The sequence below is a fragment of the Paenibacillus sp. XP01 genome (assembly GCF_057364885.1).
Map to the genome: position 1 here is coordinate 4484842 of NZ_CP139481.1, position 56884 is coordinate 4541725.

65 protein-coding genes (1 of these 65 cut by a window edge) are annotated in these 56884 nt (G+C 51.6%); 2 read left to right on the forward strand and 63 right to left on the reverse strand.

From position 1 onward, the window contains the following. Positions 1–429: 429 nt before the first annotated feature. The 8 genes from SNR34_RS20075 to SNR34_RS20110 form a co-directional block, all read right to left on the reverse strand. Positions 430–1407, reverse strand: a complete 978-nt coding sequence (locus tag SNR34_RS20075; protein ID WP_343260948.1) for a biotin--[acetyl-CoA-carboxylase] ligase — start codon at positions 1405–1407, stop codon at positions 430–432. After that, positions 1394–2704, reverse strand: coding sequence for a CCA tRNA nucleotidyltransferase (locus SNR34_RS20080; protein WP_486180049.1), 1311 nt, complete (start codon positions 2702–2704; stop codon positions 1394–1396). Before SNR34_RS20080 ends, SNR34_RS20075 begins: the two co-directional genes overlap by 14 nt. 53 nt (positions 2705–2757) lie before the next feature. Further along, positions 2758–3918, reverse strand: a complete 1161-nt coding sequence (bshA, locus tag SNR34_RS20085) for an N-acetyl-alpha-D-glucosaminyl L-malate synthase BshA (RefSeq protein ID WP_236419732.1) — start codon at positions 3916–3918, stop codon at positions 2758–2760. Between the two features lie 113 nt (positions 3919–4031). After that, entirely contained in the window at positions 4032–4727 is a 696-nt protein-coding gene (bshB1, locus tag SNR34_RS20090) for a bacillithiol biosynthesis deacetylase BshB1 (RefSeq protein WP_236419734.1), read from the reverse strand. After that, positions 4724–5164, reverse strand: coding sequence for a methylglyoxal synthase (gene mgsA / locus SNR34_RS20095; protein WP_236419736.1), 441 nt, complete (start codon positions 5162–5164; stop codon positions 4724–4726). Before mgsA ends, bshB1 begins: the two co-directional genes overlap by 4 nt. Positions 5165–5179: 15 nt before the next feature. Then, positions 5180–5983, reverse strand: a complete 804-nt coding sequence (gene dapB, locus SNR34_RS20100; protein ID WP_236419738.1) for a 4-hydroxy-tetrahydrodipicolinate reductase — start codon at positions 5981–5983, stop codon at positions 5180–5182. Positions 5984–6060: 77 nt separating this feature from the next. Then, on the reverse strand, positions 6061–6585 hold the full coding sequence (locus SNR34_RS20105) for a tetratricopeptide repeat protein (protein WP_236419741.1): 525 nt from the start codon (positions 6583–6585) through the stop codon (positions 6061–6063). 52 nt (positions 6586–6637) lie between these two features. Further along, a complete protein-coding gene (locus SNR34_RS20110) occupies positions 6638–6967 on the reverse strand; it encodes a nucleotide pyrophosphohydrolase (RefSeq protein WP_236419743.1) in 330 nt (109 codons plus the stop codon). 212 nt (positions 6968–7179) lie between these two features. Between SNR34_RS20110 and SNR34_RS20115 the strand changes: the two genes are divergently transcribed. Then, positions 7180–8049: a YitT family protein gene (locus SNR34_RS20115; protein WP_236419745.1), complete on the forward strand. Its 870-nt coding sequence runs from the start codon at positions 7180–7182 to the stop codon at positions 8047–8049. A 99-nt stretch (positions 8050–8148) separates the two neighbouring features. Here the strand turns inward: SNR34_RS20115 and SNR34_RS20120 are convergent, their stop codons facing one another. The 32 genes from SNR34_RS20120 to mtrB form a co-directional block, all read right to left on the reverse strand. Then, positions 8149–9024 (reverse strand): sporulation protein YpjB, encoded by an 876-nt coding sequence (locus SNR34_RS20120; protein ID WP_486180050.1) that lies wholly within the window; start codon positions 9022–9024, stop codon positions 8149–8151. 79 nt (positions 9025–9103) lie between these two features. Further along, entirely contained in the window at positions 9104–9730 is a 627-nt protein-coding gene (locus SNR34_RS20125) for a DUF1405 domain-containing protein (RefSeq protein WP_486182493.1), read from the reverse strand. Between the two features lie 277 nt (positions 9731–10007). Continuing rightward, the gene (locus SNR34_RS20130) at positions 10008–10898 is read right to left on the reverse strand and encodes a c-type cytochrome (RefSeq protein WP_343260951.1); all 891 of its coding nucleotides are present in this window, start codon (positions 10896–10898) and stop codon (positions 10008–10010) included. Between the two features lie 21 nt (positions 10899–10919). Next, positions 10920–11591, reverse strand: coding sequence for a menaquinol-cytochrome c reductase cytochrome b subunit (qcrB, locus tag SNR34_RS20135; protein WP_017687726.1), 672 nt, complete (start codon positions 11589–11591; stop codon positions 10920–10922). Positions 11592–11606: 15 nt separating this feature from the next. After that, positions 11607–12152, reverse strand: a complete 546-nt coding sequence (locus tag SNR34_RS20140) for a QcrA and Rieske domain-containing protein (protein ID WP_236419751.1) — start codon at positions 12150–12152, stop codon at positions 11607–11609. A 193-nt stretch (positions 12153–12345) separates the two neighbouring features. Continuing rightward, entirely contained in the window at positions 12346–12753 is a 408-nt protein-coding gene (locus SNR34_RS20145; RefSeq protein WP_486180051.1) for a DUF2487 family protein, read from the reverse strand. 244 nt (positions 12754–12997) lie between these two features. Then, positions 12998–13177, reverse strand: a complete 180-nt coding sequence (locus SNR34_RS20150) for an IDEAL domain-containing protein (protein WP_236419755.1) — start codon at positions 13175–13177, stop codon at positions 12998–13000. Positions 13178–13200: 23 nt separating this feature from the next. Continuing rightward, positions 13201–13707, reverse strand: a complete 507-nt coding sequence (locus SNR34_RS20155) for a gamma carbonic anhydrase family protein (RefSeq protein WP_339273227.1) — start codon at positions 13705–13707, stop codon at positions 13201–13203. A gap of 44 nt (positions 13708–13751) precedes the next feature. Next, positions 13752–14870 (reverse strand): hypothetical protein, encoded by a 1119-nt coding sequence (locus tag SNR34_RS20160; protein ID WP_236419759.1) that lies wholly within the window; start codon positions 14868–14870, stop codon positions 13752–13754. Between the two features lie 221 nt (positions 14871–15091). Beyond that, a complete protein-coding gene (locus SNR34_RS20165; protein ID WP_486180052.1) occupies positions 15092–15691 on the reverse strand; it encodes a histidine phosphatase family protein in 600 nt (199 codons plus the stop codon). Between the two features lie 23 nt (positions 15692–15714). After that, the gene (locus tag SNR34_RS20170) at positions 15715–16365 is read right to left on the reverse strand and encodes an anti-sigma factor family protein (RefSeq protein WP_486180053.1); all 651 of its coding nucleotides are present in this window, start codon (positions 16363–16365) and stop codon (positions 15715–15717) included. Further along, complete coding sequence (locus SNR34_RS20175; RefSeq protein ID WP_236419765.1) at positions 16362–16955, reverse strand: RNA polymerase sigma factor; 594 nt, start codon at positions 16953–16955, stop codon at positions 16362–16364. The genes SNR34_RS20170 and SNR34_RS20175 overlap by 4 nt, the downstream gene beginning before the upstream one ends. 561 nt (positions 16956–17516) lie before the next feature. Next, positions 17517–18611, reverse strand: a complete 1095-nt coding sequence (locus SNR34_RS20180; protein ID WP_236419767.1) for a prephenate dehydrogenase — start codon at positions 18609–18611, stop codon at positions 17517–17519. A gap of 23 nt (positions 18612–18634) precedes the next feature. Beyond that, positions 18635–19735: a histidinol-phosphate transaminase gene (hisC, locus tag SNR34_RS20185; protein WP_486180054.1), complete on the reverse strand. Its 1101-nt coding sequence runs from the start codon at positions 19733–19735 to the stop codon at positions 18635–18637. Positions 19736–19816: 81 nt separating this feature from the next. Then, positions 19817–20623 carry a tryptophan synthase subunit alpha gene (gene trpA, locus SNR34_RS20190; protein ID WP_236419771.1) on the reverse strand — a complete coding sequence of 269 codons (807 nt, stop codon included), beginning with the start codon at positions 20621–20623 and terminating at the stop codon, positions 19817–19819. Beyond that, positions 20620–21819, reverse strand: a complete 1200-nt coding sequence (trpB, locus tag SNR34_RS20195) for a tryptophan synthase subunit beta (protein ID WP_486180055.1) — start codon at positions 21817–21819, stop codon at positions 20620–20622. The genes trpA and trpB overlap by 4 nt, the downstream gene beginning before the upstream one ends. Continuing rightward, positions 21816–22442 (reverse strand): phosphoribosylanthranilate isomerase, encoded by a 627-nt coding sequence (locus SNR34_RS20200; protein ID WP_236420099.1) that lies wholly within the window; start codon positions 22440–22442, stop codon positions 21816–21818. The genes trpB and SNR34_RS20200 overlap by 4 nt, the downstream gene beginning before the upstream one ends. A 107-nt stretch (positions 22443–22549) precedes the next feature. After that, complete coding sequence (gene trpC / locus SNR34_RS20205) at positions 22550–23341, reverse strand: indole-3-glycerol phosphate synthase TrpC (protein WP_343260954.1); 792 nt, start codon at positions 23339–23341, stop codon at positions 22550–22552. Further along, positions 23331–24404: an anthranilate phosphoribosyltransferase gene (gene trpD / locus SNR34_RS20210; protein ID WP_486182494.1), complete on the reverse strand. Its 1074-nt coding sequence runs from the start codon at positions 24402–24404 to the stop codon at positions 23331–23333. The genes trpC and trpD overlap by 11 nt, the downstream gene beginning before the upstream one ends. A gap of 34 nt (positions 24405–24438) precedes the next feature. Further along, a complete protein-coding gene (gene trpE / locus SNR34_RS20215; protein ID WP_343260955.1) occupies positions 24439–26007 on the reverse strand; it encodes an anthranilate synthase component I in 1569 nt (522 codons plus the stop codon). A gap of 524 nt (positions 26008–26531) precedes the next feature. Further along, the gene (aroH, locus tag SNR34_RS20220) at positions 26532–26909 is read right to left on the reverse strand and encodes a chorismate mutase (protein WP_236419779.1); all 378 of its coding nucleotides are present in this window, start codon (positions 26907–26909) and stop codon (positions 26532–26534) included. Positions 26910–26914: 5 nt separating this feature from the next. Further along, positions 26915–28009 (reverse strand): 3-dehydroquinate synthase, encoded by a 1095-nt coding sequence (aroB, locus tag SNR34_RS20225; RefSeq protein ID WP_486180056.1) that lies wholly within the window; start codon positions 28007–28009, stop codon positions 26915–26917. Between the two features lies 1 nt (position 28010). Beyond that, a complete protein-coding gene (aroC, locus tag SNR34_RS20230) occupies positions 28011–29180 on the reverse strand; it encodes a chorismate synthase (RefSeq protein ID WP_486180057.1) in 1170 nt (389 codons plus the stop codon). Positions 29181–29423: 243 nt separating this feature from the next. Beyond that, positions 29424–30215: a CheR family methyltransferase gene (locus tag SNR34_RS20235; RefSeq protein WP_236419785.1), complete on the reverse strand. Its 792-nt coding sequence runs from the start codon at positions 30213–30215 to the stop codon at positions 29424–29426. 24 nt (positions 30216–30239) lie between these two features. Next, on the reverse strand, positions 30240–30683 hold the full coding sequence (gene ndk, locus SNR34_RS20240; RefSeq protein WP_236419787.1) for a nucleoside-diphosphate kinase: 444 nt from the start codon (positions 30681–30683) through the stop codon (positions 30240–30242). A gap of 167 nt (positions 30684–30850) precedes the next feature. Further along, positions 30851–31825, reverse strand: a complete 975-nt coding sequence (locus tag SNR34_RS20245; RefSeq protein WP_486180058.1) for a polyprenyl synthetase family protein — start codon at positions 31823–31825, stop codon at positions 30851–30853. A gap of 348 nt (positions 31826–32173) precedes the next feature. Further along, a complete protein-coding gene (locus SNR34_RS20250; RefSeq protein ID WP_236419791.1) occupies positions 32174–32791 on the reverse strand; it encodes a UbiX family flavin prenyltransferase in 618 nt (205 codons plus the stop codon). After that, on the reverse strand, positions 32792–33658 hold the full coding sequence (locus SNR34_RS20255) for a UbiA-like polyprenyltransferase (protein ID WP_236419793.1): 867 nt from the start codon (positions 33656–33658) through the stop codon (positions 32792–32794). It abuts the gene before it with no gap. Between the two features lies 1 nt (position 33659). Next, entirely contained in the window at positions 33660–34379 is a 720-nt protein-coding gene (locus SNR34_RS20260; protein WP_236419795.1) for a demethylmenaquinone methyltransferase, read from the reverse strand. Between the two features lie 11 nt (positions 34380–34390). Further along, positions 34391–35251 carry a heptaprenyl diphosphate synthase component 1 gene (locus SNR34_RS20265; protein ID WP_236419797.1) on the reverse strand — a complete coding sequence of 287 codons (861 nt, stop codon included), beginning with the start codon at positions 35249–35251 and terminating at the stop codon, positions 34391–34393. 100 nt (positions 35252–35351) lie between these two features. Beyond that, positions 35352–35903 (reverse strand): hypothetical protein, encoded by a 552-nt coding sequence (locus SNR34_RS20270; RefSeq protein WP_236419799.1) that lies wholly within the window; start codon positions 35901–35903, stop codon positions 35352–35354. Between the two features lie 211 nt (positions 35904–36114). Continuing rightward, positions 36115–36336, reverse strand: a complete 222-nt coding sequence (gene mtrB, locus SNR34_RS20275; protein ID WP_236419801.1) for a trp RNA-binding attenuation protein MtrB — start codon at positions 36334–36336, stop codon at positions 36115–36117. A 166-nt stretch (positions 36337–36502) separates the two neighbouring features. On the opposite strand from mtrB, the gene SNR34_RS20280 reads away from it, so the two are divergent. Continuing rightward, positions 36503–36658 (forward strand): hypothetical protein, encoded by a 156-nt coding sequence (locus SNR34_RS20280; protein ID WP_236419804.1) that lies wholly within the window; start codon positions 36503–36505, stop codon positions 36656–36658. An 88-nt stretch (positions 36659–36746) separates the two neighbouring features. Here the strand turns inward: SNR34_RS20280 and SNR34_RS20285 are convergent, their stop codons facing one another. The 23 genes from SNR34_RS20285 to SNR34_RS20395 all read right to left on the reverse strand — a co-directional run. Beyond that, the gene (locus SNR34_RS20285; RefSeq protein WP_438286832.1) at positions 36747–37091 is read right to left on the reverse strand and encodes an HU family DNA-binding protein; all 345 of its coding nucleotides are present in this window, start codon (positions 37089–37091) and stop codon (positions 36747–36749) included. Positions 37092–37235: 144 nt separating this feature from the next. Continuing rightward, positions 37236–38222 carry an ABC transporter permease gene (locus SNR34_RS20290; RefSeq protein WP_236419808.1) on the reverse strand — a complete coding sequence of 329 codons (987 nt, stop codon included), beginning with the start codon at positions 38220–38222 and terminating at the stop codon, positions 37236–37238. Beyond that, positions 38212–39735 (reverse strand): sugar ABC transporter ATP-binding protein, encoded by a 1524-nt coding sequence (locus SNR34_RS20295; RefSeq protein ID WP_486180059.1) that lies wholly within the window; start codon positions 39733–39735, stop codon positions 38212–38214. Before SNR34_RS20295 ends, SNR34_RS20290 begins: the two co-directional genes overlap by 11 nt. Positions 39736–39863: 128 nt before the next feature. After that, positions 39864–40961 (reverse strand): sugar ABC transporter substrate-binding protein, encoded by a 1098-nt coding sequence (locus SNR34_RS20300; RefSeq protein WP_236419812.1) that lies wholly within the window; start codon positions 40959–40961, stop codon positions 39864–39866. 217 nt (positions 40962–41178) lie between these two features. Beyond that, positions 41179–42657, reverse strand: coding sequence for a stage IV sporulation protein A (gene spoIVA / locus SNR34_RS20305; protein ID WP_236419814.1), 1479 nt, complete (start codon positions 42655–42657; stop codon positions 41179–41181). A 386-nt stretch (positions 42658–43043) separates the two neighbouring features. Beyond that, on the reverse strand, positions 43044–43826 hold the full coding sequence (locus tag SNR34_RS20310) for a hypothetical protein (RefSeq protein WP_486180060.1): 783 nt from the start codon (positions 43824–43826) through the stop codon (positions 43044–43046). A gap of 62 nt (positions 43827–43888) precedes the next feature. Beyond that, positions 43889–44239, reverse strand: coding sequence for a 2Fe-2S iron-sulfur cluster-binding protein (locus SNR34_RS20315; protein ID WP_343260961.1), 351 nt, complete (start codon positions 44237–44239; stop codon positions 43889–43891). Between the two features lie 11 nt (positions 44240–44250). Further along, positions 44251–44868 (reverse strand): hypothetical protein, encoded by a 618-nt coding sequence (locus tag SNR34_RS20320; RefSeq protein WP_236419820.1) that lies wholly within the window; start codon positions 44866–44868, stop codon positions 44251–44253. Between the two features lie 92 nt (positions 44869–44960). Further along, positions 44961–45140: a DUF2768 family protein gene (locus tag SNR34_RS20325; RefSeq protein ID WP_236419822.1), complete on the reverse strand. Its 180-nt coding sequence runs from the start codon at positions 45138–45140 to the stop codon at positions 44961–44963. Positions 45141–45303: 163 nt separating this feature from the next. Beyond that, the gene (locus SNR34_RS20330; RefSeq protein ID WP_236419824.1) at positions 45304–45579 is read right to left on the reverse strand and encodes a stage VI sporulation protein F; all 276 of its coding nucleotides are present in this window, start codon (positions 45577–45579) and stop codon (positions 45304–45306) included. Positions 45580–45689: 110 nt separating this feature from the next. Further along, complete coding sequence (locus tag SNR34_RS20335; protein WP_236419826.1) at positions 45690–46730, reverse strand: NAD(P)H-dependent glycerol-3-phosphate dehydrogenase; 1041 nt, start codon at positions 46728–46730, stop codon at positions 45690–45692. Continuing rightward, complete coding sequence (gene plsY, locus SNR34_RS20340) at positions 46723–47346, reverse strand: glycerol-3-phosphate 1-O-acyltransferase PlsY (RefSeq protein ID WP_343260965.1); 624 nt, start codon at positions 47344–47346, stop codon at positions 46723–46725. The genes SNR34_RS20335 and plsY overlap by 8 nt, the downstream gene beginning before the upstream one ends. 11 nt (positions 47347–47357) lie before the next feature. Then, positions 47358–48680 carry a ribosome biogenesis GTPase Der gene (gene der, locus SNR34_RS20345; protein ID WP_236419829.1) on the reverse strand — a complete coding sequence of 441 codons (1323 nt, stop codon included), beginning with the start codon at positions 48678–48680 and terminating at the stop codon, positions 47358–47360. Between the two features lie 285 nt (positions 48681–48965). Then, positions 48966–50180 carry a 30S ribosomal protein S1 gene (gene rpsA, locus SNR34_RS20350; RefSeq protein WP_236419831.1) on the reverse strand — a complete coding sequence of 405 codons (1215 nt, stop codon included), beginning with the start codon at positions 50178–50180 and terminating at the stop codon, positions 48966–48968. Positions 50181–50322: 142 nt separating this feature from the next. Next, a complete protein-coding gene (locus SNR34_RS20355) occupies positions 50323–50910 on the reverse strand; it encodes a lysophospholipid acyltransferase family protein (RefSeq protein WP_236419833.1) in 588 nt (195 codons plus the stop codon). Then, complete coding sequence (cmk, locus tag SNR34_RS20360; protein WP_236419835.1) at positions 50907–51611, reverse strand: (d)CMP kinase; 705 nt, start codon at positions 51609–51611, stop codon at positions 50907–50909. The genes SNR34_RS20355 and cmk overlap by 4 nt, the downstream gene beginning before the upstream one ends. 212 nt (positions 51612–51823) lie before the next feature. Further along, positions 51824–52048: a hypothetical protein gene (locus SNR34_RS20365; protein WP_486180061.1), complete on the reverse strand. Its 225-nt coding sequence runs from the start codon at positions 52046–52048 to the stop codon at positions 51824–51826. 76 nt (positions 52049–52124) lie between these two features. Beyond that, positions 52125–52778 carry a flagellar brake protein gene (locus SNR34_RS20370; protein ID WP_236419838.1) on the reverse strand — a complete coding sequence of 218 codons (654 nt, stop codon included), beginning with the start codon at positions 52776–52778 and terminating at the stop codon, positions 52125–52127. 124 nt (positions 52779–52902) lie between these two features. Next, positions 52903–54252 carry a germination protein YpeB gene (gene ypeB / locus SNR34_RS20375; RefSeq protein WP_236419840.1) on the reverse strand — a complete coding sequence of 450 codons (1350 nt, stop codon included), beginning with the start codon at positions 54250–54252 and terminating at the stop codon, positions 52903–52905. Positions 54253–54598: 346 nt separating this feature from the next. Continuing rightward, positions 54599–55291 (reverse strand): glutamic-type intramembrane protease PrsW, encoded by a 693-nt coding sequence (gene prsW / locus SNR34_RS20380; protein WP_236419842.1) that lies wholly within the window; start codon positions 55289–55291, stop codon positions 54599–54601. A 42-nt stretch (positions 55292–55333) separates the two neighbouring features. Then, complete coding sequence (locus tag SNR34_RS20385) at positions 55334–55948, reverse strand: genetic competence negative regulator (RefSeq protein WP_486180062.1); 615 nt, start codon at positions 55946–55948, stop codon at positions 55334–55336. 185 nt (positions 55949–56133) lie between these two features. After that, entirely contained in the window at positions 56134–56484 is a 351-nt protein-coding gene (locus SNR34_RS20390; RefSeq protein ID WP_236419846.1) for a hypothetical protein, read from the reverse strand. 86 nt (positions 56485–56570) lie between these two features. Next, on the reverse strand, positions 56571–56884 hold the 3' portion of the coding sequence (locus tag SNR34_RS20395; RefSeq protein ID WP_236419848.1) for a hypothetical protein. It continues 151 nt past the right edge of the window; only the last 314 of its 465 coding nucleotides appear in the window; its start codon lies off the right edge, out of view; its stop codon occupies positions 56571–56573.

Sequence of the window (56884 nt, forward strand, 5' to 3'; positions counted from 1 at the left end):
TAAAAAGGTCCCGAAAAGTTAGAAAAAACGTCCAACGACGCGCTTTCTGAAAGGAGACAGACCGCTTGCAGCGGAAATATTCTTGCAATACCAGGAACGAGTCGAAACCTCGAGGTTCGCGCCACTGATATTATCAAAAAAGAATCACCTGCGATCGTCCCTTCTGTCTCGGTCCTCTTCGGCTCAGAGCAGAATCCAACAACTCACTTTAACCGCGCCCGAAGCTGGAAATGCAGAAGCTCGTTCTTCATCCAATCAGCTCAAGCGGCGCATTGCTTATGTTGCGTTTCATCGCAAAATGGCATACTGCCCCGGAGTGCAATTCGGCATGTCTTTAACCGATATCGCCTCACGAAGACAGTATACCAGAGTTCTGCCCAAACTTCACGCGTAAATGTTCACTTCAGTTGCCGATATTCGACAATGTTTTCAGTCGATCAGCGATATTTCTCCCGAAACGACCATAACGCGTTCTCCGTTATCCTGTTCCACGAGCAGGGCGCCCGAAGGATCAAGGCCGATCGCACGGCCTTCGATCGAGCCTTGCGCATTATACACCTTCACCTGCCGGTGAACGGTAACCGATAACGCTTCCCAGAGCGAGGCAATGATGCCGAAGCCATCTTTTTTGTACATGGAATATAACCCTTCCAGCTCGTTAAGAATGGCTGCCGCCAGTGGGGCTCGATCGACCACGTGTCCCGTCTCCATTCGAATGGAGGTGGCGATCGATCTCAGCTCTTCCGGATAGTCGTTCTCCTCGAAATTGACGTCCACGCCGATGCCGGCCACGCAATAACGCAGAACGTGGTCCTCCACCGCCGATTCCACCAATATGCCGCACATTTTGCGGCCGCCGATCAACAGGTCATTCGGCCATTTGATGCCGACGTCCGCCCCTGTGCATGCCCGAATGGCCCTGCAGACAGCCACCCCCGCCAGCAGTGTCAGCTGAGGCGTGCTTTGCAGGGGCAGATCCGGACGCAGCAGCAAGCTCATCCAGATCCCCTTTCCTGCAGGGGAATAAAACTTTCGGCCAAAGCGGCCCCGGCCCCCAGTTTGCTCCTCTGCCAGGACAACGATGCCTTCTTCATGCCCTTCCTCGGCCAGCTTCTGGACTTCGCCTTGCGTCGATACGGTTGAATTCAGCAGGACCGTCTTCCTGCCAAAAACGGTCGTTTTCAGGGCCAACTGCAGTGCAGCTGCGTCAATGCTGGCCGGCTTGGAAACGAGCCGATACCCTTTCCGGGATACTGCCTCAAATTCATACCCCAGCTCCCGCAGCTTGTTGATCTGCTTCCAGACCGCTGCTCTGCTAATAGACAAGTTGCGGCTGATTTCCTCCCCGGACACGAATTCGTCTCCGGAATTCAGCAGCATATTCAGCAATTCCTCATGCTTGGTCAAGCTTACTCACCCGCTTTACTTCAGCGACCAGCGCTTCCTGCTGATTCGCTATATTTCCGATCGCTGCTTCCTTCAGCAAGTGTTTCATCAATTGCCCAAGCCAAGGTCCTCCCTTGCGATCAAGCAGCCTTAACACATGTTCCCCCGTAATATCGAGGTCCTTTAATGCATGAACCTGCATGGAATCGCTCCACTCTGCAGCATGTGCATGCAAAACCCGAAGCCGCGCGTTTTCCTCTTCCTTCTCGTCCCCCCAACGCTCAGGAAGAAGCGGCTGGATGTGAAGCCAATCCCGGGTCGCCCGATCTCCGTAGGTCAACACGCCGGTAATCCATTCGGACCGTAAGCCCCGATCGTCATGATGAACCTTGATCAGATTACGAACGTGATCTTCCACTCGCAATACGCCGGTAATGCGGGCACGATCGTCATTCGAAAATGTCCAATCGCGCAGCAGAACATCCGCCTCGTCCCACGCATAACCACCGGACAACAGCAACAGCGACCAGCGCAAGATGGCACGTTCACCGGCCAGTTTACCCAGCTCGCCCAAACGTTTTCGGGAGAACCGTTCAGCGCTGACCGGAGCTTTGACATGTTCCAGCACCTTGCTCCGGAACAACAGCTCCAAACCGCGTAACGGATGCGGTCCTGCCATCATTTTAACCATTTCCGTGCGGACCCGCTCCATTGCGATATGCTGCAGAAGCTCACGCTGCAACACAAGGGCCTTCCATGTATTGTAGGTGATCCGAAAATGGAATACAGAGGAAAACCTGACGCAGCGAAGCATTCGCAGCGCATCCTCGCCAAAGCGTTTGTTCGGTGCACCCACACACCGGATTAACCGATGACGAATGTCGTCCTGTCCTCCGAAAGGGTCAATGACCTTCCCGTTTATGTCCATGGCCAGCGCGTTCATCGTGAAGTCTCGCCGCTGAAGGTCTTCTTTCACGTCCTTGACGAATTGCACGGCGGACGGCCTGCGGCTGTCCTTATATTCCGATTCGGTTCGAAACGTCGTTACCTCAAAAAAGCATCCTCCGGACCGCACCGTCACCGTCCCGTGCTGCAGCCCTGTCGGGATGCAGTCCGGAAACAACTCCATCACCTGTTCCGGAGCGGCCGACGTTGTAATATCCATATCATCCACGGCCCGGCCGAGAAGTTCATCCCGAACGCATCCTCCGACCCAGTACGCTTCATAACCATTTTCGTTCAATATGCGCAACACGTTTTCGCTTTGCCGTGCCATCTCCCGATCTTCTACATGTGTCCACTGGATCACATCATTCACCTCATTACTTCCCGGCAGCGGCTGCTTCTTTTAACGGCCTCTACCCTTTGGAATCAACCGCAAACCGGTTTCAGGTCAGGCACTTCACGCCCGAGCACCCGATAATAAATTTGTTCATACTCGTGACGAATGGCGTCGTTGCAAAAATCATGGTGAGCCCGTTTCAGGCAAGCTTCTCTAAACTCAGCGGTCAAACGGTCATCCGTCAACAAACGGATCGCGTTGTCGGCCATGGAAGCCGTATCGCCGATCGGCGACAGGAAGCCCGTTTTGCCGTGAAGCACAAGCTCCGGAATGCCTCCTGCTTGCGATCCGATGGTCGGCACGCCGCAGGCCATGGCTTCGAGGGCCACGAGTCCGAAGCTTTCCTTTTCGGAAGGGAGCAGCAGCACGTCAGCCATGGAGATCACTTGAGCGATATCGTCCTGTTTTCCCAGAAACTGAACTTTGTCGCCCAGTCCCATATCGTTGATTTTCCATTGGATTTTCGGCAAGTCCGGTCCTTCTCCGACAAACAGCAGCTTCGCCGGAACCTGCTCCTGCACCTGACGGAACACTTCAACGACGTCCTGCGTCCGCTTTACCGGACGGAAATTGGAAATATGCATCAGTATTTTTTCATGCGGAGCGGCGAATTCCCTGCGCAAACTGGCGGCGTCACGCGGGTAATACACCCTTTTATCGATAAAATTGTACGTCAGGTCGATGGGCCGCTGAATATCCAGCAAGTCCACGGTTTCCCGGATCAGATCGCGGGAAACGGCGGTTACGGCATCACTTTCGTTTATGGCCAGACGGATGAGGTCCTTCAACGATTCGTCCTGAGCCAGGACGGTGATATCCGTCCCATGCAGCGTCGTTACGACTTTAAGATCGTCGCCGACCATTTGCTTGGCCAAAAAGGCACAAACGGCATGCGGTACGGCATAGTGCACGTGCAACAGATCGAGTTGTTGAGATTTGGCTACCTGCGCCATTTTGGTCGCAAGAGACAGGTCGTAAGGCGGGTATCGAAATACATAGTAATCGTTGACCTCCACCTCATGGTAAAAAATATTTCTTTGAAATGTGCCCAATCTAAACGGGATGCTGTTCGCTATGAAATGAACCTCATGCCCCTGTTCGGCAAGCAATTTGCCGAGCTCCGTTGCGACAACGCCAGACCCTCCGAGGGACGGATAACAGGTAATCCCGATTTTCAGCTTTTGATCCATCCGGTTGGACGCCCCCTTGTTCTCCTGCTGATCTGCAGGTTGATAATGATGCAACGGAAAATAAAATATATGCATTCACAACAGGCTATCTTGCCTGATTGACAACGATGATTTTAAACGGAATCGCCGAACCTTTGAACGACGTAAGGCGTCAGCGTTGCGAAACCTTCGGCATATGCGATCTGGCTCCGCTGCCCCAGTAAGGAATCTCTGGCCTTTACCCGTTCCACGTAACCCGCATTCAGCGGCGTAGCTACAGAACCCGCCTCCATCTCGAACTGGGAGCGGTAACTTCGCAGCGAATTCTCCTTTTGCGCGTAGTATTCCGTAATGTCCATGATCAAATCCGTAGGTCCAATGTCGTTGATAAAATAAAAATACTGCTCCTTCACCTGCACGGCAGGCATGTCCGGCATGTAATTTCTCAGTTTGGCGTTAAATACGGCTTCTTGCACCAGTTTGCTGCACATGACATGGTCGGGATGACGATCCTCCCAATAAGGCGCAAACACGATGCGAGGAGCTTGGCGGCGAATTTCGGCGGTCACGGCCTGCACGTTATCCGGCGTAATATATAACCCCCGGTCTGGCAAAGCCAGATTGGTTCGACACGAAAGACCGAGGATGCGGGAGGCTTCCTCCGCTTCCTCGGCCCTGCGCTCTACCGTGCCGTTGGACGACATTTCCGCGCGCGTCAAGTCGCATATCCCGACCTTCAATCCCAACGCGGTATGTTTGGCAATCGTTCCGGCCATGCCGATCTCGGCGTCGTCCGCATGCGCCCCGAAAACAAGGATATCGAGGCTCATTGGGAATCCCCTGCATTTACTCCCGCTTCGGGCTTGTATTTATGTACGAGTTCCCTCCAAGCGAAATCACCGCGATCCAGCGCCTTCACCAATATTTCGGCCGTCGCGATGTTGGTTGCCAGCGGAATGCCTTGTACGTCGCACAAACGAAGCAGTGCGTTAATGTCAGGCTCATGCGGCTGGGCCATCAACGGATCACGCAAAAATATGATCAAATCCATCTCGTTTTGGGCAACAAGCGCGCCGATCTGCTGGTCTCCGCCAAGCGGGCCGGATTCGAAGCGATGAATTTGCAGCGACGTGCCTTCCATGATGCGAAGCCCCGTCGTGCCCGTCGAGTACAATTGGTGACCATCGAATACGGATTCGTAGGCGGTCACGAAATTCACCATTTCCTCTTTCTTGCGATCATGGGCGATAAATGCGATTTTTAACATGATGACGGTCTCCTTTTAGTCGATAAAATGGTCAAATCCATAAATAAGCCCCGTATACTGCATCACTTTCTGTATGCCGATCTTGACGCCTGGCATATAGCCTGCGCGTTCGTAAGAATCATGCCTGATTTTCAGCGTCTGCCCGAAATCGCCAAACACTACTTCTTGTTGTGCAAACACCCCCGGCAAGCGCACGCTATGAATTCGGAACCCGTTAAAGTAGCCTCCGCGCGATCCTTCGATGATCTCTTCTTCGTTCGGATTTCCCTGACGGAACTCTTTGCGTGTCTCCGCGATCAACTCGGCCGTTTTGACGGCCGTTCCCGAAGGCGCATCCAGCTTCTGATCACCATGATATTCGATGATCTCGACATTCGGCATATGTTTGGCCGCCATCGCCGCGAAACGCATCATCAAAATGGCGCCGATCGAGAAGTTGGGTGCGATCAGCCCGCCAATTCCTTTTTCGGTGCACAACTTGTCCAGCTGTTCAATTTGCTCTGGCGTAAAACCGGTCACTCCCATTACAGGTCTGACGCCATGACGTATGGCAATTTCCGTATGTTGGTAAGCGAATTTAGGGATGGTGAAATCTACCATGACCTCGGGTTTTGCCTGCGCAAAAGCCTGTTCGATATTGTCTGTAACGATAACCCCGCATTCAGGCAAACCTACCAAAGTGCCTGCATCGAGGCCCGCACCGGAACGGTTGACCGCCGCGACCAGTTCAAGCTCTGGATCCTGGAGGACCAATTTTACAACTTCCCGGCCCATGCGGCCTGCCGCTCCGATTACGGCAACTCGAATTACTTCACTCATCTTAGCTGCAACTCCTCACTATTGTTCGTTCGATGTTTTCCCTTCTCGTGACCGTGAAATGCTCACGGGCGAGATCTCTAATGGATGGACTTCATACGTTGTTTGATCTGCTGTAACAGCTGCTGCAGCTGTACATTCTGAGGATCGAGCGCAAGCGCTTCGCGCACCGTGCTCAATGCACGTTTGAATTCGTTCAGCTCGATATACGCAAGCGCAAGCAAAACATGCGCTTCCAATTGCAACGAATCCAAACGGATCGCCTCTGACAGCAGTGCGACTGCCTGTACGCAGTGCTCCGGCGATTTGCCGTCCCCCTGCTCCAACAAGGCCTTAGCTTGATTGGTCCGCTGCTTGGCCTCAAGCGTATGCAAATGAAGAAGATACTCTTCCGTACCGCCGGACAAATCCACCGCTTTTCGGGCATATTCAAGCGCAGAGCTCAAATGCTGGCTGCGGGCCTGCGTAATCGAACAGCGGTAATACAGTTCCGCATGTCCCGGATAAGCAAGGATGGCTGTCTCGAACCAACGGATCGCCTGTTCAAAATCATTTTGCAAAATACAACGGTAGGCCCGCTGCAAATAGTCCTCGGGTTTCATCATGCACACTGTCCCTCCCCCTATAGGGTGATGGTACAGCATATGTAATCAAGGCCTAATCGGTGTTTTTTGGCGTCCAGCGATTAGCGTCCCGAGTATTGAATTTATGCATGACTTTGTCGTGCGCCTCCGCAAGGTCGATCCCCAGAGAATTCGCAAAACAAATCGTAATGAATAAAATATCGCCGAGTTCAAGCTCAATGGAATTGTCCTCTTCGGTAGCCTTTTTGGGCTTTTCCCCGAATTGATGATTGACTTCCCGTGCCAGCTCGCCCACTTCTTCAGACATGCGGGCAAGCATCGCCAGCGGACTGAAGTATCCCTCCTTGAATTGGGATATGTATCGGTCTACTTCGCGCTGCATTTCTGCGATGCTTTTCTCCATGAGAACGGATTCCCCTTTTGAAATTAATCATATTGAATTTTTCAACTTTCATTTGTTCCTAATATATCAGTTATTGCGTTTTACTTCCACCATCGGCGTGCACAAATCATTTTTGAAACCACCGTTAAACAGGTATACTATATAAATCGCACTAATCAATCACATATTCGCGAAGGAATATAAATCAATTTACATATTGGAGTGAGGAACCTATGAGCAATGCCAAAGTCTGGTCGCAATTCAAAATCGTATTGCCCATTTTGCTGGGCACGGCGTTATATGCATTCGGCCTCCTGTATTTCATCATTCCCAACAAGCTGATGGAAGGCGGAGTCACCGGGGTCACTGTGCTTCTGAATTACGCGTTCGGCATTTCGCCGTCACTCACGACCTTGATTATCAATATCCCCCTGTTCTTGCTGGGTTTAAAAATTCTTGGCGGAAAACAGATGATCTACACGGGGATCGGAATCGGCTCCCTTACCGTGTTTCTATGGTTATTCGAGAAGATGATTCACGGAGGATGGATCGAGCCCCTCCATACAGAGAACGATCTCTTGCTTGCAGCCCTGTATGCCGGCGTCACCTTGGGCGCAGGTCTGGGCATTGTGTTTCGCTGGGGAGGTACGACAGGGGGCTCCGACATTATCGCCCGCATTTTAAACCGCAGGTATGGCTGGAGCATGGGCCGGGTACTCTTGGGAATCGACTTTATTATCATCGGCCTTTCCTTGATCTACATTCCCAAAGAAAAAATATTGTACACCCTCGTCGCTGTGTTCATCGCTTCAAAGGTCATCGACTTCATTCAGGAAGGGGCCTACTCGGCGCGTGCATTCATGATTATCAGCGATTACGCGCCCGAGATCGCCGAACAGATTACGCGTGATATGGACCGCGGCGTCACACTTATTCCAGCCATCGGGGCATACTCCAAGCAAGCAAAACATATGGCGTATTGCGTGATCTCGCGTCAGGAATTCAGGCGTTTGCAAACGATCGTACGCTCCATCGACCCTCGTGCATTTGTCATTATTAACGACGTGCATGATGTGCATGGCGAAGGTTTTAAAGAAAGCTGACATTCAGCCCGGATACGGTGCGCAACGACAACAAACAACCTCTGCCGTCAAGAAGGCTTCTCCGCGAAAGGCTTCTTGTGAACAGAGGTTGTTCGGCGGTCACCGTTGAAATGGTACGATTCCATCCTGCTGCGCCCGGTATTTTCGATATCCGGCATATCCGAGCGCGATTACGATCACAGAAGTGATCAGCAATCCTGCCGTTCTTCGGTCAGGTCCATCCACGAAAGCGACGAAAGCACTCTCGTCCTTTTCCCTGCCGAACAGTAGGTTTACTTGCTCGCTTCCATGTTCAAACATGCTTCTCAGCTGTCCCCAATCAGTTTGTTTGGACGTGACCAACCCTTTGATATGGGAAAGCCATGCATCCAGCTGCTCAATCTGGGAAGGCTCACGACGAATGAGTGCAGCAGGCCGAATGGTCTCGTAATGTTCCTCCAACGCATTGAATAGACCTGCGAGCTCGTCAGAACGAACGCGCTGTTCCGCAGCGAGAGTTAGTGCCTGCAGGTCATTTTGCATAATTTTGAAATATTGCAGCCACAAGGGCTTGGCCGGATTCGCAAGGCTGTCAGCGGCCAGCCGCAGTTTGGCGGAGGCCTGCTGCAAGGAAACCTCATCGTTTCTGACCCGGGCTGCCGCCTCCTTCACTTCAACCACCGTTTCGGTTAACGCATGAATTCCCTCCACGGTGGCCTGACCGTCAAACGAAATATGCTCCAGCCTTTGGCTAATGCGCGAAATGCCCTCCTGCACCTGTTCGATATCCTTGTCCAACACATGCCTGTAAAGGGCTGCCGCGGCTTCATTCAGCTGCTGAATCGAATGATTGACCGTTACTCCCTGATCCGTTCGACCAACTTCCCCGCTATCCTGTGCAGACACGCTGGATGACAAGTTTGTCCACGTCCATGCCGACAGCACGGTGAACAACAATGCCAATCGTCGCAGTTGAGCAACCAATTTTTTTTCCATGGACATCCCCCCACCATCAATGTATGGCAGAGGACTTGCCCTTAGAACAAAGCCATAAGTAAGATCTGGATCGGATCGCTTAAGCTCGCTTTGCCTGTCTCAACGCAAGCCAGGCGGCCAGAATGCTTGCCAGCGTGAGTCCAATGGTGAAGTTTCGAACGCCAGCCACGTATGGCATCAACGCTCCCGGCAACCATGGGAAAATATCGTATGTATAGTCCATCGTATCATTCAACAACGTCCATACGCTTGCAAAGAGAAGCGCTCCCCAGCGAAAACCAAAGAATCGAACGTAAAACAATGCTTCCACCGCCATGGCTCCGTGAGAGGCAATCAGCATCCAGTGCTGCCAGGAGACCGGTCCGCCAAACGACCAGCCTGCAAAAATAATCGAAATGGCCCATACACCGTATTTAACCGAAGTGACAACCGCCAATGCTTGAATGACATGGCCGATTCGGTTTAGAAACCTGGATTGCGGCTTGTAAAGCACCCACAGCAGCGACAAGGTGAAAAACAGGCTTGCCGTCGGGCTGTCAGGCACAAACACGATTTGCCACAAGGGCTGTTCGGCCAAGGTCTGTTCAAGCTGGTCTCCGTACCATATGTATCCATAAACCGTTCCTACTGCGTTGCACCAAAAAAGAAGCCATAGAAAATAACGATTCGTCAAAAATTCCCGACTCCAAAAATACGATAAAGCCAATGTCGCTGCCCCTTCCATTCAAACTTCCTTTATGCGCTATAGAAACATAGAAACCGCACTAATCAATCACTCCCGGTCACTGCGAGTGCATTACCATCTTCCGTCCGCTATAATCCCTTTGCTTCTCCAGATTGGTTCTGCCTCTCCGTTAACGTGTGTATGTTTCTTGCGGCTTGCTATACTTTCTTCCTTCGGCTTCAGCCTATTGCCGCACCTTTTGATCTTACCAAAAAAACCTGACCGTATCCACGATCAGGTTTCATTAGAGTGCCGATGTTTATTGTTCCGCCTTTTGACTGGCTAACCATGCCGTCAACTGATTGATATCCTCATCCGTCAGGCCTTGGGCTATCGCGTTTTCATACTGGGCAGGCATGCTGTTGTAACCTTCCTTGATGATGGTCAGGATTTCCTCCTGGCTGTGCTTGTCGCCTACGCCGCGAAGCGTAGGTCCGCCAGATCCCTTCAAGTCCGCTGCATGGCAATTCACACAACCAGCCTTTTTGAACGTTTCCATTGCCGGATTGTCCTTATCCACGATCGCGATGTCCTGCTGTTGGCCCGGGGCATTGGACGTCGGAAGCCCCTGTTCGTGCTTCTCTCGGGCTTCCTCTTCACGCTGGATATGTTCCGGTTTCTGTCCGGTTGCCTCCAGTTCATGCTTGTAATGAGTCCAAGCGACATTGGTCAGATAGAATACCGAAATCACCGACAAAATCATAAGCGAGGACGCAATAGGGCGTTTATAAAACCGACGCTCCTTGCCCGTGTCGAGAAACGGTGCCAGCAACAAAGCTCCAAAAGCAACGCCGCTGACGCCTAACACGCCAAGCAACACATAGTCGCCTGAGGCGTACGGGTACTTCAAATACTGATAGAGAAACAAAAAGTACCAGTCCGGCATCGGAATGACCGATGCGCTCGGGTTAGCCGGATATCCGAGCGGAGCCGGTTCCGAAATGGTCAGAACCAATATGCCGACGAGTACAACGACGCCAACCATCCATTCCTTTAACAGAAAATTAGGAATAAACGCTTCGGACTTGCCGGGATACGCCGTATAGTCGGGCGGAGTAATAAAGCCGCTGCCTTTACGGACCCTCGAGTCGCCAACATAAACGACTTTTTCCTGCTTCTCCGGTTGATCGGACTTGTGTCCGTGAGCCATCGCAATTCCTCCCTTCTACGTTTATAAAGGTCCCGAAATGCCCTGTCTGCGGATCATGATGAAGTGTCCGACCAGAAGCACCAGAAGCACTGCGGGGAGGAAGAATACATGCAGGGCAAAAAAGCGTGTCAGCGTCTGCGCACCAACGATGGTACCGCCTTGCAGGAACTCCTTGATGATCGGTCCCAGCCATGGAACCGTGTTGGCGATTTCGAGCGTCACTTTGGTCGCGAAATACGCCTTGTTGTCCCAAGGCAACAAATAACCTGTCAATCCCAAACCAAGCATTACAAAAAAGATCAACATGCCGACAACCCAGTTCATCTCGCGCGGCGCTTTATACGAACCGGTAAAAAACACGCGCATCGTATGTAGAAACATCATGACGATAACCAGGCTGGCTCCCCAATGATGCATCCCGCGCACGATTTGTCCAAAGGCAACCTTTGTCTGCAAATACTCGACGCTGGCATAGGCATTGATGATATCGGGCACATAGTACATCGTCAGAAACATCCCTGACAAAATCTGAATTACGGTAATAAAGAACGTCAATCCGCCGAAACAATACACGAATGCCGAGAAATGATGCGCGGGGTTTACGTGCTCGGGAACTTCATGGTCCGCGACATCCCTCCATATGGGCGTGATATCAAGACGTTCGTCGATCCAGTCATAGACATTTTTAAACATCCGCTTTCACGCCTCCTATTTCACCCGGGTATTCGGAATGATCTCGCCGAGATACACCCAGCCCTGCTCTTCTCTGACGACGTATTCGTCCAACGGTTTCGGGGCAACGGCCAGATTCTTTCCTTCCTTGTCATAGTGCGCGCCATGGCAGGGGCAATGGTACTCGTCGGGATAATTTTTGTCGCTGTTCCATCCGACGGTGCAGCCCAGATGCTTGCAAATCGGCGAGAGCGCATAAATTTTGCCTTGCTCATCCTTACGGATCCAGGCTACCAACGAGGCATTGCTCAAATACCAGCCATCCTGCTGCTTTAATTCAAACGTAAATTCCTGAGGTTCGTTCGTGATCTTGCTGATTTCTGCCACTTTGACGGACGTTCCTTCTCCCTTGTGCTGCAAAATCGGATCCACCGCAAAACGGACCATGGGAAGAATGGCGCCAGCGGCCATGTAGGCCGTGGCTCCTCCAAGCGTGTAGGTCAAAAACTGCCTGCGCGACATTTCCTTTCGGCTTGGCGGTTTGTCCATGGCTTCGTGCTGGTCATCATGCTCGCTGCTCATAATGTCTCCAACCCCCTTTTTCAGCCAAGTTTCGCATACGTTTTCATTTTCATAAATTCCATGACTTACTAGAACATACATAATCATATAGTAGCCCTAGAACACCGTCAAGAATTTGTCACACATTTTTAAGGTAGTGTTGTAAGCGTTATTATAAAATTGTTGATAATTTGTCACATTTGTCACCAGAAATTCACTTTCTCCACAACTCACGAATTTTTTCGCCGATATATGTACTTAGCGCCTGCTCTCCAGCCTCCCGAACACCTTCAGAACGGCAAAGAACAAGATCTGCAGCGGGAATCTGTTTCGGGTTCAACTCGCCGTCGGCAGACATGATCACCACGAATTTGAATCCGGAAGCCTTCAATTGTTCAGCAAGCAAGTTCAAATTCCTTGACATTTCCGGAAACGTGTAATGAACAGCCGGATACGTCATGATTCGACCTTTGAAAGGAATTTCAACCAAATCCAGAAAATCTCTGAGCCGTTCCAATGCTTCGGTTGCCTCCGCCGGGGAACTCCCTCCAGACAACGCCGTGTAAGGAATCAGGCAAGTGTCCATGTATAACTGCAGTTCAGCCCAGCTATCCTTTGACATTTCACTGAATTTCATTTCCCGAAGACTCCTTTCCATCCATTTTATTTCCATATTATACCTGAACACTGGATATATTCATAGCGCTTTTCTATCGTTCACTTCATCCTTATACAAGTCAGTCTATATAGGCCTTAAAACCAGGCACCTAGAATTTCATATAAAAAGAGAATGCGCCAGTTGCGCATTCTCTTTTTATAGATTGTGGTTACTTTACAACACTAGATATTTTTTTACTTTCAGCTCTTCAGTTTATGGCCTTCAGTTCATCCGTCAGATTCCGGAAAGCTACCTTGTCTCCTGTAGCCAACGCCTTGTCGATTTCCATATACAGCTTTTCACTGCGCTGTTTGCGCAGCGCTTCGTCCCATACCATCTCAGCAGCCAGCCCCAACATGACTTCATACGTAGCTTTCATTTTATCCAATAGGATGCACCTCCAAAACGGTTTTAAGAGCTCCTATATTCCCTTCCTTTGGAAACGTATCCACTTGAAGTTCGGGACATCCGTTCCAAATCGGCGTCCGTCAATTCGCGCACAACTTTTGCCGGCGTTCCCAAAGCAAGGGTATAGGGCGGAATTTTTGCATTTTCAGTAACAACAGAACCGGCCCCGATCAGCGTGTATTCGCCAATTTCGGCTCCATTGAGAAGAATGGCGCCCATGCCGACCAGTGAACCTGTTCCAATATGGCAGCCGTGCACGATGGCCGAATGCCCTACGGAAACGTCATCCCCCATGATCAGCGGCTGCCCCGTATTCACATGACCGACCGCATTATCCTGAATGTTGCAGCGCTCGCCTATGATGATGGGCGCCAAATCGGCACGCAGCACTGCGTTGAACCAGACGGTCGAGCCCTCACCCATTCGCAAATCCCCGATGAGTTTGGCTCCTTCAGCAAAGTATACCGAGGGATGCAATATCGGGCTTAACCCTTTGTACGGAATTATCATTCATATCACTCCTTAATTTGGGAGTGATTGTAGCAAGTGATCCCTCACTTGTCAAACACAACTGGCGCCTGATGGCCCGATAGCGCCCGGCAGGATGCGGCAAGACGCGAACCCCATGCCGTCATTTGCATCGTGCGCAAGCCGGAGTGCTCCCCGATGCGCAGCATACCCAAGTGCAGCATCATTTTGGTGATCCGCTGATCGAATATGGCTTCCGGCGTATCGTAATAAAAAGGCTGGATCAAGGGGCCGATCTGATGAAACAGCGAGCTCGAGGTTGACCATTCTCGCGCGCATTCCCCGATCCAGTACACCACGGAAGCCAAATTGGGAATGGCCCCTTTATAGAGTCTTAACCAAAATCGGAACATCTGGACCATCTCGCTGCCGTTTTCGGTAACCAGCTTGTCCTCACCTTCCGACGTCAACTCCAGCCCATCCCTGTTTTCCCGGATAAGCCGATGGTGGTAGGCATAGTCGTAAATGAAAGCAAAACGGTCCGGGTAATCCTTGAATGAACGCCCGTATCCGAATCTCCATCCCGCTTTTCCCACCAATGTCTCCCGGATGTGCAGATGTTCCATGATTTGCATCTGGGAACGGCGATACATCATGCCTTCGGCATTCAATGCGATGTCATGCCTCGATACGTATTGCAAAAACAGCTTGAGGTCCTCGGCAAGCAGATGATGCTCGTCCCTGTACATGGCGGGTTCATCCGTTGTTTCGATCCCCTCTTTCAAATGGGCTGCCAGCACGTCTCGAAATCTCGCCTTCAAATCCTGCGGAACCTGATACAGGTATTTGGTTTGTTGGGTGGTTCCGTTAAACAACCATCCGCTTTTGCTGAACCGCACGATCAGGTCACGGGGACTCATGCCGGCATCGCCCTCCTGTTTCTCGAGCGATTGCCGGGCAATCGCAATGAGCTCCTCCATACCGAAATATTGGCGCGAATCAAACAGCAGCAGGTTTAAGAAACGTCGATTGGGCCAGTCCAGTTCGGAAACCTGCTTTTCAAAAAAAGGCCTGTTGCCCAATGTAGTGAGAATGCTCTGGATGAGTTCATGTTTGGAATTGGGCTTGCATTTGCAGTTGTAATAATCCGCGATTCGGTTAAGCTGGCCGATATCGGCAAACGTTAGCATATCCGCTAGATTCATGGGTCCATCGCCTCGCCGTTGACTACTGTCGGCTGATTCGGGGCCTGTAGTAGTTTGGTTTTGTAAACATCGTTGACGGAATTTCCATGATCTAAACCTGCAGTCGGCAAATCTTTCATTCTTTTTTACTATTCTATGCTCAGATTTGGTTGCTCAGAAGAATATGGACCTCCCGATCCCATGCTGAAGTGAAAAAGACACAAAAAAACAACCTGAATGGGTTAGTCAGGTTGTTTTACGGTATCCAATGTCAAATGACGTGTGCAATTGTACAGCAGCGGCGTCCAATCGTGCTTCTCTTTCTCAAGAATGGTCAAAGACAAGTTGCCGATTCGTTCCGAGTATCGATCCTTGAACAAAGCGGCCAACAAATTGGCAAGCAGGGCACCGTGTGTTACGATCAGGATGTTTTTGTGCGGATGGGCACACCAGAGATCCTCCAAAAATGCAACTGCCCGCAGCTGAATATCGGCAACCTTCTCTTGTCCAAGATCCAGCGTCTCCCAGTCGGTACCCCAGCGGGAAACACGTTCTTCGGACGTAAGGCCCTCGATCTGGCCAAACCCTCTCTCTTTCAGGCGTGCATCCGGCTCAAGCATCGGCACATGGAGCATCCCGGACAAAATTTCACCCGTCTCCTGCGCGCGGGACAAGCCGCTTGTAATGATGTAATCCCATTGCTGTTCCTCTGCAAGCAGACGGCTCCCCAGCCGTTCTGCCTGCCTTTTGCCTTCGGCATTCAGGGGAATGTCCGTCTGTCCCTGAATGCGTCCTGCGGCATTCCAATCGGTAAGACCGTGACGAATCAGTCCAATCCGCATTTCATCCCTCATTTCTCCATTCGTTAGACAGCCGTCGTCTCGGGACCGGAACGCTGCTTCCGTTTGGTCGTCGTCCGATGCATGCGCCCAAGCGAGAACAACGCCATTCCAATGGCAAGCAAGGATAGCCCCATCCAATATTGAGGATAGGCAGGCCCCATGCTTACGACCAGTGGTTCGACAATGCTACCCCGGTCCATACCGGACAGGCTGTACTGATACATCACGGATGAAGACGAATCTCCGCCCGCTACAGCCGTTTCCAGAATGCCCGTAGTGAGCACGCTTGGCTTCTCGGCTTCCGTTACATCCGGCTTAAACATGGCCATGTACAAAAAGCTGCACAGGAAAATGGCCATAAACGCGGCAATCCACAAAGACATGTGCTTTCGAAGTGCGGCAGAGAACCGGTTGACTTTCACCTCTTCAGGCAGCAGCCATGGAGACTCCGCATATATCCGGTCCATCACGTTGCGGTTGACTCGTTCCGCTTGCTGCTCCGTAACCGGCTCAGGTATGCTGTGCAACAATATCCGGGCTTCTTCCCAGACTTCGAACTGCTGCGAACATTCCTTGCATCCGGCTAAATGGGCATCGAACGCTAGCCGCTGAGGATGATTTTCCGGCAAATCCCAGATATAAGCAAACAGCTCCTGGGCTTCATCGCAATTCATCGGTTTTTCATCCCTTCATATGGCTCGTACACCGGTTCGAAGAAATAAGGCTCCAATTGGGATTTCACGCTGGATCTCGCTCTGAACAACAGCGATTTCACGGAGCTGACGCTTTGTCCGAGAATGCTGGCGATTTCCTGATAGTCCAACTGATCATACTCACGAAGTATGATGGCCGAACGCTGCTTCTCAGGCAAATTGTTTATGGCATCTCTCACCAGCGTTACCCGTTCACTTCGCAACACGGCGTGCTCCGGCGCATTCTCCGAAGGAGCAACCGGAACTACCCCGCTCTCTTCGAGCGGCACGTTGCCGCTGCGCTGTTTGCGAAGCTCGCTTAGCACCGTGTTGCGCGCGATGGTGTACAACCAAGTAGAGAAAGATGCATCCACCTCGCGAAACGAGTGCAGGCTGCGAAACGCCTTATAAAATGTCTCAGAGCACAGATCCTCTGCAAGCAGCTCCATATTGGAACTCTTCAACATATGATATACAAAAGCCAGTATTTTACGCTGATAACGGCGCATCAGCTCGGAATATAACTCCAGGTTACCTTCCTTGATTTCACGAATCAACTGGGAATCCGTCATTTGAGTGCGACCCCTCCTCGCCCATCCATGTGCTTCTCCCCGTTCGACTCTACTCATTATTACCGAACAGGCACAAAAAAGTTGCGGTATTCACCGCATGGAATATGCAAACCATGCCGAAGCATGGTCATTCGTCAATTTCCCCTATGTAATGGTAATTTCCCCAACGTTTCTACATAACAGTACATATTGTACAACGGTCTGCAGCACTCTGGCAAATCCAGTGCTATCCAGTGAAGTCCGACCTGACATTTATATGCGGCCATTTTGGCGACCATAACCGCGATTTGCTCGGTTTTTGTTTCACACATTATTTAATGACGTAACATACCTGCTAAAAGGTTGCACATTTGCGAAATTTATTTTCTAAAAACAAAAAAAAGACCGCTTACATAAGCGGCCATTGCTCATTCCGAGCAATACAGTTATTGGATAGGAGTGGAGAGAAACCATACTGTACTTTTATTATATGTATCCGTTTTCATTTTGTCAACCCTTCGAGAAAAATTTGTTAAACTTCATTAAAACTTACAAAAGAAAAGAGGACCCGCAGGCCCTCTTTTAGATCCATACCTGATATCCAAGCGAATCCAGCAGTGTCCGGGCACGCTCCATCTCCTCTTCCTGACGGAAAGAGAGGCGCATAATACCCGGTACGTCCACCCGGTTCTCGATGATTTCCATGTTGCTCAAGTTAATGTCATGCTTCCCGAGTTCAGTCGCGATTTTGCCGATCGCTCCGGGAGCATCCTGTACATCCGTATACAGATCGAACAACGGGGAAATCATGCCCTTTCGCCGTTCTGGCAGCACGCTGCGGAATTCTCGCGCCTCCCGGAATGCCTGCTCGATACGTTCGCCGTTATGCTCCTCCAGCATTTTGGTGAACGCCGCAATCTGGCCATTCCAATCCTTGAGCAGTCCAAGGAGCACATCCCGATTGCTGAGCAGAATATCGCGCCACACGATGGCATCGCTGGAGGCAATGCGCGTAATGTCCCGGAATCCGCCTGCTGCAAGCATTTTGTATAACGGATTCGATTCATTATACTCACGCACCTGATTCACCAGCGCAACGGCAATCACATGCGGCAGATGGCTGATGGCTCCTACGATGTCGTCATGAAGCAGCGGCTCCACGCGGACGATCTGCGCCCTTGTGTATGCCAACAGCTCGGACAACCGCCCGTACGCCTCCTCGGGCACATGTGCCGAAGGGGTAAGGACATAGTAGGCGTTCTCGAAAAGCACGGCAGAAGCCGCATCGACGCCCGCACGTTCCGACCCTGCCATCGGATGTCCGCCTATGAAGTAGGCGTCCTTCAAACGAAGATGCTCGGCGCAAGCCACAATGGAAGCCTTCGTGCTGCCAACATCGGTGATGATGCACCCTTTTTTCAACGGAAGGGCCGCAAGCTGCTTGAAATACGATTCCAGCAAACCTACAGGCACGCACAGGAAAATAAAGTCGGCATCCTTCACCGCGTCTTCCAAGGAGAGCGTGGCATCATCCACCACGCCGCTGGCTATGTACTTCTCCTTAAGCTCCGGCAAGTGGGCGTAGCCCACCACCGTCACGTCCGGCTTCCCCTTAAAGCAGAGTGCCAACGAACCTCCGATGAGTCCTACGCCGATCATTGCAATTTTACGTGTCATGGTTCCTCGCTATCCGCAGCCCGCTAAGGGCGAGCTACCGCTTTCTCCGCGAGGGTATTCTCGAGCGCCGCCACGAAAGCCCGGTTTTGTTCGGGCGTCCCGACAGATACACGAATGTAAGTAGGGTACAAGCGGAAGCCCGGTCGAACGATAATGCCTTGTTTAAGCAGGGATTGGAACGCTTCCTGGGCAGGCATGTCAAGATTCACCATAATAAAGTTCCCTTGCGACGGGAAATACGGCAAACCCAGCCGCGTAAACTCTCCTTGCAAAAAGTCGCGCTCCGTCTGGTTGAGCGCAGAGCACTCCTGCACGAAAGCTTGGTCAGCCAAGGCGGCTGTTGCCGCGGCTTGACCGAAACGGGACGTATTGAACGGCTCCCGCACACGGTTGATCATGTCAATGACCTCAGGACGTCCCACCCCGTATCCGATGCGCAGGGAAGCGAGGCCGTAAATTTTGGAAAATGTACGCAAAATGACGAGATTCGGATAACGTTCCAGCATCGGGATGGACTGCGGATAAGCTTCATCCTTGACAAATTCGTAGTACGCCTCATCCAGCACGACCATGACATGGGCAGGCACCCGGTTCAGGAAGGAAGTCAGTTCCGCATCGGTAACGATCGTACCTGTCGGGTTGTTGGGGTTGCATACCCAGACCACTTTGGTTTTATCATTGATTTTGGCGAGCATGGCTTCGAGATCATGCTTTCCATCCACAAGCGGCACTTCGATGCTTACCGCACCCTCGATGTCAGCATTGCTTTTGTATACGGAAAACGTCTGGTCTGCCATAATCGTTTCGTCGCCTGGGAGGAAAAATGCCCGGGCGATCAATGCGATGATTTCGTCCGAACCGCAGCCAAAAATCAAATGGTTGCTCGCAACGCCGAGATGTTTGGCGAGCGTGCTCGCCAACTCCGCCGAGCTGCCATCCGGGTAAATGCTAATGTTTGCAAATTCATTCTTAATCGCTTCAATCGCGGCAGGTGAACTGCCGTACGGATTTTCGTTGGAAGCGAGCTTGATGACTTTTTCGAGCCCCAGCTCACGCTTCACTTCTTCAACCGGTTTGCCTGGTTGGTATACAGGCAGATTGACAATCTGGGATTTCGGTTTCAATCCGACCGCCTCCTTCATGTTGTGCTTATAAACAGGAACGGCATGCCGAAGCATGCGCCACTAGAATCCCCTAGTCTCCTACTACCCTTTTAATTGTGCCACAAAGTTGCGGATTTGCAACAGACCTTCCTCGCGCGTCTCGGCCTGCTTCAGCAAAGGAATGGCCTCCTCGACTTTGCGTACGATGGCGCTGCCCACGACAACCCCGTCGCAGATGCGGGAAAAACGCGCAACTTGTTCGTGGCTCGAAATGCCGAAGCCTACGGCGACGGGAATGTCCGTGTAGCTTTTGACGGTCGAAATGAAGCTCTCGATTCCGTCGAAGAAGGATGCCCGTTCCCCTGTAACGCCAAGGGAAGATACGCAATAGATAAATCCGCGAGCGCCGGACACGATGCGTTCGATCCGTGCGTTCGATGTCGGAGCGACGAGCGGAACGAGGTGGATGCCCGCGGCTTCCGATCTCCGGCGCATATCCTCGGATTCCTCGATCGGCAGATCGGGAATGATCAGACCGCTGATTCCGTTATCGACCAATAGCTCGAAAAAAGCATCCAGCCCGGTTTGCAGTACCGGATTATAGTAGGTGAACAGCACGAATGGCATTTTGACGCCTTCTTCGCGTGCTCTCGCTGCGGTTTCAATGCAGGTGCGAATCGAAATTTGGCTCTGAAGCGCACGTTCCGATGCACGCTGGATGACAGGGCCATCGGCAAGCGGATCGGAGTAAGGCACGCCAAGTTCCAAAATATCGGCGCCTGCCCTTTCGAGCTCCTTGATAATGGCAACCGTAGTATCCAGATCAGGATCCCCTACGGTCAGGAACGGAATCAGTGCGGTGCGTTTCTGCTCCTTCAGCTGTTGGAAGGTCTGGTCCATCAAGTTCATGCCAATTTACCTCCCGTATACTTCATGATCGATTCGACGTCTTTGTCTCCACGCCCCGAGAGGCAGATCACGACGAGATCGTCCGCCGTCAATTCGGGCGCAAGCTTGATCACCTGGGCAATGGCATGCGAGGATTCCAACGCCGGAATGATGCCTTCCGTGCGGCAAAGCAATTGCAGGGCATCCAGCGCCTCCTGATCCGTGATGGGAACGTACTGTGCCCGCTCGGCATCCTTCAAATACGCATGCTCGGGGCCGACGCCCGGATAGTCCAGCCCTGCCGAAATCGAATGCGCCGGCTGCACCTGGCCGTACTCGTCTTGGAGCAAATAACTCATGGAGCCCTGGAATACGCCATGCGTACCCTTGGTCATGGTCGCGGCATGGAACTCGGTCTCCACGCCTTTGCCGGCAGCTTCCACGCCCACCAGCTTCACATTTTTGTCGTTAATGAACGGATAGAACATGCCGATGGCATTGCTGCCTCCGCCGACGGCGGCAACGATGACGTCCGGCAGCCGTCCTTCCAGCTCCTGAATCTGGCGACGCGTTTCGTCGCCGATGACACGCTGGAAGTTGCGAACCATCATCGGATACGGATGAGGCCCGACGACCGAACCGAGAACGTAAAACGTATCCTCCACGTTGCTGACCCAGTAACGCAGCGCTTCGTTGCCCGCGTCCTTCAGCGTTCGGGTACCCGATGTCACCGGGATGACCTCCGCACCGAGCAATCGCATGCGGAATACGTTCAGCTGCTGCCGCTGCGTGTCTTCCTCGCCCATAAACACCTTACATTCAAGGCCGAGCAAAGCGGCAACCGTAGCCGTTGCTACGCCGTGTTGTCCTGCGCCCGTTTCGGCGATGACTTTCTTTTTGCCCATCCGTTTGGCCAGCAATCCCTGTCCAAGGGCATTGTTGATTTTGTGCGCGCCCGTATGGTTCAGGTCCTCGCGTTTGAGGTAAATTTTCGGTCCGCCCAGATGGCGAGTCAGCTGATCCGCAAAATACAAGGGGGTTTCCCGTCCGGAGTACTCGCTGAGCAAATAGTTCAGCTCCTTGTTGAACTCCTCGTCCTTCGAGAAGCGCTCGTAGGCTTCTTCGAGCTCAATCAGCGCGTTCATGAGCGTCTCAGGCACGAAGCGGCCTCCAAAAAGGCCGAAACGCCCGTTGTGATCTGGTAATGTATGTGTCATGCCTGCTTCACCCTTTCTACAAATGCTGTTATTTTTGCTATGTCCTTCACGCCGCCCGTCTCCACGCCGCTGGATACGTCAACCCCATCCGGTTGATAGGTCCGAATCAGGTCCTCTACGTTATCCGGCTGCAGTCCGCCCGCAACAAACCATTTGACGCCATGTTCCTTGCACCAGTCGGCATAAGCAGGGATTCGTTCCCAAGCAAAGGTTTTGCCCGATCCCCCGCCATACATAGGGTCATGGGTATCCAATAAAACAGCGTCCACTGTTCCTTCGTATGGGGTCAAGGCGCGTACCGCCGAATCGTTCTCATCATCGCCTGAGCCATCTTTCGGAAACGAAAACACCTTGAAAACCTCCGCTGCCCAGCGCTGCTTTACTTGGCGGCAAAATTCCGGCGTTTCCTGCCCATGCAGTTGAATGACGTCAAGGGGCGCCACATTCATAATATGTTCCAGCTCTTCCAGCGCAGGGTTTACAAATACCCCCGCCAATCCGGGTCGTTTCCCGGCCTTCCAGTCCATCAAAACTTCGCGTAAATCAGCTGCCCGTTCCGGTTCAATGCGGCGGCGGGATTTGGCAAAGACAACACCAATGTAATCCACAGGCAAGTTTATCATTGATTTTAGCACTTCAACGTCCTGAAGTCCACAAATTTTTGCCGCCGTCGAAGCCTGCTGCTGCCCAATTCCTTCACGGCTCCCTGCTTCGCCTTGTATGTTTTCGGTCATGCTTTTGGACCCATAAGCTCGTATACCGCAGCTTCCACATCATCCTTGCGCATCAGATGCTCCCCGACCAAAATGCCGCTTACGCCGGCCGATTCCAGCGCCTCCAATCGATGAGGACCGTCAATGCCGCTTTCGCTGATCAGCGTAACACGCTCGGGAATCAAATCCATCAATCGAAGAGTTGTGTCCAGGCTCGTTTCAAACGTCTTGAGATTGCGGTTGTTAATGCCTACCAGGGTCGCCTCGGGTAAACTTAACACTTGTTCCAGTTCCGCACGGTCATGGACCTCGATCAGCACATCCAGCCCGATGCTCCGGGCAAAGCCAAGATATTGCTCCATCTGCTGTGGCGTCAATATACTGGCGATCAGGAGAACGGCGTCTGCGCCAAGCAGCCTTGCTTCAGCGATTTGCCGCTCGTCAATGATGAAATCCTTGCGCAGGAGCGGAAGGTTCACTGCATCCCGAATGGCCTGAAGGTACTCCCCGCTGCCCTGGAAATAAGAAACGTCCGTCAGTACGGAAATGCAATCCGCACCAGCCCGTTCATATGCCATCGCGATGTCCACCGGATGGAAATCCGGACGAATGAGTCCTTTGGAAGGCGATGCCTTCTTCACCTCCGCGATCAATCCCAGCTTGCGATGACGCCCTTTCGACAGCGCATGCTCGAATCCGCGCGTGGGCGGCAGCTTTTCGATCTGTTTCAGCGCTTCCTCCATGCGGAACGTTTTTCCTAGTTCTTCCACTTCCTGTTGTTTGGTAACTACGATGCGATCAAGATACATGACTGTACGCCTCCGTTGTGTGAATTAATTGATTCAGCTTCTCCGCAGCCCTGCCGGAATCGACGGCCGTCGCTGCCATAACGACGCCATCCGCAATCGAATCCGCAAAGCCTGATACGTAAATGCACGCTCCCGCGTTCAGCAAAACGACATCCCGGTAGGCGCTCCGTTCGCCTTGGAAGATCCGTTTAATGATTTCGGCATTCTGCACCGCATCTCCCCCTAGAACCGCATCCAACTTGTGCAGGGGCAGTCCCATATCCCGTGGGTCGATGTCGTATGTTCTTACTTCGCCGCCCCGCAGCTCGGATACCTGCGTCGGCGCCGAAATGCTGATTTCGTCCAGCCCGTCATGACTGGCAACAACCAACGCACGCTTCAGACCCAGACGATTCAGTACCTCGGCGATCATCGGCGTGCGGCTCCGGTCGTAGAGACCGAGCAATTGGCGATCCGCTCCCGCCGGGTTCGTAAGCGGTCCAAGCATGTTGAAGATCGTCCTTACGCCGAGTTCCTTCCGAGGCCCTGCCGCATGTTTCATGGACGGATGGTAAACCTGGGCAAAACAGAAGCAGATGCCGATATCGTCAAGGCACTGGCGCGCCTGCTCTCCATTCAGGTGAATATTGACGCCAAGCGCCTCCAGTACGTCCGCGCTGCCTGCCCGGCCCGAAGCGGAGCGGTTGCCATGTTTGGCGACGCGTACGTTAACGGCTGAAGCGATGATCGCAGAGGCGGTGGAAATGTTGAATTTGTGAATGCCCGAACCGCCCGTTCCGCACGTATCCAGCAAGTTGCTGCCATTGGTGAGGATGCGTCCGCCCTGTCCGCGCATCGCTTCGGCGAAGCCCGTAATTTCGTCCACCGTTTCCCCTTTCATGCGCAATGCCATCAGCAGCCCGCCAATCTGAGCAGGAGTAGCTTCACCGCCCATGATCGAAGTCATCAGATCGCGCGCCTCCGCTTGCTCCAGATGTCGACCCTCCAAAATTTTGGTCAGCCCTTGCTTCATTCCTTCCGCAGTTGCGCCGGGCGCAACGCTGCTTTTCGAGTCATCGTTCATCACCGGATTCATGTTCATGTCGGTCTCTCCTCTCTCAGTTCGGCATCGCTGCCGGAGTTACGAAATAGTCCGCGTTTGCCATATTGGCGTTGCCCAGTCTGTTCTTGGCGGGGAACATCGCTTCCGCCGTCCGAATCGCCGTGAGCAGGGCTTTGGCCTTGTTCACCGTCTCCTGGTACTCGTTCTCAGGCACGGAATCCCATACAATGCCGGCTCCGGCCTGCACGTAGGCTTTCCCTTTTTTGAAAATGATCGTCCGGATGGTGATGCAGGCATCCATATTGCCCGAGAAGCCTAGATAGCCGATCGCTCCGGCATAGGCTCCCCGAGCCTCTTTTTCCAGTTCTGCAATGATCTCCATCGCCCGCAGCTTGGGCGCGCCGGATACCGTTCCGGCCGGGAGGCAAGAGAGGAAGGCATCGAAGAAATCCTTGTCGTCCCGCAGTTCGCCTGCCACGTTGGACACCATATGCATGACGTGGGAGTACCGCTCAATCTCCATGAACATGTCGCATTTCACGCTGCCGAATTTGGAAACCCGCCCGATGTCGTTCCGTCCCAAATCCACCAGCATCAGATGCTCCGCACGCTCCTTCTCGTCTTGCAGCAAATCGGCCGCCAAAGCACGATCCTCGGCTTCCGTGGCCCCTCTGGGACGGGTACCGGCGATCGGCCGCGTCTCCACGCGCGTTCCGTCTACCTTTACGAGCGCTTCCGGGGAAGTGCCCACGATGATCTCGTCATCCATTTTCAAATAATACATGTACGGTGACGGGTTCAACGTCCGAAGCACGCGGTACACATGCAAAGGAGATACGTCGGTATCGATGTGGAAACGCTGCGACAGTACAACCTGGAAAATATCCCCTGCCCGAATGTACTCCTTGGCCCGATCCACATTCGCCATGAACTGTTCTTTCGTGACATTGGATTGAATATCACCGAGCTCCACATGACCCGGAATGGAACGTGGATTAAGATTTTCGCCCGGTCCTTGCTGCTGCAGCCGCTCTGCGGCCAACTCCAGCTTCTCCGACGTGCGAGCATACGCTTCGCGGATCTCTTCGTCGGTCGCCCCATCTTTCACATGTACGTTTCCTACCAGCAGCATCTGCTGCTTCACATGGTCGAACACTACGATCTGGTCGCAAAACATAAAACGAATGTCGTCCATATTCAGGTCATCCAGCGCATGCGCCGGAAGCTTCTCGTAATACTGAAGCAGGTCGTAGCCGAAAAATCCGATAGCCCCGCCCGTGAACGGCGGCAGCTCATCGCTTTTGGGGCTGCGATACTTCCGCAGTAACGCCTTGAGCTCTTCTACCGGCTTGCCCGGCAGCTCCCGCGTCCGGCCAGCCTCTTCCACCACGATACGGCCTTTTTTCGCCGAAATCATCAGGAACGGATCCGTGCCGATGAAGGAATATCTCGCCCATTGGATCCCACCCTCTACACTTTCCAGCAGGAATGCCCGGTCGTTGTCAGCAAATCTGCGGAAAATCCGAATCGGGGTCTCCATGTCTGCCAAAATCCGTTTGACGACCGGAATCAGATTATATTCATTCGACATTTTCAGCACTTGGTTCACGTTTGGCGTTATCATCAGATCACGTCCTTTCAAATTTGGGTGGCGAGGCGGTACGGTTAAAATAACAACAAAAAAGCCTCTACCATCTGGTAGAGACTTCGTTTATCTGCTGAATTTGATTAGGTGGCATTCCATTCGTGAACAGATCCCTATACGTACTGCAGCTGCAAAATAAGATACACAGGTCATGGGAAGAACGATACATCATTCCATCGTGTTCTACGGAATCCAGACGCCAGCTTCGTGATCCGTCAATCCTTACAATCCGACCCTCGATCCCAAAATTAGAAAAAGGTGTGCGGATTGTACAGACGAAAATGGTCCGAAATTGAACGCATCGTCCAAACACGCTTCTATCCCTGCTCTGTCTCATCTTGCAACCAGACGTACCGCGAATCAATTAACCGGATCCTTCCCCGGTAATCACCCGCTGGACTCTGCTGCATGCTCCACTATCTCAACTAATCTCAGCTCAAACTCATACTCTACTCAACTGTTTATCACTATACAGGAATGCGGAAGATTTGACAACCGCAATCTTACGAATTGGATGGTGCAACCAGATCGGGGCGCAAAGCCTGCGCGCCGTTCAGGTACACATGATTGATTTCATGCTGTGCCTTTTCCGTATTTACATGCACCATAAAGCGAATGCATTGCGGCAAAGCACCGGCAACCGGCACCTCCAAAGCGCACATCAGCGGCACAAGCTCCCAGCCTTCCAGTTGCCGAATCGCTTTGGCCGGGAATGCTGCATCCAAATCACCGGTCATCGTGATCCACACGCTGCAAATATCCTCCGGCACAATACCGTTGCGATCCACGATTTCGCGCAGCAATACCGCTGTTTCGCGCAAAATCTCTTCTTCGTTGTTTTGCGTGACTGTCGTAGCTCCGCGGACTCCACGTGTTACCATTGGCTTTACACTCCTTTCTTGAGCAATTCAATAACGTCCCGAACCATGGCTACGGGAACGTCTTTCTCGATTCTTGCCGATCCGATGCGATCAGGTATGATAAAGACCATATGGCCTTCACGGAACTTCTTGTCATGCATCATCGCATCCATTAAGGCATCCGTGTCCAAATGTTCCGGCATCGTCACCGGAAGACGCAATGCGCGCAGCATGCGGGTCGTTTCCTCATGCAGCCCCGCCGGCGCACCCAGCTTCTCGCCCAGCAGCGCCGATCCCGCCATGCCGATCGAGATGGCCTCGCCATGCAAAAACTCGCCGTATCCGGCAATGGCTTCGATGGCATGGCCGATCGTATGCCCCAGGTTCAACAGGGCACGCTCTCCGTTCTCCCGCTCGTCCTTGGATACGATTTCGGCTTTGATCGCACAGCCGCGTTCAAGGCCATAACCGAGTGCTTCCGCGTCAAGCGCGAGCAGCTTCTCCGCATTCTCCTCGCACCAGTGCGCAAAGGCTTCGTCGCGAATGAGCCCATGTTTAAGCATTTCGGACAATCCGGCCGAAACGTCCCTCGGAGGCAGCGTCTGAAGTGTGTCCACATCGTACAAGACCAGTTCAGGTTGATGGAACGCGCCGATCATGTTTTTGGCTAGCGGATGGTTCACCGCCACCTTGCCGCCAACGCTGCTGTCATGCGCCAGAATCGTGGTCGGCACTTGGACGAACTTGACGCCGCGCATATATGTAGCGGCTACAAATCCGGCCAAATCACCCACAACGCCGCCGCCGAGGGCAATGATCGCCGAGCTGCGGTCCAGGTTGCCTTCGATGGCTGCCGTCATCATATCTTGATAGACGGCCAGTGATTTGGACGTTTCGCCGGAAGGAACCACGGCTGAAACAACCGTAAATCCGGCGTCCTGGAGTACCTGTTCCAGTGCAGGCAGGTATCGTGGCCCTACTTTGTCATCAGTAATGATCAGCAGCGGGCTCTTTTTGGTCAGACCGTACTGTTCGAAGAAACGCGGCGCCTGTCCGAGCAACCCGCTGCCGATCAGGATCGGGTAAGAACGCTCGCCGAGCTGAACTGTTAGCTGGCGCATCTTAGTAGCTCTCCAATTGTGCCTTGTAGCTCTCGTAATTCGAGCGGATCTCTTCCATGGAATCCCCGCCGAACTTCTCAAGGAACGCTTTGGCGATCTCCCATGCCACGACATGCTCCATCACCACGCTGGCTGCAGGAACGGCACAAGCGTCCGAACGCTCGACTTGAGCGGTGAAAGCTTCTTTCGTATCGATATCCACGCTTTGCAGCGGTTTGTACAGCGTCGGGATCGGCTTCATCACGCCGCGAACGACAACCGGCATGCCGTTGGTCATACCGCCCTCGAATCCGCCAAGACGGTTCGTCGCGCGGTGGTACCCGCGTTCCTCGCTGTAGAGGATTTCGTCATGGACTTGCGAACCGCGGATCGTGCCTGCTTCAAAACCGATGCCGATTTCCACACCTTTGAATGCGTTGATCGACATAACGCCTTGGGCAATGCGTGCATCCAGCTTGCGATCATACTGCACGTGGCTGCCCAATCCAACAGGAACACCTTCCACGATGCATTCCACGATGCCGCCGATGGAGTCGCCTTCTTTTTTGATCAAGTCGATGTACTCTTCCATCTTCTTCTCGGTTTCTTTGTCGGTCACTCGTACGGAAGAAGCCTCCGTAATTTCGATCAACTCGTCGATCGGCAGATCCTGGTATGGCGCTTCGATCTCGCCGATGCGCAGTACGCGGCCTGCCACCTTGATGCCGAATTCGGCCAAGAACTGGCGTGCCAACGCGCCGCAGGCGACGCGTACCGTCGTTTCGCGCGCGCTGGAGCGCTCCAGCACGTTGCGCAGATCTTTCAGGTTATATTTCAAACCGCCGTTCAGGTCGGCATGGCCCGGACGAGGACGGTGCACCCGGCGTTTTTCTTCGTCACTGCCCTCGACCGGCTCGATGTTCATAATGTTCTGCCAATGCTTCCAGTCGTTGTTCTGCACCACGAGCGCAACCGGAGCTCCCGTCGTATATCCGTGGCGCACTCCGCCGACAAAGTTCGCCTGATCTTTTTCAATCTGCATCCGGCGTCCGCGTCCATACCCTTTTTGGCGACGGTGCAGCTGGAAATTCAGCTCTTCGAAATCAATATGCAAATTGCTTGGCAATCCTTCGATAATGGCGGTCAATTGGGGTCCGTGCGTTTCCCCTGCGGTTAAATAGCGTAAACTCATTTTACGTTCCCCCTTTAAACTGTTAAACTGCGCATTGCTAAAATCCCATAATTTCTTTGCTCATTATAGTATAGCTGACCGGCTTTGACAAGAAAGTCCGCCTTTTCGCTGCATGTAAAGACAACATTCCGGCCGATTCGCGCCCGGTCGCTGCATCCAAGGAAATTCAGGCAACGGCTTATGTGCAAATAACCGCCCGGGCACATCGCAATGTGCAACCGAACGGTTAACCGTTGGCGAATCCTATTTTTTGCGATAAAAGAACGTTTCTGCCGTTTCCAAACCGTATTGTCCCGGGGAAAAAATTTGCTCCGTACTGCCTACGAAAAGAATGCCTCCTGGCCGCAGGCTGGCTGCGAACTTATGGTACAGCAAGTTTTTCGCTTCCTCGGTAAAATAGATCATGACATTCCGGCACACGATCAAATCGTACCCTTCATCGAAACGGTCCGTCAGCAGATTCTGCTTCATGAACTTGACGGAGCTTTTCAGCTTGTCGTCGATTCGATACATTAAGCCATCCTGACGGAAATATCGGCTTGCCACGTCTTGGGGCACATCCTTGAGCGAACGCTCCATGTACCGACCTTCCTTGGCTTTGGCCAATGCGCCTTCATCGAGGTCGCTTGCCGTGATGGAGCTGTCCTTCAACACGCCCAGAATGTCCAAAATCATCGCAAGGGTATAGGGCTCCTCTCCAGTGGAGCAAGCGGCACTCCACACTTTGGCACGCCTTTTGGACCCGATCAGGTCAGGCAGGATGTCGTCCCGCAGCACTTCCCAGCGGTTGGGGTTGCGCCAAAACTCCGAAACGTTGATGGTCATGCGATCCAAAAACTCATAAAAAAGTGCCTTGTCCTTCTGCATGGCGTCGAAAAATAACGCAAACGTATTAAACCCGTTTTTGTTGCGAAGCGTGGTCAGCCTTCTTTTCATCTGGCCTTCCTTGTATTGAGCAAGATCAATGCCTGTGCTCTCTTTGATTTTCCGGATAAATCCGGCGTAATCCTGATCCAATTGTTCCTGCTCCAGCATCGTATCACCCTTCTGGCTAAAAAATTACAACCAGGCAGCGATGCTCTTGTCGTACGCTACCAATTCCTCTGGTGCAAAGAAGTTCGCTGCTTCACGTTCGGCACTCTCCGGAGAGTCCGCCCCGTGAATCAGATTATGCGGCGTGTGGCTGGCAAAATCCCCACGAATGGTCCCCGGGGCAGCTTCCTTCACATTGGTTTTGCCAATGACGATGCGCGCCAGGGACACGATGTCGTCCCCTTCCCAAACCATCGCAAAGACGGGGCCGGAAGTAATAAAACGGACGAGCTCATCGAAAAACGGCTTTCCTTCATGCTCCGCATAATGACGCTTGGCCTGCTCCTCGGTCATCTGCACCAATTTGCCTGCCACCATTTTAAACCCTTTGTCCTCCAGGCGGCTAACGATACGTCCGATCAAACCACGCTGCACGCCATCCGGTTTCACCATCAAAAATGTACGATCCACGGGATCACTCCTCACTCACGGCTCATAATTATTACCAAATATGTAGACGCAATCTTCTTGATTGTAACATAGATGTCCAATTCCTCCCAATGAGAAACATCACATCCGAGTACATTTTTTGCGCCAGTAGTCGCCAAGAGGCAGGCCCGTAACGGTTCAATGGAAAATTAATGAGTGCGTTTGACGACGAAATGCGCAATGTCGCGCAAATTTTTGCTGGTTTTGATCTTTGGCAGCTGATCCAGAGCATCGAGCGCTTTCTTCATATATCGGTCAGCCAGTGCTTCGGCTTTAGCGATTCCTTGACTTTCGCGAATCATTCCAATCGCGTCCGATGCGCTTGCGCGCCCTTCTTCCTGTCTAACGCGCGAAATCTCTGCTAGCAGCGGCTCTCGCAAACGCTCTTCCTCCAAGGCATACAGGACCGGCAGCGTAATGTTGCCCTGCTTCATGTCGCTGCCTGGCGGTTTGCCCAATTGTTTTTCCGTTCCCACCAGGTCGAGCACGTCATCCTGAATCTGAAAGGCCATGCCCACATTGTATCCGTAAGTATAGAGCAGCGAGGACACTTGTTTAGGCGCGCGGGTAGCAAGCGCCCCAAGCTGACAGCTGACCGCGATCAGCAGTGCTGTTTTGCGACGGATGCGCAGCAAGTAATTGCGTACGCTTTGCCCGGTGTTGAAAAAGTCGCGGATCTGTTCCATTTCGCCGATGGACATCTGCACCATGGCCTTGGCCAGAATACGATGAATTGCCGGATCGGACAGCCCGGCCGTCAATTGCAATGCTTTACCGTAGATATAATCGCCGGTATACATGGCAATCCGGTTATCCCATTTTGATTTCACGGTTGGTTTACCGCGGCGCGTCTCCGCATTGTCAATCACATCATCATGCACCAATGAAGCGGAGTGGATCAATTCCAGCGGAACCGCAATCAATTTCAAGCGTTCAATGTCGTATGTACCATACTTGCCGCCAAGCAGCACAAACACGGGACGCAAACGTTTCCCACCCGCTTTAAGCAAATGAAGGGATGTTTCGCTTAACAGCTGCTGATCTCCTTCAACGCTGCGGTACAGTTCTTTTTCAATGTAATCCATATCCTTCTTCAGCAACCCGAAAATATCCAGTAGTTTCATTCGTTCACCCGTGTCAGCGTATTGTCAGTCCCTAATTCCATGCTACCTTCCCTTCCAGCAGGTCGATGGGCAGACGACTTCAATGATCATCCGCCCGCCCTTCCTGCTTATGCTCATCCATGTTCGATCACGCCATTTCCCGCCGTCTGGCCGACACCGGGAATTAAACTCTGCGACGATTTCTGAAACAAAAATTATACAGAAGCTGCCGGAGCATGGGTCAAGGCTGACTAAATACACTATACGCTGCTCAACTTTCACCCATACCCCGGAAAATCCGGGATTAAAACAGAATCGACCTCACGCTGCAAGAGCATATCGCCCATGCAAAAAAAGGATATCTCCGGTTTAATCCCTTGAATCCGGTTCTCCCCATCTCCGGAACAACTGGTGTGGAATACGCAAGCTGTCCAACACCTTGCCCACCAGAAACATGATCAAGTCGTCCATCGTTTGGGGTTTGTAATAAAAAGCCGGCATGGCCGGAATCATACGCACGCCAAGGCGCGAAAGCTTGAGCATGTTTTCCAGATGGATCGCATGCAGCGGCGTCTCGCGCGGCACCAGAATGAGCGGCCTTCCTTCTTTCATCATGACATCCGCAGCGCGGGCCATCAGGTTATCGGAGGCGCCTTGCGCGATGGAAGAGAGCGTCCCCATGGAACACGGCATGACAATCATGCCGTCCGCCAGAAAAGAGCCGCTCGCAATCGAAGCTCCTATATCGCTTACCGGATGGTAGATCAGGGAACCGGAGCGGCCCCCAAACTTTTCGTCCAGGATCCGCTCGCGATTCGTTACTTCCCAATCCAGCTCTTCTTTTAGTACGCGCCAGCCGGCGTTGGAGATCACCAGATGCACCTCGTAGTCCAGATCAAGCAGCGTTTCGATCAGCCTGATGCCGTAGATGCTGCCGCTGGCTCCCGTAATTCCGACAACAAGCCGTTTGTTGTCCAGTTGGAACATTTATTTCACCGCCAGGTCGATCAAGGTAAACGTAAATACCACAATGCTCAGCACGCTGTTCATCGTAAAGAATGCGGTCTGAACCCGGCTCATGTCGTTCGGCGACACAATGTAGTGCTCATAGAACAAGATGCCATAAGTAATCAGCATGCCTGCGCCATACCACCAGCTCAGATCGGTCATCAGAAGCAGCGCCAAAAATCCGACGGCGGTAATCACATGGAAAAACTTCGCGATCTGCAAAGATTTGTGCAGTCCGAAGCGCGAGGGAATGGAATGAAGTCCCTCGTCTTGGTCAAACTCAAGATCCTGGCACGCATAAATGATATCGAAACCTGCCGTCCAGAACACGATGGTGACATAGAACACGATGGCCGTCCAGTCCATGGTACCGGTCACGGCTACCCATCCGCCCAGCGGCGCCAGTCCGATCGTCATGCCCAGCACAACATGGCACAACCACGTGAAGCGTTTGGTATAGGAATAAATGACGAGCATAAATACCGCGATTGGCAGCAGCTTCATCGAAAGCACGTTCAGGTTATATGAAGCCCAGAACAGCAAAATAAACGATACGATAACGAAAATGATGACTTCTCCGTTTTTCAACAACCCCGCGGGGATGGCACGCATCGCCGTCCGCGGATTTTTGCCGTCGATCACCTGGTCGATCATGCGGTTAAGCCCGAAAGCGGCGCTTCTGGCACCGACCATCGCCAGCAGCACCCACATGATTTCGAGCCAGCTTGGAAACGTGTTGTTGACCACCATCGAGCCAAGGATGGCTCCCATGAAGGCAAATGGCAATGCAAAGAGCGTATGCTCGATTTTGATCATTTCTAAAAAGATGCGAATTTTCCTAAACATGCTAATTCTCCTTGGTCCCAATATGCAGTGCCGCGATGCCTCCGGTCAGGGGGTAGGCCTGCACTTTCTTTAATCCGGTTTCTTCGAAAATGTGCGCCAGTTCCTTTCTTCCCGGAAATAGCGCCAACGAATCCGGCAGCCATTTGTATTGTTCGTAACGCTTGGCAAACAACTTGGCAAGTCTCGGCAGCACCTGTTCGAAATAAAAATAATAAATGCCCTTGAACGGCTGCCAGGTCGGCTTCGACAATTCAAGGCACACAACCATGCCGCCCGGTTTCGCGACGCGCTTCATCTCCGACAGCACCTGTCTCAGGTCCGGCACGTTGCGCAGCCCGAAACCGATGGTGACATAATCGAACGAATTATCTTCGAAGGGGAGCGACATGGCGTTTCCTTGCACAAGCGTGATCTGATTCTGACGATTTGCGGCGTTCACTTTTCCCTGCCCGACCTGAAGCATGTTGTTGCTGAAATCCAGGCCGTGCATGTGCCCCGTTTCACTTGCCTCCGCCATGGCAAGGGTCCAGTCGCAAGTACCGCAACAAAGGTCCAGGCCGGTATCCCCTTTTGACATGTTCATTTTTTTCATCGTGAACTTGCGCCAGGCCTTGTGCCTGCGAAAACTCAAAATGTCGTTCATGATGTCGTATTTCCCGGCGATGCTCTCGAATACCGAATGGACGAATTCCTCTTTCGGTTTTGTCTCTGCGTTACCCATTCGTCTCCCCCTCAATTCTCCCCCGCTGCCGCGCGCGAAGGCTGCAAATAGGCCAGGTAAGGCTCAAGAATCAAATGTACTTCCTCAAGCCCATGCTCTTTTGCGTCGTCCTGCAGCAGCAGTTGCACGCGGTTCACGGCACTGCGAAGCTTGTCCAGCAAAATGTCCTCGACCCGATGTTTTTTCAGCATGTTGCTCCGAACGTCCGGTGCCGGGTCGGATTGGCGCAGTGCATGCCGTTCTTCGTTGGACCCTTGCTCATATACATGCCAGAAGGCATAACTGTGAACAAAATGGCCGTCGTTCAAACGATGCAGCTCCGTCACGATCGTTTCACAGCGGCTAAACTCCTCAAGCAGGCATTCCCAGATCTTGCGATCCCCGGATTTGATCATATGCCCAAATGAAAGAAACAGCTGCATTTTCAGCTGCACCGTTTCACGCATGTATTCATCAGCAGAAACGAAAAATTTTTGCATCCGTGCATACAAACTCATCTTGCGAACATTGACTTCGGAAACCGCCCCGCTGAGCTTGCCGATCATCTCGATGCGCCCCGCATGGGCAAGGAGTTGATAGAAGCGGCTGCTTAAATAATCGCCGGCAAGCACATTCAGCTGCCTGGAGCGCATTTCCTGCTCTTTGCGTTCCCCGGCATCCGTATCGATCAGGTCATGCGTATCCATGGCCAATTGAACCAGCGACGTGGCGAGAGCGTACAGCTCGTCATGTCCCCTTTCATCCGTCCTTCCCACAAAAACCTGAAGCAGGCGCGCACGGCTATCCGGGAATGGCGGTATTTCCGTGTGCCGTCGAATCATGTCGTATTCGGTATATTTTTTTGCTAGTTCAGGTACGCGGTATGAATTCATTTTCAGCCTCCGAGCCTTTCATTGTAAAACCCATTCTGCACTACAATCTTATATATTATAGCATATGTTTCTTCGGCACGCACTGAATCCTGACATTCATTTACCCTTGATTTGCCCTTTCGAATTGCTTCTTCCACAATGCCGTTTCCATGATATGGAACCATTCCTTCAAATTATCCGACAGCTTGGGGCTTGACCAGCCGCGCAGTTCGCCGATGGCACTTTCGGGCCATTGATTGCGCCGAATATCCGCAGCCAGCAGCAGATGCCGTTGACGGGTCCATTCGTCCTCGGCCAGAACGCGGAGCAGCACCTGCTCCACGTTGGAGAAACCACCGAAAGACAGTTCGGCAACGTCTGCCATGCTGCCATAAATTTTTTGATATCCAATATCGGTGCCTGTGACCTTCAGGTCCAATTTCAATATCGATTTATCCCATTCTACTTTGGCGATCGGCGCAGCCAGCTGCATCGATGCCAAGGCGTCCACCAAGTTGTCCTGCGTAAGCTCGCGCGGCTGCTGGGCCGCAGTCACGGGCCGGGCATGCTCTCCTCCCAGCGTGCGATGCTGCATGGACTGCAAGGCCACAAGCAAAAAGACGGCCGCAAAGGTTGCCAGAACCGAAGCAGTTACGATCAACCGCGGTTTCATATATGCCTCCTCGTCCCTACATGATAGTGTAGTCTGTCCAGTAAAGGCTCATACCTCATTGTACAACGAAAAAAAGCAGGCTATGCCTGCAATTTTCATCATTTTTGAAAGGTCAGAACTCCATCGTTCAGGTCGCTGAGCATACAAGGAAAACATGATGCATACCTGTGTTGATCCTTTGGAAAATCAGGATCTTAATACGCTTCTGTCATTACTCGGACTGAAGCTCGCCATGCTTGGTGATCAACGTGGCTTTGCCGCGGATTTTAATCGCCGAGGTATGGTTCGTGAACTGGGCAATCATGACCTCACCCTTGTCCAACTTCTCGGTGTGGTGGAAACGCGTGTCCTGTCCACGGGTCAACCCGATGACCTGCACGCCGTTCTCCTCTGCCTTGATAACGATATAATCACTACCGGTTGGATGGTCCATGGCGTAACGTCCCCTCTCTCCTGGTTCAATAGCGTTAATGATGGGCAACAACGATTCATTTGTCAACCCGTTGCTTGCCTTTCTGGAATCTCGTCGTTTTGGAGCGATGCAATTCTCCCCCCAAGGGCATACTACGATCAGCCTCAAAGGGAAAGGAGCAAACGACATGAAATATGACCCTGCACCGCTTTCGGAAGAACATGTTCACAAGCTTCGGGAGCTGGAGCGGCAATTCACCGAAGTTACTGGCGAACCGCTGGTTCTGGTAGCTTATGCTCCGCAAGCCGAAGACAAAAGCAAGCTCCCCGATTCAGGCCGCTGAAGGCTCTGCGCGGACGGATTCAAAGGCAAAAGAAAAGGCCGTGAACAAGTCACGGTCTTTTTGCTGGCATATGGAATATGTAGAAATCTTATTTAATTCCGTCTTTGAGCGCTTTGCCTGGTTTGAACGCAGGAATTTTGCTCGCAGGAATTTCGATTTCTTCCCCCGTTTGCGGGTTGCGTCCTTTACGTGCAGAACGCTCGCGCACTTCGAAGTTCCCGAAGCCCACCAATTGCACCTTGTCTCCGTTCTGCAAAGCCTCGGAGATCGCTTCGAATACGGCATCAACCGCTTTCGTTACATCCTTTTTGGACAATTCAGTCGCTTCGGCCACGTGGTTAATCAGGTCCGATTTATTCATTATTTTCACCTCCTGGATCAATATCCTGAATGTTATACTGTGTTTCCGTTTTATAGCGAAATATACGTTCATCCGCAAAAAATGTCAATCCCATCTCTGCTTCACAAACGAAAATCTGCGCTTCCGGTAGACAGTCATTTCCGGCAATGAGATCGCCTGAAATCAAGCATTTCAGGCGCCGAACAAATTTTATACTAATACAGACAGCCCACAATTTCAAGTGCGGTTGCGGTTCAGTACGTAAAATGTAACAGCCAAAGCCAGCACGAGTACGCCGCCTTTGACGATATCGTGAGCAAAATACTGCACGTTCATCATGGTCAGGCCGTTGACCAGCACCCCAATCAGCACTGAACCGATAAATGTGCCAATGACGTTGGGTTTGCCGGCTCCGAATACCGAAAAACCGACAAATACGGCAGCAACGGATTCCATCAGCAGCGGCGAACCCGCATCAATCTGGCCCGAACCTACTTTGGAAGCGTACAGAATGCCGCCAATCGCGGCAAATACGCCGGCAGCCACATAAGCAAGCGTCCTCACCTTTTTCACTTTGATGCCCGAAAGTCTGGCCGCTTCTTCATTGCCGCCCGTCACATACATCTGCCGTCCATACTTGGTATACGTCAGGAAAATGTGAACGCCAACCACCGCGATGATCAGCAGAATGACCGATATCGGCATGCCGAGCCATTTGCCCTGCCCAAGCTGCAGGAAAGTCGGATCCATCTCGCCTGCAGCCTTGCTGCCGTCGGGGAACTGCATATGATTATAAATGGTATATCCCTGAGCATACGTCTTGTGAATGCCGCCGATGATATACATCATGGCCAGCGTGGCGAGCAAGTCCGGAATGCGCAGTTTTACAATGAGTAGTGCATTCAGCAGTCCGATTATCGCCCCAAGCACCAGCGGGACAATGATAACGACCGCGAGCGGCTGTTGATACCAAATCATGAGCGAGGCCGTGACTACCGTCGTCAATGAAACTGTAGCGCCTACGGACAGATCAAAACCGTCCACAATGAGAGATAAGGTTACGCCGATCGCAACAAAGGTTACGATTGAGATGGAACCTAAAATATCCGTCATATTGCTGTACGTAAAAAAATAAGGCAGGCGTATGCCAAAAAAGGCTATAACCGCAATAATAACGATAATCGCTCCGTACCGGAACGCGAAATCCATAGTTTTATCCTTCATGTCGCACCTCTTGTCCACCGCTTGCGTAATATAGCAGTTGTTCTTGATTGGCTTCTCCCCGCTTGAATTGCTTCACGATCGTTCCTTCGCACATGACGGCGATGGTATCTCCGATGCCCAGCCCTTCGTCCAACTCGCAGGTAAAATAAATGATGGCTTTGCCGGCTTGTGCCAGTTCGTTGATCAACTTGAAAATATCGCTTTTGGCGCCGATGTCCACGCCTTTGGTCGGCTCGTCGAAGACGAACACTTCCGCATCCGTATTCAGCCATTTGCCGATCGCTACCTTCTGCTGATTGCCGCCGCTTAAATATTTGACCTCCTGGCGCACCGAAGCCGTTTTGATGCCAAGCTGAGCCACCAGGGATTCCGCATTTGCCCGTTCCTGCTTCCGGCTTACAAAACCCAATGTGCTAAGACGACCAAGCAAGGGCAAGCTCAAATTCCGTTCCACATTTTCATGGATCAGGATGCCCTGCTTGCGGCGTTCCTCGGGAACGGAAACGATCCCTGACGCCGCTGCGTCAGCAGGCTGTGATAATCGCAGCTTTCGCCCATCCAAAAAGATTTCGCCTGCCTCGAGCTTGTCCGCTCCGATAAGCAGCCTCGAACACTCCGTTTTACCGGCTCCGACCAGGCCGACGACAGCAAGCACTTCACCCCTTCGGACCGAAATGTCCACCCCTTTAACTTTGAGGCCTCGACGCAATCCTCTGGTCTCCAACAGCACTTCTCCCAGCGGCACTTCTGTTTTGGGAAATTCCTCGTCAAAGGTTTTGCCCAGCATTTGCCCCACCAGGTCGTGAATCGTCACCTCCTGCGCATTGCCTGTGAACACATGCTGCCCGTCCCGCATGACCGTTACACGGTCACAGTGAGCGGTAACCTCGACCAATCGGTGCGTAATGAAAATGCAGGCGACACCGCGATCCTTCAAATGATGCACGATCCGGAAAAACGCATCCGTCTCTTCTTGGCTGAGCGGGGCTGTCGGTTCGTCAAAAATAATGACTTTGGCGTCCTGAACCAAAATTCTCGCCAGCAAAATCATCTGTTTTTCCGCAAGCGTGAGCTCGGCTACTTTTTTGTGCAAATCGATGCTTGCCCCAAGCTGTTTCAAAACCTCCCCGGCCCGCTGCTGCTGCTTTCGCGGACTGCTCCACCACCCCCGCGAAGAGGATGCCAACTGATCCAGCATAATATTCTCCGCGGCAGTCAACTGAGGCACCAGCGCGGCATCGACCTCTTGATACACGCAGTGGATTCCGTTTGCCTTGGCATCGCCTGGCGAAGTCAGCCGAAGACGTTGCCCATTCAGCGTGATCGAACCGCGATCCATCTGGTACGCGCCAGATAATATTTTCATCAGCGTGCTTTTTCCGGCTCCGTTGGCGCCAAGCAATGCATGGATTTCCCCGCCCCGGACGGAAAAATCAACGTCCTTCAGTGCAGGCACGCCTGCAAATTGCTTGCTGACCTGTTCCATTTGAAGCAAAATTGGCGCATCTGTCATGATGCTTAACCTCCTATCGCCTATGGCTCCCATAAGGAGTCTTTCTTTATTGTGAATTTTTCATCTATTGAACTTGTCATATATGATTGAAAAAAACGCGCCTTGCGGCGCGCTCCTGTTACGCTGCTTTATTTCGCAGTGATGCCATATTCCTTCATCCAGTCCTTGATGCCCTGCGTGCTTCCGCCCCAGCCCTCCACATATTCGGACAGCTCCGAAGTAGAGATTTGCTGATCAGGCAGCGCATCACGCTGCACATACACGGGATTCAGCACGACCTTGTCCTCGGTCTCGTCCCCGTTCAGCTTCTGGTAGGCGTAACGGACCTGGACGCGTCCGATGTCTGTCGGGTCTACGGCTGCGGAGGCCACCCAAGGATTTTTCGGATCCTGAATCATTTGCAAATCCTCGTCGCTCATATCGATGCCGTATACTTTAATTTCGTCGCGGCCTGCTTGCTGGATCGCACGCGCCGCTCCTTTGGCAAACTCATCCCAAGCGGCCCATACCGCCGTGATCTCGCCTTTTGGATATTGTTTCAGAATGGCTTCCATTTTGGCCTGCGTATCCAGCGCCGGGTTTTGCGCGGAACCAAACGTTGCGATTTCCTTGATATCCGGATTCGCTTCCATGAATGTTCCGTATGCCAGCTGGCGCCGCTCCATTGGCGCAAATCCCGCCACCCAAACTTTAACGATGTTCCCCTGGCCGTTGATATCCTTCTTCATCTGTTCCAGCGTCAGCTCGGCCATTTTTTGGTCATCCTGGGACATTACCGTGGCACCAGGGACGTTGATGTCTGCATCAAAAACGACGATCGGAATGTTTTGTTCCACGGCCTTTTTGACGCCGGGTTCCAACAACGCATCGCCATGGTCTGTCAGGATGGCATCGAATTTCTGATTGATGGCGCTGTCCAACAGCGATACCATTTTCGCTTTGTCGTTATCCGCCACGAACGTGGTCAGCTCGCCGCCGAATTTCTCGATTTCTTCCTTCACGCCCTGTACGTATTGCTGCGAAAAGGTTCCCGTATTAAACTCCATGATCAGTGCAATGCGTTTCCCGCTCAACGGCCCCGTAACCGCTTCGGTTTGAGGCTTGTCCCCTTCAGTCCCAGACGCTGTGGTCGAAGCCGGTTCTTTTTTGATTCCGCATGCGGATAGAGCCAGTGCAAGCACCAATACAAGCCCGAACCATGCCCATTTTACCGTTTTCGTTTTCATGTCTATATCCCCCTGTTCTCACTCGCTGTGTGACCTGGATCACAATAGTTGAGTATTAATATAACGACTAATTCCAAGCATGTAAATAGGTTTTAGTAATTTAAAGCTAGAAACCACTACATTTTTTCTTTTCACACTCTTTCATATCCAGTACAACCAAAATCATGAAGCGAACAACAAAAAAGATCGCAAGGATCATCCTCGCGATCTTTTCAACTTACAGTATGATGGCAATCAGTCCACCCGAGCCTTCGTTGATGATACGGCCGAGCGTTTCCTGGAGCTTGTAGCGGGCATTGTCCGGCATCATGGCAATTTTGCCCTGGATCCCCTCCCGCACGATCGAATGCAGGGAACGGCCAAACATGTCTGAATCCCATACCTTGATCGGATCGTTCTCGAAGTCCTGCATCAAATACCTGACGAGTTCCTCGCTCTGCTTCTCCGTACCGATAATCGGCGCGAACTCGGACTCCACGTCAACGCGGATCATATGAATCGACGGGGCAGTTGCCTTCAAGCGAACGCCGAATTTCGTGCCTTGGCGGATCAGTTCCGGTTCATCCAGTGCCATCTCGGCGAGAGATGGCGCCGCAATGCCGTAACCGGTCGTTTTGACCATCTCGAGCGCTTCGGCGAAGCGATCGTATTCCCGCTTGGCATGGGTGAACTCCTGCATCAGCTGCAATAAATGGTCTTTGCCCCGGATTTCGATCCCGACGACTTCGTATAGGATTTGATCGTACAGCTCATCCGGAGCGTACAAGTCGATTTCCGCCACGCCCTGCCCCATGTTCATGCCGCTGAGTCCCGCACGGTCAATGAATTCATACTCCATGAATTGCGACACGACGCGGTCCACGTCCCGCAATCTGCGGATATCTTTGACGGTGTCGCGCACCGAGTTTTCATAGTTGCTGCGCAGCCAGTGATTCTCATTCAGCACCATGACCCAGCTGGGAAGGTTCACGTTGACTTCATGCACCGGGAATTCGTACAACACTTCACGAAGAACTCCCGTGACATCATCCTCTGTCATCGTCGCCGCGCTGAGGGTCATGACCGGAATGTCGTACTTGGCCGCGAGCTCGGAACGCAGCTGCAGCGTTTCGTCGCTGCGAGGACGCGTCGAGTTGATGACCAGGACGAACGGTTTGCCCACTTCTTTCAGTTCGGCAATGACCCTTTCTTCGGACTCGACATAGGAACTGCGGGGAATTTCCGCAATCGTGCCGTCCGTGGTAACGACGACGCCAAGCGTCGAATGTTCCTGGATCACCTTGCGCGTGCCGATTTCAGCCGCTTCCTGGAACGGAATGGGCTCTTCGAACCAAGGCGTGGAGATCATTCTTGGCCCGTTTTCGTCTTCGTAACCTTTGGCCCCTTCCACAGCATATCCTACGCAATCGACGAGCCGAACATTGACTTCCAGCCCTTCCGTCACCTTAATCTGAACCGCGTTATTCGGCACGAATTTAGGTTCGGTCGTCATAATCGTTTTGCCCGCAGCGCTTTGAGGCAATTCATCCACTGCCCGGGCACGATCCGCTTCATTCGTGATGTTGGGCAGTACGATCGTTTCCATGAAACGTTTGATAAATGTTGATTTCCCCGTCCGGACCGCGCCAACAACCCCGAGATAGATGTCCCCTCCGGTCCGCTCGGCAATGTCCTTAAAAATGTCCACTTTCTCCAATGAAATCCCCTCCCTAAAATACTCCGAAGGAAAAATGCTAAAGAGCATCCGCTTCGTTTTTTCAATCAGAAGACTGAAATCCCTGCAACGGTAGAGCCGCCTTTGTGAGTGCCCGGAAGTCGTCCGCCGCCGAACATTGCATTCTGATGAAACCGGTGAAAGCGGCGTTAACTCGTACATGCAATTGGACTAGTATCATCTTATGTATCCGTATGCAGCAATATGACGCGTTTTTTCATTTTTTGTCCAACCCCTTTTCGCGGGATTAAGGCCTCTTTTCGGAGTATGACGCCTTAATTTCAATCTACTTTATGAGACTGGTCGTGCTTTTATGCGAAATTAAAAAGAGATACCCCTAACACAGGAATATCTCTATCAGAATTGAATTATTCTATTAGTCTGGCAACAGGCGTATTATTCTCCCATACATAGGCTACCGATTTGACCGGAACAAAATAGGAATGCTCCAACAGGACCTCCCGGGCATCTTCGGTCTCCGCCGGAGCTTCGCCCTCTTTCTCCACGGCCTGCATAATGTCAAAGGCATAGTCCACGTATACATTTCCCGCTTCATCCATGATGAACGGCAGCTCCTGACCGGAGTACACGCTGTTCAACTTCACTTCCGTTGTCTCAGGGCGCCCAGCCTTTTGCATATCCACCGCAAACAGTCCGTCGTACCGTTCTTCTCCTCTCGGCAGCTCATTGTTATGCTGTGCCTTGTATCGGTCCACCATCCGCTGCACGTCATTCACCTTCTGCACGGTTTGCAGATCCATGACCTTGACTGCAGGCTCCGTTTCTTCGTTTTGAATCAAAAAGTAAGCGCTGCCGCCATTCTCAAACGCGGTCACCGGGATATCTTCCAGATACCCTTGCTGCTTTAATTTGGATAAATCCACTCTGAATTTTTCATATTTCGGGGTGCTCATGTCCGCATTCAACATCGGGAGAACCCCCTGGTCCTGCTGAAAAGCCTCCACGGCATCCTGAATGCGGTTTACGCTTTCACGGTAAGCCGTTTTGGGCTCGGTAACAGCCTGGGAAGGGTACATGCATCCGCTCAAGGCAAAACCGCTCAGTATGAATAAAAGCATTGCAAAGGTGGTCTGGCGCCCCAGACCTGACCTCCCATGACTCTTTGCATGTTTAATCCAATCGATGATCATGTGCACCCTCCTCGAATCTGATGCATGGCTTCGTGTCTGCCCCTCTTCATTAAGTGAGACGTTTACAACCAATCGTCTTCTTGCCTTTGCCGTTCCAATTGTTTGCGGATCGCTGCCTTCAGCGGATCTTCAGGTACATGTACTTTTACATCATGTCTCACTTTTGCCTGACATGCCAAACGCGTTCCCTGTTCCAGCAGCATTCCCAATTTTCGCTTCTCTGCATCAGCCGGAGGCTCAAGCCCCTTGAGCTGTTCTGCATCTACCCTCACTTTGCACATCAAGCATGCGGCTTTTCCGTCACAACGAGTCGTTATTTTTATGCCTGCACGTCGCGCCGCACTTAGCAGGTTCGTGCCGGATCTGACACGAATGCTTTTGTTTTGAGGCAGAAAAGTAACCGTCTGATCCATATGTCTCCCCCCTAAATGCTCCATGCAAAACCAATAAGCTCCTGCACCTGCTCCCGAAAAAGGTTTGTCCACACATTTTGCTTGCCGAGCTCATCCAGCAGCGGCTGGTGCTTTTGCGGTTGTTTTCGAATCGCTTGGGCTATCGGTTCATACCGATCGGCCCGGCCTCGAAGCAGGTTGAACAGCAATTCGTGCGCGAGGGGCATCAAATGAACATGATGCGAGCCCAACCGAACGGACGGCGCATGGAATGCAAGTACACGTTCGATTTCGGTTCGATACCAATTGTTGCGTGACCACATCTCAAATCCGCCGACCAGCTCCATTGCACACGCTCCGACTTGATAATGGCTTAACAGGGAAGCGTAGGGTCCCGTTGTATCCACAGCAGGTTCGTCCAATTTCCGTCCAGGCGCCACGCCATGAAGTTGTTTTGCTGCGGCAATATCCGCATAAATATCAATATCCCTTGGAGCCTGATTCAGCTCTACTTCTTGCAACAGCAGCCCGCAGCTGCCTCCTAACAACCAGGTGTACGGTTGGTTGATCCAAGCCGCGGCCGTTTCAAGCAAAGCGGCGTGCAGATCAGGATATCGAGTCGTTAGACCCTCCGTTTCATGTGCTCCCATCCGTCAGCCTTCCCTTCTTCATCCGTATTCATTGTGCCAACTCCCATGATGTGCGTATGCGGATGCAATGCCGGGCATGTCAGGCATGCCCGTCAAATCAAGGCAGCCATTCCACCGATAAACCCAATCAGCATGACCAGAAACGCGATTAACGACAGTATGCCCCGTACAATGCCCTTGGTTCTGGCCCTTGCAAAAGTAATCAGGAAAACCGACAAGCCCATAATTAGAATGGCCACCAATGACAGCCACATCTTGTCCATTGCGCTCATGTTCAGCGTCTCCCCTTCGATCCGTCATTCATCACTGAAAGTGACAATTGCACACATTATATCATGAAACATCGCTCATCTTTCCAAAAAAAAGACAAAAAAACAAACCGGAATGATCCGGCCTGTTTTGTCTCGTAAAACGATCCGCGTACGCAGAATCGATTTATTGTTTTTTCATCATCATCTTCATCAAAGCTTCCATGTTGCTTGGGTTTAGTCCGCTCTTTTTGACTGCACTCACGATCTCCTTCACCGTATCTTCCGATACCGGAACCTTGGCCATGGCGGATACTTGCTTGATCAATTGGCGAAGCTGGGCCTCATTCTGCATCGTGGTTGGTTTAACCGTGCTTGCCAGTTTCTTGACGGCACCTTCCGTAATCGTTTTGCCCGTTTTTTTATTGATCGCTTTCAGTGCATCCTTGGAAATGTTGCTCATTCGTCTCCCCTCCTCCGGCAATACTCATGTGCATTATATGAGTCCACCAGGTAAAGGGTGAATAAGCTTCCACTACGCAGTCCGCGGCCCCCTTGTCTTATTCAGATCCATCAGGAATGCCATTGCTCCCACGTTTCGAGTTTCATGCTCTCCATCTCCGTTTTGGGATCCCTTCCCATCAATGCCTCAACTGCATCGCGGGGCTCCCGTCCTTGGAACAGAACATGGTACAGCTGATCGGCAATCGGCATTTGCACGCCGTACTTTTCGGAAATAAAATAGGCGGCCTTTGTGGTTCGAATCCCTTCGACAACCATGCCCATTGAGGCGAGCACGTCATCCAGCTTTTTGCCCTGACCCAGCAGCGAGCCAGCTCGCCAATTCCGGCTATGTTGGCTCGTGGCCGTGACGACAAGGTCGCCAACACCCGCCAAGCCGGAGAAGGTCAGCGGATTGGCTCCCATTTCAACGCCGATTCTCGTAATTTCGGCGAGTCCGCGCGTAAGAAGAGCGGCTTTGGCGTTATCGCCAAACTCCAGTCCGTCGGACATGCCTGCGCCAAGAGCGATGATGTTTTTGAAAGCCCCGGCAAGCTCCACGCCAAGCATATCCCGATTCGTATACACGCGGAAAAACGAGTTCATGAACAACGCCTGGGCAGCTTCAGCCGCTTTCTGATTCAGGGAGGCAACAACGACCGTTGTAGGGCAACGCTTCACCACTTCCTCGGCATGGCTTGGCCCTGACAGTACGACAATGTTTCCTTCCTCGCATTCCAGTTCCTCGGCGATGACCGTGGACATGCGTTTCAACGACTCGGTCTCAAAGCCTTTGGTTGCATGGATAATTAACATTTCGGGTCGATAATATGCCTTAAGTTGGTGGGTCACCGAGCGCATTGCTGAAGACGGAGCTACGATCAACACCGCGGATGCACCTTCGACAGCCTCTGCCATGATTGTCGTCGCCCGAATGTTCGGCGGGAGCTGTGCGCCAGGCAAATAGCGTGAATTCACATGCGTATCGTTAATTTCGGCAGCGTGTTCCTCGCTGCGCGTCCACATGACCACATTCAACTGGTTGGCTGCCAAAACGCTGGCAAGCGCGGTTCCCCAGCTGCCTGCTACGAGAACGGCAACTTTTTTAGACAACGCGTTTCCCTCCTCCGGCGTTTTTCGATCCCAATTTGTTTTCTTGTCCCTTCGCCAGCTTGACAATATTCGTACGATGCCTCCAGAAGGCGAAAAGGCAAATAATCAGGCTGCCCCAGAACATCGTCATGGAGTACCCGGGGAATACCAGAATGAAAATCGGAGTCAACGCCACGAAAATGAGCGAGCCGAGCGAAACGTAACGCGTGAATACGATGGAAAGGATCGCAATGATTCCCGCGCACAATGCGGGTGGAAAGGCCAATGTCGCCAATACACCGATCGCCGTGGCAATGCCTTTCCCGCCACGAAAACGGAAATAGAGAGGCCAATTATGCCCAGCAATTGCTGCGATACCTGCAAATGCAGGCGTCCACTCCGAACCGTTTCCAAGCCATATCCCAAGCCATACAGCCACAATCCCTTTGACCACGTCCAGCAACAGTACAAGAATGGCCGGGCCTTTGCCCAAGATGCGAAGTGTATTGGTTGCACCCGCATTGCCGCTTCCGTGCTGCCGAATGTCAATGCCCCGGATTGCTTTTGCCAGCAGGACACTAAAGCTGATTGAACCTAGCAAATAACTCAGGACAATCGCTGCGATTTGTAAGATCACAAACTTCTCCCCTAACTTTCGTCGGACTTCCTCCGAGTAAATATGCGGATTGGCGTGCCTTCAAAGTCGAACGCACCGCGGATTTTGTTTTCGAGGTAGCGCTCATACGAGAAGTGCATCAATTCCGGATCGTTCACGAAAATAACCATGGTCGGCGGTTTGACGGCAACCTGCGTCACATAGTTGATTCTCATGCGGCGTCCTTTGTCCGTAGGCGGCGGATTGATGGCAACTGCATCGGATACGACGTCGTTAAGCAGATGCGTTTGTACACGCATAGCGTGCTGTTGCGCTACATGCTGCACAACCGGCAGCAATTTTTGTAAGCGTTGTTTTGTTTTGGCTGACAAAAATACCACGGGAGCATACGTCATGAAGAGGAAATGATCCCGAATCTTTTTCTCGAATTCATGCATGGTTTTATCGGTTTTGTCCACGACATCCCATTTGTTGACAACGAAGAGGGAAGCCTTACCGGCTTCGAATGCATAACCGGCTATATGCTTGTCTTGCTCGATGATGCCTTCCTCGCCGTTGATGACCACAAGAACGACATCCGCACGCTCAATGGCGCGCATGGCGCGCATCACGCTGTATTTTTCCGTGGTCTCGTACACTTTGCCGCGTTTGCGCATACCTGCCGTATCGATCAACACATAGCGCTGCCCATCTTTTTCAAAAGGAGTATCGATGGCATCGCGTGTCGTGCCGGCAACGTCACTGACAATGACCCGTTCTTCACCCAGGATGGCATTAACAAGCGAAGATTTCCCAACGTTCGGACGTCCGATCAAGGCTACGCGAATGACGTCGTCGTCGTATTGATCGTCCTCCAGTTCGGGCAAATTCTCCACGATGGCATCCAGCAAATCGCCAATACCTGTACCATGGCTGCCGGATACTCCGATAGGGTCGCCGAAACCGAATGAATAAAATTCATAAATCAGCTCGCTTCGCCCGATATTATCTACTTTGTTGACGGCTACAACGATGGGTTTGCCCGAGCGGTACAGCATTTGCGCAACTTCCTCATCGGCTTGGGTCACGCCGGTTTTCGCATCGCACATGAATACGATAACATCCGCTTCTTCAATGGCGAGCTCTGCCTGCATCCGGATGGACTTAATAATAACGTCCTCGCCATCAATTTCGATACCACCTGTATCGATAATGCTGAATGGTTTGCCGTTCCATTCCCCGATGCCGTAAATACGGTCACGGGTAATTCCCGGCTTGTCTTCCACAATGGCCAACCTGTCGCCGATGATCCGATTAAAAATCGTGGATTTGCCCACGTTCGGCCGACCGACAATCGCCACAACGGGTCTTGCCATACATTCCACTCCTCTTGTCCATACTTCGATACCCATCATAGCAAAAAACGCATGTCTTGGCTAACTTTTCATCACATTGTATCTGAAGGAAAAATGCCTCGGCTAATGGTTTTTCGGTAAGGGAATCCACGGTTATCGGAAGTCCCCTCGCCTTCCATGATGCGAATTTCAGTACGTTGTTTTTTTATATAACGACAATCGGCGAACCCTAGCGGGCTCGCCGATCTTGCTTTATTGTTCAGCAAAATATGCAGTATAAACTAAGAACCATGCATTGATTAAAGCTTATTTGAATTTGCTGAGTTTGTCGCCGAACAGTTCGCCAAGCGTAGTGCTCATGCCTTGATTGCTCAAGGAAACGTTCGGGTTGTTGATTTCTTCACGCGGTGCGCTGTTTTTCGCAGGTCTTTCTGCTTTTGGCGCTGGAGCAGGAGCTTCTTCCGTTTCTTTGATGCTCAAGCTTACACGTTGTTCGGCAGGGTTCATTTCCAAAATTTTGACTTGAACTTCCTGACCTTCTTTCAGTACTTCATGCGGTGTTCCGATGTGTTTGTGGGAGATTTGCGAAATATGCACAAGTCCTTCAACACCTGGAGCAATCTCAACGAAAGCACCGAAATCAACCAAACGTTTAACCACACCAGTTACGATGTCGCTAGCGTTGAATTTGTCGCCGGCAGTTTCCCAAGGTCCTGGTTGCGCCGCTTTGATGCTCAAGCTGATTTTGCCTTTTTCCGGATCAACTTTCAGCACTTTTACGGTCACTTTGTCGCCTTCGGAAAGAACGTCGGATGGTTTGTCCACATGAGTCCAAGCCAGCTCGGAAACGTGAACCAGACCGTCTACGCCGCCAACGTCAACAAATGCACCAAATTGAGTCAGGCGCTGCACAGTACCTTCGATGACTTGGCCTTCTTGCAGGCTTGCCATAACTTGTGCTTTGTTAGCTTCGAATTCAGCTTCAAGCACATCCTTTTGGGACAGGATCACCTTGTTGTTTTCGCGGTCAAGTTCTTTGACTTTAACGCGCAGCGTGCGTCCTTTGTAATCGCTGAAATCTTCAACGAAGTGACGCTCAACCATGGAAGCCGGGATGAAACCGCGAACGCCCACGTCAGCAACCAGTCCGCCTTTAACGACGTCAGCCACAACAATTTCGAATACATCCTGATCTTCAAAGTGCTTCTGCAGTTGATCCCAAGCATTTTCGCTGTCGATCGCGCGTTTGGACAGTACGAGCTTTTCTTTCTCGTCGTCGATGCTAAGAACTTTAGCTTCAACTTCTTGTCCTACTTCAACGGCTTCGGATGCGCTGCCCACATGCAAGGAAGACAATTCGCGGATTGGAATGATACCGTCATATTTATATCCAATGCTCACATAAGCTTGGTTATCTTCCAATTTGACGATGGTTCCTTTAACCGTATCTCCTTTTTTCAAGGAAACGAATTGATCCAACTCATCTTGGGTTGCTTCTTGATTCTTGATTTCTTCCGACATGTCAAATACCCTCCTCAATTCAAAAACCCCATTATATTCAAACCTGCCTTGGCAGAGTTCAAAACACTTTCAGCACTGAACGTTCAGGCTTAGCTTCCCTCAGCCCCCTGAAATCATGCATTCAGTCGTTCCAAGCAGACCTTTATTGGCTCGGCTTGCCTGTCCGCACCATCTCGTTGATTTTGGACATGATTTTCTCGGTCGCCCTTTCCAGCGCATCGCCGGCTTGGTCGTCCTTGAATTCTTCCAAATCGACAGGTGCTCCATACACCACTTTCATCTTACGAAATAATTTATAATTGCCAATAATAGCAGCCGGAATGACCGTTGCGCCACTCCGGAGAGCAAAACTTGCCGCTCCCTTTTTTCCGATCCCGCCGTCATTGTGACGACTGCCCGAAGGAAAAATCCCCAACACTTCACCATCGCGCAAAATATTCAGCGACGTTTTGATGGACTCTTTGCTAACGCCCCCGCGCTTGACGGGAAAAGCGCCAACCGCCCGAATGACTTTACCTAAGACCGGGATGTCAAACAGCTCGCTTTTGGCCATAAAACGCACTTGACGATGGATCATGATCCCTACGGTCGGCGGATCGAAATTGCTGATATGGTTGGAGCATAATAATACGCCGCCTTCGCGGGGAATGTTTTCCCGTCCGACTGCTTCCAGCCGAAACATGATGGCGTACAGGATCCGCAGAACCGTTTTTGCAAAGGTGTAAATCATAGACCTACCTCTCCTCTGGCCATTGTGCAATAAGCAACAATTTTGTCAACCACTTCACGGATGCTCATTTCGGTTGTATCCAGAACTATGGCGTCCTCGGCACAACGAAGCGGCGAAATTTCCCGCTCTGCATCCAGTTTGTCACGGGTGGCAATATCTTGTTCCAGTTGCTGCAATGTCAATCCATCTGAAGGGTCCAGCTCCTTGAAGCGCCGAAGAGCTCGCTCCTGTACGCTTGCGGTCATGAAAATCTTCACTTCTGCATCCGGCAGCACCGTTGTTCCGATATCGCGTCCATCCATAACGACGCCCTTGCGCAAAGCCATTTGCCGCTGGGTATCCACGAGTTGTGCACGCAGCCCCTCGATTTGCGCATATCGGGACACGATTCCCGTTACTTCACGAGAGCGGATTTCCATCGTTACATCTTCCCCATTACAGAACACTTTCTGTCCGGAGGGGTCCGGTTGTAAATCAATGCTCAGCTCGCGGGCTTCCCGAAGTACCTCCGGCACGTTGTCCGGCATGATGTCATGCCGCAGCATGTGCAGAGTTACCGCACGGTACATTGCGCCGGTATCGACGTAAACATACGCTAGCGTTTCTGCGACCAAGCGGGCTACGGTGCTTTTACCGGCACCGGCAGGTCCGTCAATCGCAACGTTCATCTTCCCGTTCTCTGATGTGTTCTGGCTTGCCAACGGGGCATTCCTCCTCAAACGATAAGCTTCAAAAAACGCCAAAATAATGCATTTTGCTGAAGCCGGACCGCGATTAGCGGCAGTTTATCTTGCAATATCAGCAAGCATAAGCGCTCGGGCTTGTTTCTTGTCTGATATTTAAAAAACACAGGCATTGCCTGCATCGTGAAAATTATACCACACTATGCACATGGATGCAAAAACAGGCAAGTTCAATGGCCTTGAACCTCGGCTGGATCCTGCATGCGGACGGGCGTGCCCTCCATACGGCCGATCGGGGTCAGGTACTTATTCAACCAAGGCACCTGCATCAGCAATTGATACGCGACGAGAAGTACCACAAGTATGCCGATCAGTTTAAGTGCCCTTTTTTCCAATCGGTCCGACAGTTCGCAATACAGCCTTACACGGCGATGAGATGTATGGTCTCGTTCCAAGGCTAATCCCCCGTTTTTCTTTTACGTTGCCCGGCGGAACTCCTTTTTATTCCAACGCGCGAAACACGCAGAAGCTTTATTTGGTTCGATACTCAAGCTGCCGCTCAAAGCAAAATTTAATGATTTTCTGCCGTTCGGAATCCGTGATCTGGGTGAATTTGAGCATGTGCAGCAGCCTCCCGCTTTCCAGCGTTTTGATCCGGACCACCTCGGCTTCGAACGGGACGTGTTCGATCGTGGAATTGCGGTAAGGGATGAGCAGCCAGCAATTCAGCTTCTGTCCTTCCGAAATGGAGAACCCGGATTCGCCAAAAATGGATAGACCGCCCCCGCCAATGTCATCGGTAAGGGCCACCGCCCGGTTCAAATCCTCTGCCTGGATGGCGATTTCAAGGCTGGCGCGAACGCGCAAGAAGCTGCGACGCTGGATTTTGGTAATATCGTCCGCTTGCGGCTTGCGAATTCTTACCAATCGGACGACGTCTTCCTCAAAGCCGGTTACGTAAGTATTGAAAAAATGCCGCACGCCTTCTTCATTCATGTAATAAATCGACAACTCTTCGCCAAAATAGAGCCTTTTCAGTCGGCTGCTACCCTGCTGCATCGGGACCTCGATCAAAAAACTGTTCTGGTCTTCGTCGGCGATGCGGGATTTGAATTCCTTGCCGGCTTCTTTCTCGTCTGCAGACGCAATCTGAATATATAGAACTTCATTGATTTTGGGATACAAGCTGTCACCGCCACCTTAGCCTTATAATCTTCGTATGTACGAAAGTATTATACCATGATGCTTCTCACATTGGACAACAAAAAAACAGGCCCGAAAAGGCCTGTCATTTTGTCTTATGCTCAATTCAACGCGTTGCAGCGTTAATAGGTTTGATTTGTTCGATCGCTTCTTCAACACCGTTATCGGCATTTAAGTAAATGCGGTACTTGGAGCCATTGATCCGGCCGCCGTATTCGTAGCACAATACTTCCTTGCCGTCATCGTTTTTGATCAACGCTTTGCGGGCGTAATTGACCTTGAAATCCGGATTCAGCTTTTCGCGCGTCTGTTTTGCGGTCATGCTGGCTTTGGGAATCTGGCGCTTGTCATTGTGCTCATACACGAAATCGCTAGCCTGGAAACCGGTCACATCACCGTTGTCGAGACCTACGCGAACGGCCATCTTCTCAGGATAGATCAACGTGTCCCCGTCCTGGCGCACAAATGTCAAATTTCCCATGTTTCCGAATTCGTCATAGTTCACGGCCTTCATATTTTTGTATCCCTTATTGGTGAGGAAGCGCTCTGCCTTCGCCACGGCCTCCTGGCGTGAAATCTTTTTCGTTCCCACCGGACGGGTGTCATTATATGAAATCAGCAGGCCGCCATTACGGGTGAAGTCCATAGTTACCCTTTTGTCTTTGGCGTGTTCGACCGTGGCGGTGTAAGATTCCCATTCCGTCCCTTTGCCGTTTTCTTGAACTTGAACCTTGCTGGCGTCCGCGTCGGCAAACTTGGCAGCCTTTTCTTTGATTTGTTCTTTGGTCATGGGCGGACCGCTCAGTTTTTTTACCGTGCGTTTGGAATAGATGCTGGCCACCGATGGTCCCCAATCCAGTTCAGGGTACTCACCAACTTTTTTGTCAACGGTACGGAAGCCATCCACGATGGTGTTGTCCATCGCTTTTTCCTCCGTGGCCATGGCGGTTTCAGCGTCCATCCAGCGCAACCGGTTCGAGATGACTTTTTGTTGAACGTCTTGCAAATTTTTTGTGATCTCGGATGAATTTTCATACAATCGTTTCAAATTCCCGATTTCTTTCTCCGACAGCGGCTCTTTCGATAAGTCCCTCATGGATGTCTTGTAGGCAAAATTCGAAATGCGGGACAGAAAGTCTTCGGTTTGATTGAACGGCAGCATGGTCAAAGGAAGCTGGTTGATCTCATTCTGCGCTTCGCTCGTAAGCCTCCATACGTTCATCAAGCCTTTGCGATGCATTCCATGCGAGGTCGAATGAACCGCTAACGTATTGCCGATCTCGGAATGCAGCTTGTCCATATGAAAAGACAGATCGTGAAAAGCGCGCTGATACTGGTTTTCCGCTTTGATCAGTATCGCGTTTTTTTCCTGATTCTCTTGGTAGCCCCACACCAGGGCACCGATCAACAGGATCGCGCATACCGGGAACATGACTGAGCTTAGACGTTTATACATCGGTATAGTCTCCTTTCTTCTGGACCACTGTCTATATTGTGGATCGAAGAAAGGGCTCTTATGCATCGAATTCCAGTACTAGGCCGGGGAACTGTCACCAACCTCTTCAATTTCGAATTGATCGCGGTTGTCGCAGAGGCATTGCTTGAATCCCGTCTCGATTTTCCCCCGCTCCCTCTTGCCCCTTAACGTGAATCGCTCTCCGCACCGTTGGCATCTGATTTTGATTTTGATCCTCATGACTTTTGACTCTCCGTTTCCACTCTTTCAAACTCCCGGGCATTAAAAAACACACCGAGGCTCCGTAACGCGTTAAGCGTTCCATGCCACCAGTGTGTCCAAATATTCACAATTTAACCTCTTCCTCCCGCTTCAAATAACGGAAAGGTGAGCGGTTGTTTGCCCGCGTAATCTTGCCAATGGCCCCGTACCACAACCCTGCCATCAACGGTGCAATGAACCATAACCAATTGTTCACCATCGTGTTCATGATGACGTCGTACAGCGAATGCCAAAAGAACGGAAGGATCAGGGATAGCGCAAGAAACCAGCGTTTCCTGTCTGGCGTGAACTTGGCCCTGCCCAGGTAATACCCCATAATGACCGCGAACATCGCATGCCCCGATACCGGCAGCAATGCTCTAAGGAACATGACGGATACGGAGGCGTTGCCCGCAAAAGCGTATAACACGTTCTCTACCGTAGCAAACCCAAGCGAAACTGCCACGGAATACAAAATGCCGTCATAAGGCTCGTCGAATTCGGTATGGTTATAAATAATATGGTAAATCACAAACCATTTGACGAATTCTTCGACCCCGCCTGAAATGACGATAGCTTCAAGGTAAGGGTTTTCGCCGAGCCACATCATCATGCCTCGCTGGATAATCATGACGGGCAGTACCATCAGGACCCCCATGATGAACACGCGCAGCACCATATGAAGCGGCTCGGAATCATAACGATCTTTCAAATAAAAATATGTTAACAAGGCGAGACCCGGAGCTACTGCTGCCGCTAAAACCGAAAACAAAAGCACCGAAATTCCCTCCCCTGACTAAGACGCGTATACAACTGGAACTTAATCCTGACGTTTAAAATGCGTGCAGATCACTTCAATGGCCTGCTCAGGCATGACCACTTTTCCGTATTCTTCCATCACTGCCGGAGTAACGGAAGAGCCTTCGCCGAATTCGGCGAGCAGCGCGATCAATGCCGCATGTTTATTCGAATCTACTTCGTCTGGTTCAAAATGCAGGAACCAGCGATCCTTATAAGAGTATAGTCTTCCTGCATCCGTAACATGCTCACGAAGCATATGAGCCGCTTCGATCAGTACCTCGAAATCTTTGAACGCATACACGATGGAATCGCTCTGCTCCAGAGTAACTTCCATTTCGTATACTTCCTCAGGCAGATCATCTTCATGACCTGAGCCATATTGCTGCGGATCGTATTTCCCACGGGTCACAATGACAACCATGCCTTGAGCGGGAAGTGCAAACACTTCAACGGCAAGCGGACCTGTAGCATCGAATCCAAGCTCGGAATAGGCCTGATCCATCATCTCGGTGAACAGTTCATGAACCTTGGGTATTTCCTGCCACATATCTTCTTTTTGTATTCCGCGCTCGCTCAGATCGTCAAAGGTCAGGAAAATCCGTATCTTATCGTGACTTAAACGTTCTATTTTCATACAGGATCTCCCCTTTATAAGCAAGTCTTATAACAGATTATGAAGCACCAAACAATATGTGCTGAAAATAAATCTATGTAGACATGTTATCATTTTATGCCTTCAATTGCACGAAGTAAAATCGACAAAAAAAGAATCAATCCACAAAAATAAAGCTGTGGTTGATTCCCAATCCGAATTTACGATTATAATCCGGGAATTGTCGTGTTGGTTTGGCTCAAGATCTGCTCTACTTCACGTTTGACATCCGGATTTGTTCGTATGAAATCCATGAGCATGCCCATGTTCTCTTCTTTTTCTTTCGGAGATACGGTTCTGGCGGCTTTTTTCGCCGAATTCCGATCAGAGTCGTGGTGCCCGTTCTGTTTGGCACTGAACCCATCCATGCCGGGGAAAGTCATTTCCATCATTTTGTGCTTGGCCTGATCCATCATGCGGGAAGAACCGGAGGAAAACATCGGGATTTTGCCCTTGGCCAGCCAGGAACTAGCCACAGCTCCAATGACCACTCCAAATAAAAAGGATGACGCCTTCATCAAACCAACCTCCTCATTTTGTAAAAGCAAGAGTATTGTTTGCGTGAAGACGCCAACTCATTCTGCATAAAAACAGGAAAATGCCATTATGAAGGCCACCAAGGCAAGAACGTGCTTGGCGCAGGTGCCCCCTTAATCCCCCACCATACCAAGCTGATGGTCAACATCACAAAGATAAAAATGAGCGAGTTGACAAAACGTTTGCTGAAACGTAAACGTCTGGACGGATGCAACTGGGTACGCGTCGGCAGCTCTTCAGCGACAACCGTCGACTCCTCATCCCCGTTCGCTTGTTTTGTTTTTTTGGAACGAGCAGGAATTCGACTTGGAAGCACAGGGCTTTCCAAAGAAGAGGCAAGCGCCTTGCGCTTTGATCTCGGCACGGATATGGAAGTCAATT

Excerpts from the sequence above, each read along its gene's own strand:
- SNR34_RS20390 (WP_236419846.1), bottom strand. The coding sequence starts at position 56,484 with ATGAAGGCGTCATCCTTTTTATTTGGAGTGGTCATTGGAGCTGTGGCT.
- SNR34_RS20250 (WP_236419791.1), bottom strand. The coding sequence starts at position 32,791 with ATGTTCCAACTGGACAACAAACGGCTTGTTGTCGGAATTACGGGAGCC.
- rpsA (WP_236419831.1), bottom strand. The coding sequence starts at position 50,180 with ATGTCGGAAGAAATCAAGAATCAAGAAGCAACCCAAGATGAGTTGGAT.
- SNR34_RS20155 (WP_339273227.1), bottom strand. The coding sequence starts at position 13,707 with ATGATAATTCCGTACAAAGGGTTAAGCCCGATATTGCATCCCTCGGTA.
- mtrB (WP_236419801.1), bottom strand. The coding sequence starts at position 36,336 with ATGGACCATCCAACCGGTAGTGATTATATCGTTATCAAGGCAGAGGAG.
- aroB (WP_486180056.1), bottom strand. The coding sequence starts at position 28,009 with ATGCGCCAGCTAACAGTTCAGCTCGGCGAGCGTTCTTACCCGATCCTG.
- trpD (WP_486182494.1), bottom strand. The coding sequence starts at position 24,404 with ATGAACGATGACTCGAAAAGCAGCGTTGCGCCCGGCGCAACTGCGGAA.
- mgsA (WP_236419736.1), bottom strand. The coding sequence starts at position 5,164 with ATGTTAAAAATCGCATTTATCGCCCATGATCGCAAGAAAGAGGAAATG.
- SNR34_RS20235 (WP_236419785.1), bottom strand. The coding sequence starts at position 30,215 with ATGCTGGAGCAGGAACAATTGGATCAGGATTACGCCGGATTTATCCGG.
- SNR34_RS20115 (WP_236419745.1), top strand. The coding sequence starts at position 7,180 with ATGAGCAATGCCAAAGTCTGGTCGCAATTCAAAATCGTATTGCCCATT.
- SNR34_RS20165 (WP_486180052.1), bottom strand. The coding sequence starts at position 15,691 with ATGCGGATTGGACTGATTCGTCACGGTCTTACCGATTGGAATGCCGCA.
- SNR34_RS20320 (WP_236419820.1), bottom strand. The coding sequence starts at position 44,868 with ATGGGAGCACATGAAACGGAGGGTCTAACGACTCGATATCCTGATCTG.
- qcrB (WP_017687726.1), bottom strand. The coding sequence starts at position 11,591 with ATGTTTAAAAATGTCTATGACTGGATCGACGAACGTCTTGATATCACG.
- trpA (WP_236419771.1), bottom strand. The coding sequence starts at position 20,623 with ATGAACTTGATGGACCAGACCTTCCAACAGCTGAAGGAGCAGAAACGC.
- SNR34_RS20160 (WP_236419759.1), bottom strand. The coding sequence starts at position 14,870 with ATGAATCTAGCGGATATGCTAACGTTTGCCGATATCGGCCAGCTTAAC.
- SNR34_RS20290 (WP_236419808.1), bottom strand. The coding sequence starts at position 38,222 with ATGAAGGATAAAACTATGGATTTCGCGTTCCGGTACGGAGCGATTATC.
- bshA (WP_236419732.1), bottom strand. The coding sequence starts at position 3,918 with ATGGATCAAAAGCTGAAAATCGGGATTACCTGTTATCCGTCCCTCGGA.
- SNR34_RS20145 (WP_486180051.1), bottom strand. The coding sequence starts at position 12,753 with ATGTCAAAGGATAGCTGGGCTGAACTGCAGTTATACATGGACACTTGC.
- ypeB (WP_236419840.1), bottom strand. The coding sequence starts at position 54,252 with ATGTATAAACGTCTAAGCTCAGTCATGTTCCCGGTATGCGCGATCCTG.
- SNR34_RS20255 (WP_236419793.1), bottom strand. The coding sequence starts at position 33,658 with ATGTTTAGGAAAATTCGCATCTTTTTAGAAATGATCAAAATCGAGCAT.
- SNR34_RS20200 (WP_236420099.1), bottom strand. The coding sequence starts at position 22,442 with ATGATAAACTTGCCTGTGGATTACATTGGTGTTGTCTTTGCCAAATCC.
- SNR34_RS20315 (WP_343260961.1), bottom strand. The coding sequence starts at position 44,239 with ATGGATCAGACGGTTACTTTTCTGCCTCAAAACAAAAGCATTCGTGTC.
- SNR34_RS20310 (WP_486180060.1), bottom strand. The coding sequence starts at position 43,826 with ATGATCATCGATTGGATTAAACATGCAAAGAGTCATGGGAGGTCAGGT.
- SNR34_RS20245 (WP_486180058.1), bottom strand. The coding sequence starts at position 31,825 with ATGAAACTACTGGATATTTTCGGGTTGCTGAAGAAGGATATGGATTAC.
- SNR34_RS20120 (WP_486180050.1), bottom strand. The coding sequence starts at position 9,024 with ATGGAAAAAAAATTGGTTGCTCAACTGCGACGATTGGCATTGTTGTTC.
- SNR34_RS20325 (WP_236419822.1), bottom strand. The coding sequence starts at position 45,140 with ATGAGCGCAATGGACAAGATGTGGCTGTCATTGGTGGCCATTCTAATT.
- trpE (WP_343260955.1), bottom strand. The coding sequence starts at position 26,007 with ATGATAACGCCAAACGTGAACCAAGTGCTGAAAATGTCGAATGAATAT.
- SNR34_RS20295 (WP_486180059.1), bottom strand. The coding sequence starts at position 39,735 with ATGACAGATGCGCCAATTTTGCTTCAAATGGAACAGGTCAGCAAGCAA.
- SNR34_RS20330 (WP_236419824.1), bottom strand. The coding sequence starts at position 45,579 with ATGAGCAACATTTCCAAGGATGCACTGAAAGCGATCAATAAAAAAACG.
- aroC (WP_486180057.1), bottom strand. The coding sequence starts at position 29,180 with ATGAGTTTACGCTATTTAACCGCAGGGGAAACGCACGGACCCCAATTG.
- der (WP_236419829.1), bottom strand. The coding sequence starts at position 48,680 with ATGGCAAGACCCGTTGTGGCGATTGTCGGTCGGCCGAACGTGGGCAAA.
- SNR34_RS20300 (WP_236419812.1), bottom strand. The coding sequence starts at position 40,961 with ATGAAAACGAAAACGGTAAAATGGGCATGGTTCGGGCTTGTATTGGTG.
- trpB (WP_486180055.1), bottom strand. The coding sequence starts at position 21,819 with ATGACACATACATTACCAGATCACAACGGGCGTTTCGGCCTTTTTGGA.
- SNR34_RS20170 (WP_486180053.1), bottom strand. The coding sequence starts at position 16,365 with ATGAATTGCGATGAAGCCCAGGAGCTGTTTGCTTATATCTGGGATTTG.
- bshB1 (WP_236419734.1), bottom strand. The coding sequence starts at position 4,727 with ATGAGCCTCGATATCCTTGTTTTCGGGGCGCATGCGGACGACGCCGAG.
- SNR34_RS20140 (WP_236419751.1), bottom strand. The coding sequence starts at position 12,152 with ATGAGCAGCGAGCATGATGACCAGCACGAAGCCATGGACAAACCGCCA.
- SNR34_RS20385 (WP_486180062.1), bottom strand. The coding sequence starts at position 55,948 with ATGAAAATAGAACGTTTAAGTCACGATAAGATACGGATTTTCCTGACC.
- SNR34_RS20105 (WP_236419741.1), bottom strand. The coding sequence starts at position 6,585 with ATGATGAAACCCGAGGACTATTTGCAGCGGGCCTACCGTTGTATTTTG.
- SNR34_RS20270 (WP_236419799.1), bottom strand. The coding sequence starts at position 35,903 with ATGAAACCGCGGTTGATCGTAACTGCTTCGGTTCTGGCAACCTTTGCG.
- SNR34_RS20355 (WP_236419833.1), bottom strand. The coding sequence starts at position 50,910 with ATGATTTACACCTTTGCAAAAACGGTTCTGCGGATCCTGTACGCCATC.
- SNR34_RS20265 (WP_236419797.1), bottom strand. The coding sequence starts at position 35,251 with ATGAATTCATACCGCGTACCTGAACTAGCAAAAAAATATACCGAATAC.
- SNR34_RS20180 (WP_236419767.1), bottom strand. The coding sequence starts at position 18,611 with ATGACACGTAAAATTGCAATGATCGGCGTAGGACTCATCGGAGGTTCG.
- SNR34_RS20260 (WP_236419795.1), bottom strand. The coding sequence starts at position 34,379 with ATGGGTAACGCAGAGACAAAACCGAAAGAGGAATTCGTCCATTCGGTA.
- SNR34_RS20175 (WP_236419765.1), bottom strand. The coding sequence starts at position 16,955 with ATGACGGATTCCCAGTTGATTCGTGAAATCAAGGAAGGTAACCTGGAG.
- SNR34_RS20280 (WP_236419804.1), top strand. The coding sequence starts at position 36,503 with ATGAAATATGACCCTGCACCGCTTTCGGAAGAACATGTTCACAAGCTT.
- aroH (WP_236419779.1), bottom strand. The coding sequence starts at position 26,909 with ATGGTAACACGTGGAGTCCGCGGAGCTACGACAGTCACGCAAAACAAC.
- SNR34_RS20130 (WP_343260951.1), bottom strand. The coding sequence starts at position 10,898 with ATGGCTCACGGACACAAGTCCGATCAACCGGAGAAGCAGGAAAAAGTC.
- SNR34_RS20110 (WP_236419743.1), bottom strand. The coding sequence starts at position 6,967 with ATGGAGAAAAGCATCGCAGAAATGCAGCGCGAAGTAGACCGATACATA.
- SNR34_RS20285 (WP_438286832.1), bottom strand. The coding sequence starts at position 37,091 with ATGAACGTATATTTCGCTATAAAACGGAAACACAGTATAACATTCAGG.
- trpC (WP_343260954.1), bottom strand. The coding sequence starts at position 23,341 with ATGTATCTTGATCGCATCGTAGTTACCAAACAACAGGAAGTGGAAGAA.
- dapB (WP_236419738.1), bottom strand. The coding sequence starts at position 5,983 with ATGAGTGAAGTAATTCGAGTTGCCGTAATCGGAGCGGCAGGCCGCATG.